The sequence below is a fragment of the Streptomyces kanamyceticus genome (assembly GCF_008704495.1).
Lineage (GTDB): Bacteria > Actinomycetota > Actinomycetes > Streptomycetales > Streptomycetaceae > Streptomyces > Streptomyces kanamyceticus.
In genome coordinates this window covers 7,766,162-7,821,613 of the sequence record NZ_CP023699.1, presented here as the reverse complement: position 1 = coordinate 7,821,613, position 55,452 = coordinate 7,766,162, and the positions used below count along the sequence as shown (strand labels likewise).

At 71.7% G+C, this 55,452-nt stretch carries 56 protein-coding genes, 1 pseudogene and 1 riboswitch (2 of these 58 only partly in view); of the genes and pseudogenes, 25 read left to right on the top strand and 32 right to left on the bottom strand.

The genetic code is table 11. The features are described 5' to 3' along the window. Positions 1-2,080 carry the 5' portion of an ABC transporter ATP-binding protein/permease gene (locus CP970_RS33995; protein ID WP_079043250.1) on the bottom strand. 530 nt of this gene lie to the left of the window's left edge, so only the first 2,080 of its 2,610 coding nucleotides appear in the window; the start codon lies at positions 2,078-2,080; its stop codon lies beyond the left edge, outside the window. A 266-nt stretch (positions 2,081-2,346) separates the two neighbouring features. Between CP970_RS33995 and CP970_RS33990 the strand changes: the two genes are divergently transcribed. Next, entirely contained in the window at positions 2,347-4,104 is a 1,758-nt protein-coding gene (locus tag CP970_RS33990) for a streptophobe family protein (protein WP_150494362.1), read from the top strand. Positions 4,105-4,266: 162 nt separating this feature from the next. Beyond that, positions 4,267-5,481 carry a phosphoserine phosphatase SerB gene (gene serB / locus CP970_RS33985; RefSeq protein ID WP_150494360.1) on the top strand — a complete coding sequence of 405 codons (1,215 nt, stop codon included), beginning with the start codon at positions 4,267-4,269 and terminating at the stop codon, positions 5,479-5,481. Positions 5,482-5,569: 88 nt separating this feature from the next. Here serB and CP970_RS33980 read toward each other — a convergent pair whose 3' ends face one another. From CP970_RS33980 to CP970_RS33965, 4 genes are all read right to left on the bottom strand, one after another. Next, entirely contained in the window at positions 5,570-6,088 is a 519-nt protein-coding gene (locus CP970_RS33980; RefSeq protein ID WP_055548564.1) for a SixA phosphatase family protein, read from the bottom strand. 113 nt (positions 6,089-6,201) lie between these two features. Then, on the bottom strand, positions 6,202-6,417 hold the full coding sequence (locus CP970_RS33975; protein WP_055548566.1) for a hypothetical protein: 216 nt from the start codon (positions 6,415-6,417) through the stop codon (positions 6,202-6,204). Positions 6,418-6,586: 169 nt separating this feature from the next. Next, a complete protein-coding gene (locus CP970_RS45590) occupies positions 6,587-6,703 on the bottom strand; it encodes an SGM_5486 family transporter-associated protein (protein ID WP_107098955.1) in 117 nt (38 codons plus the stop codon). 43 nt (positions 6,704-6,746) lie between these two features. Further along, on the bottom strand, positions 6,747-8,051 hold the full coding sequence (locus CP970_RS33965) for a CynX/NimT family MFS transporter (protein ID WP_191094981.1): 1,305 nt from the start codon (positions 8,049-8,051) through the stop codon (positions 6,747-6,749). Positions 8,052-8,180: 129 nt separating this feature from the next. On the opposite strand from CP970_RS33965, the gene CP970_RS33960 reads away from it, so the two are divergent. After that, entirely contained in the window at positions 8,181-8,855 is a 675-nt protein-coding gene (locus CP970_RS33960) for a FadR/GntR family transcriptional regulator (protein WP_055548570.1), read from the top strand. Between the two features lie 15 nt (positions 8,856-8,870). Here the strand turns inward: CP970_RS33960 and CP970_RS33955 are convergent, their stop codons facing one another. The 3 genes from CP970_RS33955 to fabG form a co-directional block, all read right to left on the bottom strand. Continuing rightward, positions 8,871-9,209, bottom strand: coding sequence for a hypothetical protein (locus tag CP970_RS33955; RefSeq protein ID WP_055548572.1), 339 nt, complete (start codon positions 9,207-9,209; stop codon positions 8,871-8,873). A gap of 114 nt (positions 9,210-9,323) precedes the next feature. After that, entirely contained in the window at positions 9,324-10,085 is a 762-nt protein-coding gene (gene fabI / locus CP970_RS33950) for an enoyl-ACP reductase FabI (RefSeq protein ID WP_055548574.1), read from the bottom strand. A gap of 5 nt (positions 10,086-10,090) precedes the next feature. Next, positions 10,091-10,810 (bottom strand): 3-oxoacyl-[acyl-carrier-protein] reductase, encoded by a 720-nt coding sequence (gene fabG, locus CP970_RS33945; protein ID WP_055548577.1) that lies wholly within the window; start codon positions 10,808-10,810, stop codon positions 10,091-10,093. Positions 10,811-10,997: 187 nt separating this feature from the next. Here fabG and CP970_RS33940 point away from each other — a divergent pair, with 187 nt between their 5' ends. Genes CP970_RS33940 through tyrS form a run of 3 tightly spaced genes read left to right on the top strand, consistent with a single transcriptional unit; the run spans position 10,998 to position 15,238 of the window. Further along, positions 10,998-12,521, top strand: coding sequence for a TldD/PmbA family protein (locus tag CP970_RS33940; RefSeq protein WP_055548578.1), 1,524 nt, complete (start codon positions 10,998-11,000; stop codon positions 12,519-12,521). Beyond that, positions 12,518-13,912 carry a metallopeptidase TldD-related protein gene (locus CP970_RS33935; protein ID WP_055548580.1) on the top strand — a complete coding sequence of 465 codons (1,395 nt, stop codon included), beginning with the start codon at positions 12,518-12,520 and terminating at the stop codon, positions 13,910-13,912. The genes CP970_RS33940 and CP970_RS33935 overlap by 4 nt, the downstream gene beginning before the upstream one ends. A 57-nt stretch (positions 13,913-13,969) precedes the next feature. Further along, positions 13,970-15,238 carry a tyrosine--tRNA ligase gene (gene tyrS, locus CP970_RS33930; protein ID WP_055548582.1) on the top strand — a complete coding sequence of 423 codons (1,269 nt, stop codon included), beginning with the start codon at positions 13,970-13,972 and terminating at the stop codon, positions 15,236-15,238. A gap of 88 nt (positions 15,239-15,326) precedes the next feature. Here tyrS and CP970_RS33925 read toward each other — a convergent pair whose 3' ends face one another. Then, positions 15,327-15,602, bottom strand: a complete 276-nt coding sequence (locus CP970_RS33925; RefSeq protein WP_055548584.1) for a GlsB/YeaQ/YmgE family stress response membrane protein — start codon at positions 15,600-15,602, stop codon at positions 15,327-15,329. A gap of 214 nt (positions 15,603-15,816) precedes the next feature. On the opposite strand from CP970_RS33925, the gene CP970_RS33920 reads away from it, so the two are divergent. Then, positions 15,817-16,203 carry a DUF3099 domain-containing protein gene (locus tag CP970_RS33920; protein ID WP_055548586.1) on the top strand — a complete coding sequence of 129 codons (387 nt, stop codon included), beginning with the start codon at positions 15,817-15,819 and terminating at the stop codon, positions 16,201-16,203. A gap of 209 nt (positions 16,204-16,412) precedes the next feature. Continuing rightward, on the top strand, positions 16,413-16,628 hold the full coding sequence (locus CP970_RS33915) for a hypothetical protein (protein WP_055548607.1): 216 nt from the start codon (positions 16,413-16,415) through the stop codon (positions 16,626-16,628). A gap of 54 nt (positions 16,629-16,682) precedes the next feature. Here the strand turns inward: CP970_RS33915 and moaA are convergent, their stop codons facing one another. The 3 genes from moaA to CP970_RS33900 all read right to left on the bottom strand — a co-directional run bounded on the left by moaA (position 16,683) and on the right by CP970_RS33900 (position 19,852). Continuing rightward, on the bottom strand, positions 16,683-17,690 hold the full coding sequence (gene moaA / locus CP970_RS33910; protein WP_055548588.1) for a GTP 3',8-cyclase MoaA: 1,008 nt from the start codon (positions 17,688-17,690) through the stop codon (positions 16,683-16,685). Positions 17,691-17,849: 159 nt separating this feature from the next. Further along, on the bottom strand, positions 17,850-19,487 hold the full coding sequence (locus tag CP970_RS33905; protein WP_055548591.1) for a solute symporter family protein: 1,638 nt from the start codon (positions 19,485-19,487) through the stop codon (positions 17,850-17,852). Further along, the gene (locus CP970_RS33900) at positions 19,484-19,852 is read right to left on the bottom strand and encodes a DUF485 domain-containing protein (protein WP_055548593.1); all 369 of its coding nucleotides are present in this window, start codon (positions 19,850-19,852) and stop codon (positions 19,484-19,486) included. The genes CP970_RS33905 and CP970_RS33900 overlap by 4 nt, the downstream gene beginning before the upstream one ends. A 353-nt stretch (positions 19,853-20,205) precedes the next feature. Between CP970_RS33900 and CP970_RS33895 the strand changes: the two genes are divergently transcribed. The 4 genes from CP970_RS33895 (at position 20,206) to CP970_RS33880 (ending at position 26,056) form a co-directional block, all read left to right on the top strand. Next, positions 20,206-21,750 carry a S8 family serine peptidase gene (locus tag CP970_RS33895; RefSeq protein WP_055548595.1) on the top strand — a complete coding sequence of 515 codons (1,545 nt, stop codon included), beginning with the start codon at positions 20,206-20,208 and terminating at the stop codon, positions 21,748-21,750. 14 nt (positions 21,751-21,764) lie between these two features. After that, positions 21,765-23,327 (top strand): S8 family peptidase, encoded by a 1,563-nt coding sequence (locus CP970_RS33890; protein WP_224058872.1) that lies wholly within the window; start codon positions 21,765-21,767, stop codon positions 23,325-23,327. A gap of 153 nt (positions 23,328-23,480) precedes the next feature. Next, positions 23,481-24,878, top strand: coding sequence for a CoA transferase (locus CP970_RS33885; protein WP_055548599.1), 1,398 nt, complete (start codon positions 23,481-23,483; stop codon positions 24,876-24,878). Positions 24,879-25,045: 167 nt separating this feature from the next. Continuing rightward, on the top strand, positions 25,046-26,056 hold the full coding sequence (locus tag CP970_RS33880) for a CopD family protein (protein WP_055548609.1): 1,011 nt from the start codon (positions 25,046-25,048) through the stop codon (positions 26,054-26,056). 103 nt (positions 26,057-26,159) lie between these two features. Here CP970_RS33880 and CP970_RS33875 read toward each other — a convergent pair whose 3' ends face one another. The 8 genes from CP970_RS33875 to CP970_RS33840 all read right to left on the bottom strand — a co-directional run bounded on the left by CP970_RS33875 (position 26,160) and on the right by CP970_RS33840 (position 33,942). Beyond that, positions 26,160-27,203 carry a zinc-dependent alcohol dehydrogenase family protein gene (locus tag CP970_RS33875; protein ID WP_055548601.1) on the bottom strand — a complete coding sequence of 348 codons (1,044 nt, stop codon included), beginning with the start codon at positions 27,201-27,203 and terminating at the stop codon, positions 26,160-26,162. Positions 27,204-27,222: 19 nt separating this feature from the next. Continuing rightward, entirely contained in the window at positions 27,223-27,957 is a 735-nt protein-coding gene (locus CP970_RS33870; RefSeq protein WP_055548603.1) for a lysoplasmalogenase, read from the bottom strand. Beyond that, on the bottom strand, positions 27,954-28,859 hold the full coding sequence (locus CP970_RS33865) for a sterol desaturase family protein (RefSeq protein ID WP_055548605.1): 906 nt from the start codon (positions 28,857-28,859) through the stop codon (positions 27,954-27,956). Before CP970_RS33865 ends, CP970_RS33870 begins: the two co-directional genes overlap by 4 nt. A gap of 106 nt (positions 28,860-28,965) precedes the next feature. Beyond that, the gene (locus tag CP970_RS33860) at positions 28,966-29,676 is read right to left on the bottom strand and encodes a VIT1/CCC1 transporter family protein (protein ID WP_150494358.1); all 711 of its coding nucleotides are present in this window, start codon (positions 29,674-29,676) and stop codon (positions 28,966-28,968) included. 24 nt (positions 29,677-29,700) lie between these two features. After that, positions 29,701-30,945 carry an amidohydrolase family protein gene (locus CP970_RS33855; protein ID WP_055550204.1) on the bottom strand — a complete coding sequence of 415 codons (1,245 nt, stop codon included), beginning with the start codon at positions 30,943-30,945 and terminating at the stop codon, positions 29,701-29,703. Beyond that, positions 30,942-32,243: an amidohydrolase family protein gene (locus CP970_RS33850; protein WP_055550202.1), complete on the bottom strand. Its 1,302-nt coding sequence runs from the start codon at positions 32,241-32,243 to the stop codon at positions 30,942-30,944. Before CP970_RS33850 ends, CP970_RS33855 begins: the two co-directional genes overlap by 4 nt. Before the next feature lie 15 nt (positions 32,244-32,258). Further along, complete coding sequence (locus CP970_RS33845) at positions 32,259-33,143, bottom strand: SDR family NAD(P)-dependent oxidoreductase (protein ID WP_055550200.1); 885 nt, start codon at positions 33,141-33,143, stop codon at positions 32,259-32,261. Position 33,144: 1 nt separating this feature from the next. Beyond that, a complete protein-coding gene (locus CP970_RS33840; RefSeq protein WP_055550198.1) occupies positions 33,145-33,942 on the bottom strand; it encodes an acetoacetate decarboxylase family protein in 798 nt (265 codons plus the stop codon). A gap of 83 nt (positions 33,943-34,025) precedes the next feature. Here CP970_RS33840 and CP970_RS33835 point away from each other — a divergent pair, with 83 nt between their 5' ends. The 6 genes and pseudogenes from CP970_RS33835 (at position 34,026) to CP970_RS33810 (ending at position 39,328) form a co-directional block, all read left to right on the top strand. Further along, positions 34,026-34,655, top strand: coding sequence for a TetR/AcrR family transcriptional regulator (locus CP970_RS33835; protein WP_055550196.1), 630 nt, complete (start codon positions 34,026-34,028; stop codon positions 34,653-34,655). A gap of 93 nt (positions 34,656-34,748) precedes the next feature. Further along, entirely contained in the window at positions 34,749-35,744 is a 996-nt protein-coding gene (locus tag CP970_RS33830) for a DEDDh family exonuclease (RefSeq protein WP_055550194.1), read from the top strand. Positions 35,745-35,854: 110 nt separating this feature from the next. Further along, complete coding sequence (locus tag CP970_RS33825; protein WP_079043687.1) at positions 35,855-36,088, top strand: hypothetical protein; 234 nt, start codon at positions 35,855-35,857, stop codon at positions 36,086-36,088. 51 nt (positions 36,089-36,139) lie between these two features. Beyond that, positions 36,140-36,928, top strand: coding sequence for an SURF1 family cytochrome oxidase biogenesis protein (locus tag CP970_RS33820; protein ID WP_055550190.1), 789 nt, complete (start codon positions 36,140-36,142; stop codon positions 36,926-36,928). A 113-nt stretch (positions 36,929-37,041) separates the two neighbouring features. Beyond that, positions 37,042-38,568: pseudogene (locus CP970_RS33815) on the top strand (glycoside hydrolase family 15 protein). A 4-nt stretch (positions 38,569-38,572) separates the two neighbouring features. Then, entirely contained in the window at positions 38,573-39,328 is a 756-nt protein-coding gene (locus CP970_RS33810; RefSeq protein ID WP_055550189.1) for an SDR family oxidoreductase, read from the top strand. Between the two features lie 38 nt (positions 39,329-39,366). Here CP970_RS33810 and amaP read toward each other — a convergent pair whose 3' ends face one another. Genes amaP through CP970_RS33785 form a run of 5 tightly spaced genes read right to left on the bottom strand, consistent with a single transcriptional unit; the run spans position 39,367 to position 41,679 of the window. Beyond that, entirely contained in the window at positions 39,367-39,945 is a 579-nt protein-coding gene (gene amaP, locus CP970_RS33805; protein WP_055550206.1) for an alkaline shock response membrane anchor protein AmaP, read from the bottom strand. 5 nt (positions 39,946-39,950) lie between these two features. Beyond that, positions 39,951-40,640 (bottom strand): DUF6286 domain-containing protein, encoded by a 690-nt coding sequence (locus CP970_RS33800; RefSeq protein WP_055550187.1) that lies wholly within the window; start codon positions 40,638-40,640, stop codon positions 39,951-39,953. Next, entirely contained in the window at positions 40,637-40,981 is a 345-nt protein-coding gene (locus tag CP970_RS33795; protein ID WP_055550185.1) for an Asp23/Gls24 family envelope stress response protein, read from the bottom strand. The genes CP970_RS33800 and CP970_RS33795 overlap by 4 nt, the downstream gene beginning before the upstream one ends. Positions 40,982-40,984: 3 nt before the next feature. Further along, positions 40,985-41,170: a hypothetical protein gene (locus CP970_RS33790; protein WP_055550183.1), complete on the bottom strand. Its 186-nt coding sequence runs from the start codon at positions 41,168-41,170 to the stop codon at positions 40,985-40,987. A gap of 23 nt (positions 41,171-41,193) precedes the next feature. Then, positions 41,194-41,679 carry an Asp23/Gls24 family envelope stress response protein gene (locus tag CP970_RS33785; RefSeq protein ID WP_055550181.1) on the bottom strand — a complete coding sequence of 162 codons (486 nt, stop codon included), beginning with the start codon at positions 41,677-41,679 and terminating at the stop codon, positions 41,194-41,196. Between the two features lie 108 nt (positions 41,680-41,787). Between CP970_RS33785 and CP970_RS33780 the strand changes: the two genes are divergently transcribed. Beyond that, positions 41,788-42,510, top strand: coding sequence for a hypothetical protein (locus CP970_RS33780; RefSeq protein WP_055550179.1), 723 nt, complete (start codon positions 41,788-41,790; stop codon positions 42,508-42,510). 31 nt (positions 42,511-42,541) lie between these two features. Here the strand turns inward: CP970_RS33780 and CP970_RS33775 are convergent, their stop codons facing one another. The 4 genes from CP970_RS33775 to CP970_RS33760 form a co-directional block, all read right to left on the bottom strand. Continuing rightward, entirely contained in the window at positions 42,542-43,345 is an 804-nt protein-coding gene (locus CP970_RS33775; RefSeq protein ID WP_055550177.1) for an enoyl-CoA hydratase/isomerase family protein, read from the bottom strand. Between the two features lie 214 nt (positions 43,346-43,559). Beyond that, a complete protein-coding gene (locus CP970_RS33770; RefSeq protein WP_055550175.1) occupies positions 43,560-43,781 on the bottom strand; it encodes a helix-turn-helix domain-containing protein in 222 nt (73 codons plus the stop codon). A 385-nt stretch (positions 43,782-44,166) separates the two neighbouring features. Beyond that, positions 44,167-45,765, bottom strand: a complete 1,599-nt coding sequence (locus CP970_RS33765; protein WP_055550173.1) for an ABC-F family ATP-binding cassette domain-containing protein — start codon at positions 45,763-45,765, stop codon at positions 44,167-44,169. A gap of 121 nt (positions 45,766-45,886) precedes the next feature. Beyond that, on the bottom strand, positions 45,887-46,747 hold the full coding sequence (locus tag CP970_RS33760) for a hypothetical protein (RefSeq protein ID WP_224058869.1): 861 nt from the start codon (positions 46,745-46,747) through the stop codon (positions 45,887-45,889). A gap of 228 nt (positions 46,748-46,975) precedes the next feature. Between CP970_RS33760 and ypfJ the strand changes: the two genes are divergently transcribed. Next, positions 46,976-47,866: a KPN_02809 family neutral zinc metallopeptidase gene (gene ypfJ / locus CP970_RS33755; protein WP_150494356.1), complete on the top strand. Its 891-nt coding sequence runs from the start codon at positions 46,976-46,978 to the stop codon at positions 47,864-47,866. Between the two features lie 142 nt (positions 47,867-48,008). Continuing rightward, positions 48,009-48,422: a VOC family protein gene (locus CP970_RS33750; RefSeq protein ID WP_055556386.1), complete on the top strand. Its 414-nt coding sequence runs from the start codon at positions 48,009-48,011 to the stop codon at positions 48,420-48,422. A gap of 20 nt (positions 48,423-48,442) precedes the next feature. On the opposite strand, the gene CP970_RS33745 is transcribed toward CP970_RS33750, so the two are convergent. From CP970_RS33745 to CP970_RS33735, 3 genes are all read right to left on the bottom strand, one after another. Next, positions 48,443-49,891 (bottom strand): hypothetical protein, encoded by a 1,449-nt coding sequence (locus CP970_RS33745; protein ID WP_191094980.1) that lies wholly within the window; start codon positions 49,889-49,891, stop codon positions 48,443-48,445. A gap of 122 nt (positions 49,892-50,013) precedes the next feature. Next, complete coding sequence (locus tag CP970_RS33740) at positions 50,014-51,153, bottom strand: alpha/beta hydrolase (protein WP_150494355.1); 1,140 nt, start codon at positions 51,151-51,153, stop codon at positions 50,014-50,016. Between the two features lie 79 nt (positions 51,154-51,232). Next, positions 51,233-51,940: a class II aldolase/adducin family protein gene (locus CP970_RS33735; RefSeq protein WP_055554384.1), complete on the bottom strand. Its 708-nt coding sequence runs from the start codon at positions 51,938-51,940 to the stop codon at positions 51,233-51,235. 55 nt (positions 51,941-51,995) lie between these two features. Here CP970_RS33735 and CP970_RS33730 point away from each other — a divergent pair, with 55 nt between their 5' ends. The 4 genes from CP970_RS33730 to CP970_RS33715 form a co-directional block, all read left to right on the top strand. Continuing rightward, the gene (locus CP970_RS33730; RefSeq protein ID WP_055554382.1) at positions 51,996-52,748 is read left to right on the top strand and encodes a lysozyme; all 753 of its coding nucleotides are present in this window, start codon (positions 51,996-51,998) and stop codon (positions 52,746-52,748) included. 202 nt (positions 52,749-52,950) lie between these two features. Then, positions 52,951-54,243, top strand: coding sequence for an inorganic phosphate transporter (locus tag CP970_RS33725; protein ID WP_055554380.1), 1,293 nt, complete (start codon positions 52,951-52,953; stop codon positions 54,241-54,243). A 12-nt stretch (positions 54,244-54,255) separates the two neighbouring features. Beyond that, positions 54,256-54,480, top strand: coding sequence for a hypothetical protein (locus tag CP970_RS33720; RefSeq protein WP_055554378.1), 225 nt, complete (start codon positions 54,256-54,258; stop codon positions 54,478-54,480). 125 nt (positions 54,481-54,605) lie between these two features. Then, positions 54,606-54,749, top strand: a riboswitch (cobalamin riboswitch). A 109-nt stretch (positions 54,750-54,858) separates the two neighbouring features. Further along, a protein-coding gene (locus CP970_RS33715; RefSeq protein ID WP_150494353.1) for a cobalamin biosynthesis protein crosses the window boundary here: on the top strand, positions 54,859-55,452 show its 5' portion. Its footprint extends 345 nt past the window's final position; the window shows 594 of its 939 coding nt (coding positions 1-594); it begins with the start codon at positions 54,859-54,861; its stop codon lies beyond the right edge, outside the window.

Genomic DNA, 55,452 nt, shown 5'->3' with positions numbered 1-55,452 from the left:
TCAGGTACGCCGAGCGGGACAGGCCGGTGGCCCGTTCCCGTTCGTAGATGACCCGCTCCTTGATCAGCTCACGTACGGAGTTGGCCGCTCCGGAGAAGCACATGCCGACCGCGAGGATCAGCATGATGGTGCCCGCGTCTCCGTTGAACTTGGCCGGCGGCTTCGGCGGGCCGAGGCCGAAGTCGGCGGGGATCACGACGCTGACGATGCCGAGGACCGCGGGCAGGATCACCATCAGACCCATGAAGCCCTTGTCGGAGGCGATCACCGAGACGTAGCGGCGGATCAGGGTCCACAGCTGTGAGCCCCAGCCCTGCGGCTTCGGCGGCCGGACCGCCTGCGGCGGCGGCATCTGCACCGACTGCGCGGCGACGGCGTCGATGTCCGCGGCGTACATCTGGTAGTGCTGCGAGCCCTTCCAGCGGCCCGCCCAGTCGTAGTCGCGGTAGTTCTCGAAGGCGGAGAAGACGTCGGCCCAGGTGCTGTAGCCGAAGAAGTTGAGGGCTTCCTCCGGCGGGCCGAAGTACGCCACCGAACCGCCCGGCGCCATCACCAGGAGCTTGTCGCAGATCGCCAGCTCGGCGACCGAGTGCGTGACGACGAGGACCGTACGGCCGTCGTCGGCGAGGCCGCGCAGGAGCTGCATGACGTCGCGGTCCATGCCCGGGTCGAGGCCGGAGGTCGGCTCGTCCAGGAAGATCAGCGACGGCTTGGTCAGGAGCTCCAAGGCCACCGAGACGCGCTTGCGCTGGCCACCGGAGAGGGAGGTGACCTTCTTCTCCTTGTGGATGTCCAGCTTGAGCTCGCGCAGGACCTCGTCGATGCGGGACTGGCGCTCGGCCTCGGTGGTGTCCGCGGGGAAGCGCAGCTTGGCCGCGTACTTGAGGGCCTTCTTGACGGTCAGTTCCTTGTGCAGGATGTCGTCCTGCGGGACCAGACCGATGCGCTGACGCAGCTCGGCGAACTGCTTGTAGAGGTTCCGGTTGTCGTAGAGGACGTCGCCCTGGTTGGCGGGCCGGTAGCCGGTGAGCGCCTTGAGCAGGGTGGACTTGCCGGAACCCGAGGGGCCGATGACCGCGATGAGCGACTTCTCCGGGACGCCGAAGGAGACGTCCTTGAGGATCTGCTTGCCGCCGTCGACCGTGACCGTGAGGTGGCGCGCCGAGAAGGAGACGTCACCGGTGTCGACGAACTCCTCGAGCTGTCCGCCGACGATGCGGAAGGTCGAGTGGCCGACGCCGACGATGTCGTTCGGGCCGATCAGGACGGTCGAGGACTTCGCGATCGGCTGGCCGTTGACGTACGTGCCGTTGTGCGACCCGAGGTCGTGGAGCTCGAAGCGGCCGTCGGGCGTCGCGCTGAACTCGGCGTGGTGGCGCGAGACCTGCAGGTCGGAGACGACGAGCTCGTTCTCCAGGGCACGGCCGATGCGCATCTTGCGGCCGAGTGCCAGCTGGTGGAACGTCGTCGGGCTGCGGTCGCCGTAGACCGGCGGGGCCCCCGCGACACCGCCGGAACCCTGAGCCTGCTGCTGGGGCACGTGCGGTTGCTGCTGCCAGCCCTGCTGCTGCGGCGCCTGGTGCTGCTGCTGTTGCTGCCAGCCCTGCTGCTGTGCCTGATGAGGGGCCTGCGGCTGCGGGGCCTGCTGGTGCGGGGCCGACTGGTGCGCCTGCTGGTGCGGAGCCTGCGCATGAGCTGCCTGCGCGGGCGGGGCCTGCTGGTGCGCGGCCTGCTGCTGGGGAGCCTGCTGCTGCGGTGCCGAGACGGCGGCCGCGGCGGCGCCCTGCGCACTGCCGGACACGTTCACCCGCGGACCGTCGGTCGCGTTGCCGAGGTGCACGGCCGAACCGGGGCCGATTTCCATCTGGTGGATCCGCTGGCCCTGCACGAAGGTGCCATTGGTGCTGCCGTGATCCTCAATGACCCAACTGCGACCGCTCCAGCTGATCGTGGCGTGACGCCAGGACACCCTGGCGTCGTCGAGCGAGATATCTCCCTGCGGATCACGTCCGAGGGTGTATGGCCTGGACGGGTCGAGCGTCCAGGTCCTTCCATTCAATTCCAGTACGAGTTCCGGCACTCCATGCCCCACTGAGTTGTCCCCCGAGCTAGCCCCCATCGATGGGGAGTCTAGGGATGTCGAACATCGGGAGGAACTATTTCAGGCGGAGGGCTCTGACCGAAAGTCGGGCCTTGTGAAGACTGCGTACGGGCCCCTACGGCCGTCCCGTTGACGAGGAAGATATCGCCCCGGAGAGTAGTAAGCGCCCATCAGTGCATACGGATCATGCGCATTGACGCCATTACGTGCATTTGGGGCGACGCACTGCGGTTCGGGGGGTCCTGATGCAGACCGATGAGTACCGACGTGAAAACCGGGGCGTGCGCTGGGGTGACGTGCTGCTCTCGGCGATCGCCGCGGTCAGCTGGGCCCTGGTCGGGATGGCGGGGACGGCCGCGCTCGGGCTGCATCTGCTGGGCGCGGACGACGTGGGCTCGCTCGGACCGATGACGGCGGCGACGGTGGCGCTCGGCGCGGGCGGTTCGGTCACGCCGTCCGGCGACGTCTCCGCGTTCGGTCTCAAGGGCGCGGAGGCGACCACGGCGATCGACATCGCGCCACTCGGCGTGGGCCTGGTCGGCGCTCTGTTGCTCGCCCTCTTCTTCTTACGCTCCCTGCGCGGCGCCGGATCGGTCATCTCGCCCGGCGAACTCGCCGCGCGCCTGGGCGCGGTGATCGCCCTCTTCCTGGCGATGCTCGCGGGGCTCGCCTGGGCGGGACACGACATCATCACGATCGACGGCGACAAACTCGGCATCGACAAGGGGATCGACAAGGGACTCGACAATCTGCCGGGCGGCATCGGCGACAAACTGCCCGGCGGGATCGGTGGCCTCCTGCCCGACCGGCTCGGCGACCTGGCGAAGGCCAAGGCCGCGGTCGGGTTCACGGTGGACACCGCGCCGACGCTGCTCGGCGGCGCGGTCTGGGTGGCCGGGGTGCTGCTCATCGCGCTGCTCGCGTCGCGCCGCACTCCACTGCCGCGCGGGCTCGACGTGCTGCACCGGGTCGTGCGGCCCGCGGTCTCCGCGCTGGTCGCGGTGGTCGTGGTCGCGGTCCTCGCGGGTCTCGCCGCGGCCGCGTACGCGATGGTGGGCGACGACCACCCGGGGCGCATCGCCGGTGCCGCGCTGCTCGGGGCGCCCAACGGCGTCTGGCTCGGTGTCCCCGTCGGGCTCTTCGTGCCGTGGGACGGCAGGGCGACGGGGGCGCTCACCCAGTTCCTGCCGGATCCGGTGGACGACCTCCTTACCGGCCCCGCCGACAAGGCGCTCACGCTCGGCAGGCTCGCCGAACTCGACGGGCGGGTCTGGCTGTTGGGGGTGGCGGCGGCGCTGATGATGCTGTTCGCGGGGGTGCTTACCGCGGTGCGGACTCCTTGGGCGCGGGGGGCGTCGGGCCGTGCCGCCTCCGTACGCGAGGTGGGCGCTCTGGGGTTCGCGGGGCGGTGCGGCGTACGGCTCGGGATCGTGACAGCGGTCGGTCTTCCGATCCTTGTGTGGCTGACCGGGGTGTCCGCCGACGCCTCGCTGTCCGTGTTCGGCTTCGACGCGTTCGGCGCGGGGATCGAACTGCACGGGCGGCTGGGGCCCGCGGTGCTGCTCGGGGCGGCGTGGGGGTTCGGCGCGGGGGTCCTGGGGGCACTTCTCGCGGTGGCGTCGGGGGCGGCGGGCGGCAGTGTCGCGCCGCTGGCACTGGCCGCGGCCGGGTCCGAGCCCGGTCCCGAGCCCTCGCCCGAGTCCACGGTGCCGACCGGCGCCGGACCCTACCGGCCCGGCGCTCCGCACCGGCCACCGAACCCCGACACGAACCCCTATCTGAAGCCGCCGCCGCGCACGGACGGCACTCCCCCGCCGGGCGGCTCCTCCGGGCGGCCGCCGCGAGACGTCTCCGGCGCGCCGACCGTGGTGGGCCCCGTCGCACCGCCACCGCCACCGCGGCCGCGGTCGCGCTCGACGGACTGGCCTCCTCCGCCGCCGCCTCCCCCACCGCCGCCGGAACAGGGGCCGCCACCCCCGGGAAGGCCACGCGGGTCCCGATAGAAGGGCGGGCGAGTGGGGAAGATCCGCCGCGAAGCGGCGGGCCCGAAGCGACAGGAACAACGACGCGAGACGACAGAAGCGACAACGCGAAGCGACAACCGTGTCCGACAAGCGGACCGCCACCGCACCGGCGAGGAGCGGACGGATACCGTAGGGATCACCATGAGTGCTTCGCAGCCCCCTCAGTCTGCCGACGTCCCGACGCTCCTCGTCAAGATCTTCGGCAAGGACCGCCCCGGCATCACCGCCGGCCTCTTCGACACCCTCGCCGCCTACTCCGTCGACGTCGTCGACATCGAGCAGGTCGTCACCCGCGGCCGCATCGTGCTGTGCGCGCTCGTGACCGAGCCGCCCGCAGGGCTGGAGGGTGACCTGCGTTCCACCGTCCACAGCTGGGCGGGTTCCATGAAGATGCAGGCCGAGATCATCTCCGGCATCGGCGACAACCGGCCCCGCGGGCTCGGGCGTTCGCTGGTGACCGTCCTCGGCCACCCCCTGACCTCGGAGTCGACGGCCGCGATCGCCGCCCGCATCACGGCGACCGGCGGCAACATCGACCGCATCTTCCGTCTCGCCAAGTACCCGGTCACCGCGGTGGAGTTCGCGGTCTCCGGCACGGAGACGGAGTCCCTGCGCACCGCCCTCGCCCTGGAGGCCGCGCGGCTCGGCGTGGACGTCGCCGTCGTCGCGGCGGGCCTGCACCGCCGCGCCCAGCGCCTGGTCGTGATGGACGTCGACTCGACGCTCATCCAGGACGAGGTCATCGAACTCTTCGCGGCGCACGCCGGATGCGAGGACGAGGTCGCCGAGGTGACCGCGGCCGCGATGCGCGGCGAGCTGGACTTCGAGCAGTCGCTGCACGCGCGCGTGGAGCTCCTCGCGGGCCTGGACGCGTCGGTCGTCGACAAGGTCCGCTCCGAGGTCCGGCTCACGCCCGGCGCCCGCACCCTGATTCGTACGCTCAAGCGCCTCGGCTACCAAGTGGGCGTCGTCTCGGGCGGGTTCACCCAGGTCACCGATGATCTGAAGGAACGTCTTGGCCTCGACTTCGCCCAGGCCAACACCCTGGAGATCATCGACGGAAAGCTCACCGGCAAGGTGACCGGCGAGATCGTCGACCGGGCGGGCAAGGCGCGGCTGCTGCGCCGCTTCGCCACGGAGGCCGCCGTCCCGCTGGAGCAGACCGTCGCGATCGGCGACGGCGCGAACGACCTCGACATGCTGAACGCGGCCGGTCTCGGGGTCGCCTTCAACGCCAAGCCCGTGGTCCGCGAGGCCGCGCACACCGCCGTCAACGTCCCCTTCCTCGACACCGTCCTCTATCTCCTCGGCATCACCCGCGAAGAGGTCGAGGCGGCGGACACGCACGCCGACTGACGGCAGCGCACCGCTCGTACGTCGACGGGGCCCGGCACCGCATCGGTGCCGGGCCCCGTCGTCGGATACGGAGGCGGAGGCGGAAGGGCTACTCGGAGGGCGCCCAGTAGTCGACTAGCGTGGCCACGCCGGGCTCAAGGGCCTTCCACGAACCGGAGTACGTCAGGACGGCGAAGGTGGCGGTCGGGAAGCCGCGGCGGTTCAACCGGGTCCTGGCATCGCCCTCGGAGTCCCCGGAGAGGACGTCGGTCAGTCCCTGCACCCCGGGGTTGTGGCCGATCAGGACGACGTTCCGCACGTCGTCCGGGGTCTCGTTGAGCACGGCGATCAGCTCGCCGGGAGAAGCCTCGTACAACCGCTCTTCGTAGACGGTCTTCGGCCGCTGCGGCAGCTCCTGGACGGCGAGCTTCCACGTCTCGCGGGTCCGGGCCGCGGTCGAGCACAGGGCCAGGTCGAAGGGGATGCCGCTGTCGGCCAGCTTGCGTCCGGCGACGGGGGCGTCCCTGCGGCCTCGCTCGGCCAGGGGCCTCTCGTGGTCGGAGACCTGCGGCCAGTCGGCCTTCGCATGCCGGAAAAGGACAATCCTGCGGGGTTCTGCGACGCTCATGCTTTCCAGCTTCGCATGAAACGCGCCATGGGGCGCAGGGAGTTGAAGCGGTCGCCCGGCACGGGTGACGGCACCGGTCGGCCGGAGGTCAGGGGGCCCAGGTCGGCCGGAGGTCAGGGAGCCAGCCGCAGGATCGTCTCCTGTATGCGCTCGAGCAGCTGGGTGACCATCGGCTGGCCGCTCGCGGCGTGCGCGTCCGCGGGATTCAGGATCAGCAGGAGCAGGGCGGCGAAGGCGAGGGCGGGGAGGGCCACCGCCCACCAGGGAAGCTGGACCTCGATGCTGCCGGATTCCGCCGGGTCGCGCCGGGTGTGCGAACGGGCCGACATGCCGCCTCCGTGGTCTACGAGATCGTCCGTGCCGCGTCATCGCGGGCACAACTCGAAGTTAGGCGATAGGCGACCCTCAACCCATCCGGTGATCCACCCACTTGACCCTGAGACTGGCCCCCTAGGGGATGGTGGTGCTAACCCCACCATCCGCCCCTCGGGGGCCGGTTCACGGTGAGGCGATGGACGCGACGATGCCGATGATCACGGTGATGGCCAGCATCGCGCCGAGCACGATGAGGAACTTCTTCTGGCCGTTCTGGGGGTTCGGGTCGAGGACGGGCATACGGCCAGTCTCGCACCCTTTGCCCGAACCCCCCTCGGTGGGGTCAGGCCGCCGCGGCCCTGGCCGCCACCTCGTCCTCGACGGTGCGGTTGCGGCCCGCGAGCGTACCGATGATGATCTGCGGCACCATCAGGCCCGCCATCAGCGCGATCGGCAGTCCCCAGCCGCCGCTGTGCTGGTAGAGCACGCCGATGAGGAGCGGGCCCGGGATCGAGATCAGATAGCCGGTGCTCTGCGCGAAGGCGGACAGCTTGGCCACGCCCACGCTGCTCTTGGCGCGCATGCCGACCATCGTGAGGGCCAGCGGGAAGGCACAGTTGGAGATGCCGAGCAGCAGCGCCCAGGCCCAGGCGCCGCCCGCCGGCGCGAGGTAGAGCCCCGTGTATCCGGCGAGGCCGCACACGCCGAGGGCGACCACGACCGGGCCCTGGTTGGGCAGGCGCGTGGCGACCCGGGGGATGACGAAGGCCAGCGGGACGCCCATCGCCATGGTGACGGCGAGCAGCACGCCCGCCTGGCCCGCGGGCACGCCCGCGTCGCGGAAGATCTGCGGCATCCAGCCCATCGTGATGTACGCGGCGGTGGCCTGGAGCCCGAAGAAGACGGCCAGCGCCCAGGCCGTACGGCTGTGGGTGATGCGCAGCTCGGCGTCCTCGCGCTGAACGGTCTTGCTGACGTGCTCCGAAGTGGCCTCGGTGGCGGCGCCCCGGGCGCGGACGAGCGGGATCCACGGCACGACGGCGACGACGGCGAGAACCGCCCAGACGGCGAGCCCGGACTGCCAGCGACCGCCGAGGGCGTCGGTCATGGGCACGGTGACGGCCGCCGCGAGGGAGGTGCCGAGCGCGAGCGCCATCGAGTACAGGCCGGTCATCGAGCCGACCCGGTCGGGGAACCAGCGCTTGACGATGACCGGCATCAGGACGTTGCTGACCGCGATGCCCATGAGGGCGAGTGCGGTGGCGGCGAGGAAGCCCGCGGTGCCGCCGATGAAGGGCCTGATCACCAGGCCGGTCGCGATGGCCGCCATGCCGACGCAGACCACCGCGCTCGGTCCGAAGCGCCGGGCGAGCCTGGGGGCCATCACGCCGAAGAACGCGAAGCAGAGCGGCGGCACGGAGGTGAGCAGGCCCGCGAGGGTGCCGCTCATGCCGAGGCCGTCGCGCACCTCTTCGAGGAGGGCGCCAAGGCTGGTGATCGCGGGGCGGAGGTTCATGGCGGCGAGGACGATGCCGACGATGACGAGCCGCGTTCCCCACGCGCGCGTGGGGGCCTGTTTCTCCGCGGCGCCGGTTCGTATGGGGGGTGTCTCTGTCGGTGTCATCGTCTCGGTTTCCTCACTAGCCATGGAGCCATCATAGAATCATGGGATGATTGGCTGTCCAGTCCGTTCGCGTCACACCTCGCGTCACACGACCCGTCACCCGCTGCGTCACACGCTTCGCCACACGCCCCCGGCCACGCACGAAGGAACGTCATGCCGCTGACCACCCCTCGCCGTTCGGCACTCTCCGAACAGGTCATCTCCGAGCTGCGCAACCAGATCTCGTCGGGCGAATGGCCGGTCGGCTCCCGCATCCCCACCGAACCCGAGCTCGTCGAGCAGCTGGGAGTGGCGAGGAACACGGTCAGGGAGGCCGTGCGCGCCCTGGCGCACAACGGTCTGCTCGACATCCGGCAGGGCTCGGGCACCTACGTCGTGGCGACCAGCGAGCTGGCGGGCGTCATGCAGCGCAGGTTCGCCGACGCCGAACCGCGGCACATCGCCGAGCTGCGCAGCACCCTGGAGTCGAGCGCGGCGAAGCTGGCGGCCCAGCGCCGCACGGAGCGCGACCTCAAGCAGCTCGACGCCCTCCTCGCCCGCCGCGAGGAGGTCTGGGCATCGGGCGACACGGAGGCCTTCGTGACGGCCGACGCGACGTTCCACATGGCCGTGGTGGCCGCCTCGCACAACGACGTGCTGACGGCGCTCTACGCGGACCTGGGCGAGGTCCTGCGCGACTGGCTGCGCGTTGACATCGGCACGGAGCTGACCCCCGAGACGCACATGGACCACACCCGGCTCGTCGAGGCGATCCGCGCGCAGGACGCGGAGGCGGCGGAGACCGAGGCGGCGGGCTACCCGTTCATGTGCCGCCCGGTCACCCGCTGATCCGGACCGCCCCGGTCACTTCTGGTGGCTGACCCACACCGCGCGGACCTCTTTCCAGCACCGTCCTGTCAGCCGCACGCTCTGCGCGGGCCCCGCCTCGACGGGCGCGCTGTCGAGGTCGATGTCCCACCACCGGTCGCACTCCACGTGCAGCCGCACCCGGTCGGTCTCGGGGTAGGGGTTGTGGCAGTCCGCGACCACCCGCGAGCCCGCGACGCCGATGCGGCACTCCGAGCCGAACGGGCGGGGCTCGGGTGCCTGCACGCGCGCGCGTGGGGGCTGCTGGGGAACGCCGCTCGGCGCGACGACCACAAGAGAGAGAGCGGCGAGCACCGCGGCAGGTGACAGACGCACACTTCAGAGTGCGCGGCGCCGTCCCGGGGCGCCCGGCAAGGGGGCCGTACGGGTGACGCCCCGCCTCCCGCGCGCTGCGGGGGACGGGGCGTCACTTGCGTACGACGTACCTGGTCAGGCACCCATCATGTGGACGCCGCCGTCGACGTGGATGATCTCGCCGGTGGTCTTCGGGAAGAAGTCCGAGAGCAGCGCGACGATGCCGCGGCCCGCGGGCTCCGGGTCCGCCATGTTCCACTCCAGCGGGGAGCGGGAGTTCCAGATGTCCGCGAGGTCGGCGAAGCCCGGGATGGACTTGGCCGCCATGGAGCCGATCGGACCCGCGGAGATCAGGTTGCAGCGGATGTCCTCCTTGCCCAGGTCACGGGCGAGGTAACGGCTGGTGGCCTCCAGGGCGGCCTTGGCCGGGCCCATCCAGTCGTACTTGGGCCAGGCGTACTGCGCGTCGAAGGTGAGGCCGACGACCGAGGCGCCGTCCTCGAACAGCGGGCGGCAGGCCATGGTGAGCGACTTCAGGGAGTACGCCGAGACGTGCATCGCCGTGGAGACGTCGTCGAAGGTCGCCTCCAGGAAGTTGAAGGCGCCCTGCGGCGCGAAGCCGATGGAGTGCACGACGCCGTCGAGGCCGCCGAGCTCCTCCTTGACGACGCCCGCGAGGCGGTCGAGGTGCTCCTGGTTGGTCACGTCGAGCTCGATGACCTTGGCGGGCTTGGGGAGCTTCTTGGCGATGCGCTCGGTGAGGGTGGGCCGCGGGAAGGCGGTCAGGATGACCTCCGCGCCCTGCTCCTGGGCGACCTTGGCCGCGTGGAAGGCGATGGAGGACTCCATCAGCACACCGGTGATCAGGATGCGCTTGCCGTCGAGAATTCCGCTCATGGTGATCAGTGACCCATGCCCAATCCGCCGTCAACGGGGATGACGGCACCAGTGATGTACGAAGCGTCGTCCGACGCCAGGAACTTGACCGCCGCGGCGATCTCGTCGGGCTGCGCGTAGCGGCCGAGCGGCACCTGGGCGACGATGCCCTTGCGCTGCTCCTCCGTGAGCGCCTGGGTCATGTCGGTGTCGACGAAACCGGGCGCGACGACGTTGAAGGTGAGGTTGCGCGACCCGAGCTCGCGGGCGAGCGAGCGAGCGAAGCCGACCAGACCCGCCTTGGAGGCGGCGTAGTTCGCCTGCCCCGCGGAACCGAGCAGTCCGACGACGGAGGAGATCAGGACGACACGGCCCTTCCTGGCGCGCAGCATGCCGCGGTTGGCACGCTTGACGACCCGGAAGGTGCCGGTGAGGTTGGTCTCGAGGACGGACGTGAAGTCCTCCTCGGTCATGCGCATCAGGAGCTGGTCCTTGGTGATGCCCGCGTTGGCCACGAGCACCTCGACGGGACCGTGCTTCTCCTCGATCTCCTTGTAGGCCGTCTCCACCTGCTCGGCGTCGGTGATGTCGCACTTGACGGCGAGGACGCCCAGCTCGGCGAGCTGCTGAGGCGGCTCTCCGGAACGGCAGGTGATCGCGACCTTGTCGCCGGCTTCGGCAAAGGCGCGGGCGATGGCGAGGCCGATGCCCCGGTTTCCTCCGGTGACGAGAACCGAGCGGCTCAACGGATCACCCTTTCGATAGCGGTCAGGTACCTCGAAAACCTATCGGTACCTTCCGCGATACGGAGAATCGGCGACCGACAGTGGCGGGGAGGACTCGCTGTTGGATCCCTACAGAAAGGTCTGGCCGCAGGACCGTCGGGCGCGACATGATCGGACCTGACCCGGTGCCGACAGCAGGGAGACATCCGTGCCTCATACCATCGACGAAGCCTTCACGGCGCTGCCGCTGCGGGCTCTCGCCGACGCCGCGCTCGCCCGCGCGCGTGCGCTCGGCGCCGACCACGCGGACTTCCGCCTGGAGCGGGTGCGCAGCGCGGCCTGGCGGCTGCGCGACGCCAAGCCGTCGGGCACCTCCGACACCACGGACCTGGGCTACGCGGTGCGCGTGGTGCACGGCGGCACCTGGGGGTTCGCCTCCGGCGTGGACCTGACGATGGACGCGGCGGCCCGGGTCGCCTCCCAGGCCGTGGCGATGGCGAAGCTGTCCGCGCAGGTCATCAAGGCCGCCGGGTCGGACGAGCGGGTGGAGCTCGCCCAGGAGCCGGTGCACGCGGACAAGACCTGGATCTCCTCGTACGAGATCGATCCCTTCACCGTGCCGGACGAGGAGAAGGCGGGGCTGCTCGCCGACTGGAGCGCGCGGCTGCTCGCGGCCGACGGGGTCGCGCACGTCGACGCGTCGCTGCTCACAGTGCACGAGAACAAGTTCTACGCGGACACGGCGGGGACGGTGACCACGCAGCAGCGCGTGCGGCTGCACCCGCAGCTGACCGCGGTGGCCGTCGACGAGTCGAGCGGCGAGTTCGACTCGATGCGCACGATCGCGCCGCCGGTCGGCCGCGGCTGGGAGTACCTGACGGGTACCGGCTGGGACTGGGACGGCGAACTGGCCATGATCCCCGAGCAGTTGGCCGAGAAGATGCGGGCGCCGAGCGTGCGGGCGGGGTCGTACGACCTGGTGGTCGACCCGTCGAACCTCTGGCTGACCATCCACGAGTCCATCGGCCACGCCACCGAACTGGACCGCGCGCTCGGCTACGAAGCGGCGTACGCGGGGACCTCGTTCGCCACCTTCGACCAGCTCGGCAAGCTCGCGTACGGCTCGTCGATCATGAACGTGACGGGCGACAGGACGGCCGAGCACGGGCTCGCCACCATCGGGTACGACGACGAGGGCGTGGCCGGTCAGTCCTGGGACCTGGTCAAGGACGGCACACTCGTCGGCTACCAGCTGGACCGCCGCATCGCGAAGCTCACCGGCTTCGAGCGCTCCAACGGCTGCGCGTACGCGGACTCCCCCGGGCACGTACCGGTGCAGCGCATGGCGAACGTGTCGCTGCGGCCCGATCCCGGCGGGCTCGACACGGAGGACCTGATCGCGGGCGTCGACCGCGGGATCTACGTCGTGGGCGACCGGTCATGGTCCATCGATATGCAAAGGTACAACTTTCAATTTACCGGGCAACGCTTCTACAAGATCGAGAACGGGCGGCTCGCCGGGCAGCTGCGCGATGTCGCCTACCAGGCGAGCACCACCGACTTCTGGGGTTCGATGGCCTCGGTCGGCGGCCCGCAGACCTATGTGCTCGGGGGCGCCTTCAACTGCGGCAAGGCCCAGCCAGGACAGATCGCCGCGGTCTCGCACGGCTGCCCGTCCGCCCTGTTCCGGGGCGTGAACATTCTGAACACCACGCAGGAGGCCGGTCGATGAGCCGCAGCGCCACCAAGCCGCACGAGATCGTCGAGCGCGCCCTCGAACTGTCCACCGCCGACGGCTGCGTGGTGATCGCCGACGAGGAGTCCACGGCGAACCTGCGCTGGGCGGGCAACGCCCTGACCACCAACGGCGTCACCCGGGGCCGCACCCTGACCGTCATCGCGACCGTCGACGGCAAGGAGGGCACCGCGTCCGGCGTCGTGACGCGCGCGGCCGTGACCGCGGACGACCTGGAGCCGCTGGTGCGGGCCGCCGAGCAGGCCGCGAGGGGCGCGGGGCCCGCCGAGGACGCCCAGCCCCTGGTGACCGGCACCCCCGCGTCCCCGGACTTCACGGAAGCTCCCGTGGAGACCTCGTCCGCCGTCTTCGGGGACTTCGCGCCCGCGCTCGGCGAGGCGTTCGCCAGGGCCCGCGCGGGCGGCCGCGAGCTGTACGGCTTCGCGAACCACGAGATGGTGTCGAGCTACCTCGGTACGTCGACGGGGCTGCGCCTGCGGCACGACCAGCCCAACGGCACCCTCGAACTCAACGCCAAGTCGCCGGACCGCACCAAGTCGGCCTGGGCGGGGCGGGCGACCCGGGACTTCAAGGACGTCGATCCCGCGGCGCTCGACCTGGAACTCGCGCAGCGCCTCGACTGGGCGCGGCGGCGCGTCGACCTGCCCGCGGGGCGGTACGAGACGCTGCTGCCCTCGACCGCCGTCGCGGACCTGCTCATCTACCAGATGTGGTCCTCATCGGCCCGGGACGCCGCCGAGGGCCGCACGGTCTTCTCCAAGCCGGGCGGTGCCACGCGGCTCGGCGACCGGCTCGCCGAGCTGCCGCTGACCATGCGCAGCGACCCGCACGAGCCGGGTCTGGAGTCGGCGCCGTTCGTGCTCGCGCACTCCTCCGGAGGCGACTCCTCCGTCTTCGACAACGGGCTGCCGATCGGCCCCACCGACTGGATCCGCGAGGGTGAGCTGGCCCACCTCGCCACCAGCAGGCACAGCGCGGCCCTGACGGGCCTGCCGGTGGCCCCCGCCATCGACAACCTCATCCTCGACGGGGGCGGCGACCGCTCCCTGGACGAGATGGTCGCGGCCACCGAGCGCGGTCTCCTGCTGACCTGCCTCTGGTACATCCGCGAGGTCGACCCGGCGACGCTGCTGCTCACGGGCCTGACCAGGGACGGCGTCTACCTCGTGGAGAACGGCGAGGTCGTGGGCGAGGTGAACAACTTCCGGTTCAACGAATCACCGGTCGGCCTGCTCGGCCGGGCCACCGAGGCGGGCCGCACGGAGAAGACGCTGCCGCGCGAATGGGGCGACTACTTCACCCGGGCCGCGATGCCCGCGCTCCGCGTCCCGGATTTCAATATGAGTTCGGTCAGCCAGGGCGTATAACCTCGGACCTTGCACCTACGTGCAACGTGTAAGCACACCCAAGGAGACGCGAGACCCGTGACGGACATCGTCGACGAGCTGAAGTGGCGGGGCCTTTTCGCCCTGTCCACCGATGAAGACGCACTGCGCAAGGCGCTCGCGGACGGTCCCGTCACGTTCTATTGCGGCTTCGACCCGACAGCGGCGAGCCTGCACGTGGGGCACCTCGTGCAGGTCCTCACCGTCCGCAGGCTCCAGCAGGCGGGGCACCGCCCGCTGGCGCTCGTCGGCGGCGCCACCGGCCAGATCGGTGACCCGCGGCCGACCGCCGAGCGCACGCTGAACGACCCGGAGACCATCGCGAACTGGGTGGCCAGGCTGCGCACGCAGATCGAGCCGTTCCTGTCCTTCGAGGGCGAGAACGCCGCGACGATGGTCAACAACCTGGACTGGACGGCGGGCCTCTCCGCCATCGAGTTCCTGCGGGACATCGGCAAGCACTTCCGGGTGAACAAGATGCTCACCAAGGAGTCGGTCGCCCGCCGCCTGGAGTCCCAGGAGGGCATCTCCTACACGGAGTTCAGCTACCAGCTCCTCCAGGGCATGGACTTCCTGGAGCTCTACCGGCGGTACGGCTGCACGCTGCAGACCGGCGGCAGCGACCAGTGGGGCAACCTCACGGCGGGCATCGACCTGATCCACCGCCTGGAGCCGGACGCCACGGTGCACGCCATGGGCACGCCGCTGATGGTCAAGGCGGACGGCACCAAGTTCGGCAAGTCCGAGAGCGGCGCCGTCTGGCTCGACCCGGAGATGACCACGCCGTACGCGTTCTACCAGTTCTGGCTGAACGTGGACGACCGGGACATCTCGACGTACCTGCGCATCCTCAGCTTCAAGTCCCGCGAGGAGCTCGAGGAGATCGAGAAGCTCACCGAGGAGCGTCCGCAGGCCCGTGCGGCCCAGCGCGCGCTCGCCGAGGAGCTGACGACGCTGGTGCACGGCGCCGACCAGTGCGCCGCGGTGATCGCCGCCTCCAAGGCCCTGTTCGGCCAGGGCGACCTCGCCGAGCTGGACGAGGCCACGCTGAGCGCGGCGCTCTCGGAGCTGCCGCGCGTCCAGGTCGCCGAGCTCGGCCAGGTCGTGGACCTGCTCGCCGAGGTCGGTCTGGTGGCGAGCAAGTCCGCCGCCCGGCGCACGGTGAAGGAGGGCGGCGCCTACGTGAACAACGTCAAGGTCGCCGCCGAGGACGCCGTCCCGGCCCGCGAGGAACTGCTGCACGGGCGCTGGCTGGTCCTTCGCCGCGGCAAGAAGAACCTGGCCGCGGTCGAGGTCACCGCGGGCTGACGTCCGGAGCATCCCGTACGACAGCGAGGGCCCGGCTCCCCTTTCGGAGTGCCGGGCCCTCGCCGTACGCGCGGTTCGCGTCAGCGGTTCACGTCGTCTGTCTGTCGCCCTTGATCATCTTGTACGCGGCGTCACCGACGCCGACCACGACGACCGCCGCGACCAGCTGCAACGCGTGCCGGCCCCAGTCGATGCCCCTGGTCTCGTTGATGCCGAACTTCGTCGCGAGCCAGTTGCCCACGACCGCGCCGATGATGCCGAACACGGTGGTCAGCCAGAGCGGACTGTGCTGCTTGCCGGGCAGGATCGCCTTGGCGATCAGCCCCAGCACGAATCCCACGATGATCGCCCACAACCAGCCCATCACTGCCTCCTCGTACGGCTCGACATGAGCAGTAACGTCAGTGTCTGTCCGTCCCCCGTACGGCGCATGTCGGGCACCGCCATACGTGGCGAGGCGCAGGAAGTACACCGAGGCGGGGCGTCCCCCGGTCTCGTAGGCGACGGAGCCCCGGCGTAACGTGGAACGCGGTCCGGGCCGGGGAGAGCTCGGCGAAACGGGCAGGTGGTGGAACGTGATGCGGAAGCGGAGCGGCGGCGAGGTCTTCCGGATCACGGGGGCCAGGCAGGGGCTCGCCGAGGACGTCCGCGGCAGGCAGCGGCGGTACGTGATCTCCATGTCGATCAGGACCCTGTCGGTCGTCGCGGCGGCGACGCTGTGGAACGTCGAGCGGCATGTCGCCCTCGTCGCTCTGGTACTCGGTGTTCTCCTCCCGTACATCTCCGTGGTGATCGCCAACGCCGGTCGCGAGACCAATCCCTCGCTTCCTTCGACGTTCGTACCCGCTCCTTCTCGGCCAATGCTCGCGCCGCCCGCGTCCTCGGCCGCCGCGGAATCCGTCCCGGAAGATCCCCTGGGGCCCGCCCACGACCAGCGGCGCGGCTCATCGCGTGATCAGAACTGACCGTCGACGTTCCGCCAAGCTCAAGAAAACCTCAGATCAATCATGTAGTTCCGGTGCCAGTTGCCGGGTCCCCCATGACATACTTCGTACGCGCTCCGCATCCCCCGTCGGAGCGACAGACCGACGCCGGGCAGCTCCCCCCGTGGCTGCTCGGCGTCGCCTTGTTCTATGGGCAGTTGAACACGACTGCGAAGCACCAGGACGCGACTGTGAGTGACGAAACCCCCATCTGTTCCGCCAAGGGCTGCCGCGTGGCCGCGGTCTGGGTGCTCGCCTGGAACAACCCGAAGATCCACACGCCGGAGCGCCGCAAGACGTGGCTCGCGTGCGAGGAACACCGCGAGCACCTCTCCCAGTTCCTGAGCGTGCGCGGCATGTTGAAGGAAGTCGTGACGCTGACGGAGTGGGAATCCCGCGAGGCGTAGGCCCGCGGGGCCCGAGTGGGCAGATGAAGCCCCGTGCGGCGCCCCGCGGTTAAGTCATCCGCCGATCGCCGACATCGGCCGCTCCGGCTGCAGGAACGACGGGTCGTCCAGGCCCGAGCCCGCCTTCTTGCCCCACATCGCGAGCTTCCAGATGCGGGCGATCGCCTCGTCCGAGCCGTCCGTGCTGTCCTCGGGGGCCGCGCGGAGGGCTCCTCGCAGGTCGGTCTCCTCGGTGGCGAACAGGCAGGTGCGCACCTGGCCGTCGGCCGTCAGTCTCGTGCGGTCGCAGGCCGAGCAGAAGGGGCGGGTGACGGAGGCGATGACGCCGACCCGGTGCGGGCCGCCGTCCACGATCCAGCGCTCGGCGGGGGCCGAGCCGCGCTCCGTGGAGCCCTCTTCGGTGAGCTCGAAGCGCGTACGCAGGGACTCCAGGATGTCACCGGCCGTGATCATGCCGTCGCGCTTCCAGCCGTGCTGGGCGTCGAGCGGCATCTGCTCGATGAAGCGCAGTTCGTAGTCGTTCTCCACGGCCCAGGCGAGCAGGTCGGGGGCCTCGTCGTCGTTCAGACCCGGCATCAGGACGGTGTTCACCTTGACCGGGGTCAGGCCCGCGTCGCGGGCGGCCTCCAGGCCTTCGAGGACGTCCTTGTGGCGGTCACGGCGGGTGAGTGTCTTGAAGACGTCGGGGCGCAGGGTGTCCAGAGAGACGTTGACCCGGTCGAGGCCCGCCGCCTTGAGGGCCTTGGCGGTGCGCTTGAGGCCGATGCCGTTCGTCGTCAGGGACATCCTGGGGCGCGGCTCCAGCTGGGCGCAGCGCTCCACGATGCCGACGAGGCCGGGGCGGAGCAGCGGCTCGCCGCCGGTGAACCGGACCTCTGTGATGCCGAGCTGGGTGACGGCGATGCGCACGAGGCGGACGATCTCGTCGTCGGTGAGCAGGTCCGGCTTGGCCAGCCACTGGAGGCCCTCTTCGGGCATGCAGTACGTGCAGCGCAGATTGCAGCGATCTGTCAGTGAAACGCGCAGGTCAGTGGCTGTTCGGCCAAAGGTGTCGATGAGCACTGCGGCCCCCTCCCCGGCGGTTGGATGCTGATGTTCCGACTGCTTACGACCCTACGCCAGACCTCTGACAACTCCATGGGCCATTTGGCACGAGGAACGGCGCGGCCGCGTCGTAGGACTCTACGACGCGGCCGCTACGAGCACATGAACATTAACCGCTCAGTGCGCTCCGACGCCGGTGAGGGACTTGACCTCCAGCTCGGCGTACTTGCCCTTGTTCGGCTCCTCCTTGGACAGGAGCGAGCCGAGCCAGCCGAGCAGGAAGCCCAGCGGGATGGAGATCAGGCCCGGGTTCTCCAGCGGGAAGAAGTCGAAGTTCGCGTCGGGGAACATCGAGGTGGGCTTGCCGGAGACGACCGGCGAGAACAGCACGAGGCCGACGGCGGCGACCAGGCCGCCGTAGATCGACCAGAGCGCGCCCTGGGTGGTGAACCGCTTCCAGAACAGGCTGTAGAGGATCGTCGGCAGGTTCGCCGAAGCCGCGACCGCGAAGGCGAGGGCGACGAGCCCCGCGACGTTCAGGTCGCGGGCGAGGGCGCCGAGCGCGATGGAGACGATGCCGATGAACACGGTCGACCAGCGGGCCGCCTTCATCTCCTCCTTCTCGGTGGCCTTGCCCTTGCGGATGACGTTCGCGTAGATGTCGTGCGCGAACGAGGACGACGAGGCGAGGGTGAGGCCCGCGACGACCGCGAGGATGGTGGCGAAGGCGACCGCGGAGATCACCGCGAGCAGGATGGCGCCGCCGGTCGAGTCGCCACCGCCGCCGATCTCCAGGGCGGCCAGCGGTGCCGCGGTGTTGCCCGCCTTGTTCGAGGCGATGATGTCGCCGGGCTTGAGCAGGGCGGCGGCGCCGAAGCCGAGGACGATCGTCATCAGGTAGAAGGCGCCGATGATGCCGATCGCCCAGTTCACGGACTTACGGGCGGCCTTGGCCGTCGGCACCGTGTAGAAGCGGATCAGGATGTGCGGCAGGCCCGCGGTGCCGAGCACCAGGGCGATGCCGAGCGAGATGAAGTCCAGCTTCGAGGTGCCGGTGGCGCCGTACTTGAGGCCGGGCTCAAGGAACGCCGAGCCCTTGCCACTGTTGGAGGCGGCCGAGCCGAGCAGGTCGGAGACGTTGAAGTTGAACTTCAGGAGGATCAGGAAGGTGATGAGGATGGTGCCCGTGATGAGCAGGACGGCCTTGACCATCTGCACCCAGGTGGTGCCCTTCATGCCGCCGATGGTCACGTAGACGATCATCAGGACGCCGACGAGGGCGACAATGAGGACCTTGCCCGCGTCGGTGGTGATGCCCAGGAGCAGCGAGACCAGGACGCCCGCGCCCGCCATCTGCGCGAGCAGGTAGAAGATCGACACGACGATGGTGGAGGTGCCCGCCGCCGTACGGACGGGGCGCTGGCGCATCCGGTAGGCGAGGACGTCGCCCATCGTGTAGCGGCCCGAGTTGCGCAGCGGCTCGGCGACCAGGAGCAGCGCCACCAGCCAGGCGACGAGGAAGCCGATGGAGTAGAGGAACCCGTCGTACCCGAAGAGGGCGATGGCGCCCGCGATGCCGAGGAAGGACGCGGCGGACATGTAGTCGCCGGAGATCGCCAGGCCGTTCTGGAAGCCGGTGAACTGGCGGCCGCCCGCGTAGAAGTCGGCGGCGCTCTTGGTCTGCCGTCCCGCCCAGACGGTGATGACCAGGGTCGCGACGACGAAGGCCGCGAAGAGGCTGATGATCAGTGGCCGGTGGTCGGAGGCGTCGGAGGCCGCCGCCAGGTCGATGACGGCGGTGTGCGCGGGGCTCATGCCGCTCCCTCCATACGGGACTTGATCGCCTCGGCCTTCGGGTCGAGCTTCGAGGCGGCGTGGCGCGAGTAGAACCAGGCGATGAGGAACGTGGTCAGGAACTGCCCGAGGCCGAGTGCGAGGGCGACGTTGATGTTGCCGAAGAGCTTGGTGCCCATGAAGTCGCCCGCGTAGTTGGAGAGCAGGACGTACACCAGGTACCAGGTGATGAAGGCGATGGTGAGCGGGAAGGCGAACGAGCGGTGCGCTTGGCGCAGTTCACCGAATTCCGCGCTCTCCTGCACCTCGATGAACTCCTCCGTGGAGGGCGCGTGGGGAGTGGTTTCTGAGCCGCCCTTCGAAGGTGGCGGTGCGTCGGTGGCCACGGAGTCTCCTCGTGGTGCGGGTGGGGTGGGGACGGACAGTTGTTCCATGGGCTCTGATCTCTCACTCCGGTAGTGACGCGGATCACGTGAGCCACGGATGGCGATGCTAAGGCCACCGGACGTGATCCGACAGGGGGTTGATGTTGCTTCCGTGACGTACTCAACGCCGGGGCGACACGCGCGACGCGGCCCAACTCCCCGGTTTCTTCGGCAAGTCATTGCTGGCCTGGGAGTTTCCGGGTTAGCTTCACCCTGAACCACCCGTCATGTACCTGCCCGAGCACCAGCTGTGTTCGGGCAGTTCCGTATGCGATTCCGTGTGCGGTTCCGTCACCGGATGATGTGGAGATCCCATGGCTCATCTGCGTTCCAGACGTCGTACGGCGCTGGCCCTGCCGCTCGGCATCGCCCTGGCCGCCTCGGTCGGCTTCCTGCCCGGCGCCGCCTCCGCGGCCTCGAACGAGTCGCCCGCCCCCGTGTCGGCACAGGCCGCGAAGGACGCCCCCGCCCTCGCGTACGTCGTCAACACCCGCGCGGACCACAAGACGATCCAGTACGTGAAGAAGGCGATCGCCAAGAACGGCGGGTCCGTCGTCGTCGCGTACGACAAGATCGGCGTGATCGTCGCGCACTCGTCGAACCCGGACTTCGGCAAGCAGATACGCGAGGTGCGCGGCGTGCAGACCGCGGGCGCGACCCGCACCGCGCCGCTCACCGCCGCGGGCACCACCGAGGACGGCGCCCCGACGCTCCTGTCGAAGGCCGACGCCAAGTCCCTGAAGGCCACCGCCGCTTCGGGCGACGAGCCGCTCGAGGCCGACCAGTGGGACCTGCGGGCGATCGGCGCCGACAAGGCCGCCAAGATCAACCCGGGCAGCAGGAAGGTCACCGTCGGCGTGATCGACACGGGCGTCGACGACACCCACCCCGACCTCGCGCCCAACTTCTCCGCGTCGCAGTCGGCGAGCTGTGTCGGCGGCAAGGCCGACACCTCGCCCGGGGCCTGGCGCCCGGCGAAGAGGGAGCACTACCACGGCACGCACGTGGCCGGTGAGATCGCCGCCGCGCGCAACGGGGTCGGTGTCGCGGGCGTGGCGCCCGGCGTCAAGGTCTCGGGCATCAAGGTGGCCGACCCGGTCAACGAGCTGTTCTACCCGGAGAGCGTGGTCTGCGCCTTCGTGTTCGCCGCCGACCACGGCGTGGAGATCACCAACAACAGCTATTACGTCGACCCGTGGATGTACAACTGCAAGGACGACCCGGACCAGCGGGCCATCGTCGACGCGGTCAACCGCGCCCAGCTGTACGCCCAGCGCAAGGGCACCCTCAGCCTGGCCTCCGCGGGCAACTCCAACCACGACCTGGACTCGGACGCGATCGTCGACACGTCGAGCCCGGACGACTCCACTCCGGTGCCGCGCACCGTCGACCCGCACGAGTGCCTCGACATCCCCACCCAGCTTCCGGGCGTCGTCACCGTCAGCGCGACGGGCGTCAAGGACCTGAAGTCGATCTACTCCAGCTACGGCAAGGGCGTCATCGACGTCGCGGCCCCCGGCGGCGACAAGTTCCAGATCCCGGCCGACACCCCGTCCAAGAACGGCCGCGTCCTCTCCACGATGCCGGGCGGCGAGTACGGCTGGCTGCAGGGCACCTCGATGGCGTCCCCGCACGCCGCGGGCGTCGCCGCGCTGATCAAGTCCACGCACCCCAAGGCGGGCCCCGCCGAACTCCAGCGGCTGCTCAAGAAGCAGGCCGACAAGCTCTCCTGCCCCGAGGGTCCCTACGACCCGGACGGTGACGGCGACGTCGACGCGACCTGCCAGGACGGCGGCAAGAACAAGAACGGCTTCTACGGCAGCGGGCTCGTCGACGCGCTCGACGCCGTGAAGAAGTGATGGGGAGAGCGAACGTGAACAAGTCCTCCACCCGGCTCGGCGCCGTCGCGCGCTCCCGCCGCGCGCTGGCCCTTCCGCTCGGCATCGCGGTGGTCTCGGCCGTCGCCTTCCTGCCCGCGACGGCCTCGGCACGGCCCGCCGACCTGCCCGGCGCGAGCCCGTCGGCCGCGCCCGCCGCGGACGGCGCGTCGATGAGCTACGTCGTCAACGTCCGCCCGGGCAAGGCGAGTTCCGCCCGGGCGAAGAAGGCCGTCAGCACGGCGGGCGGCACCGTCGTCATCGCGTACGACAAGATCGGCGTCATCGTCGTCCACTCGGCGGACCCCGGGTTCGCGCAGACGATCCGCAAGGTCAAGGGCGTCCAGTCGGCGGGCGCCACGCGCACCGCGCCGCTGTCGGCCCAGTCGGACGACGCGATCGAGTCCGAGCGGCCGCTGACCGCCGCCGAGGCGAAGGCCGCGGCGGGCAAGGCGTCGGCGGGCCAGGACGAGTTGGAGCCGCTGCAGTGGGACCTGCCCGCCATGAAGGCGGACAAGGCCCACGAGGTCTCGCTCGGCAGTCCGAAGGTCACCGTCGGCGTCCTGGACTCCGGGGTCGACGACACGCACCCCGACATCGCGCCCAACTTCGACCGGCGGGCGTCGGCGAGCTGCCTGGGCGGCGTGCCCGTGCAGAAGGACAACGCGTGGCGTCCGGTGGCCAAGGAGAGCGACCACGGCATGCACGTGGCGGGCACGATCGCCGCAGCGAAGAACGGCACCGGCATCACGGGCGTGGCGCCCGGCGTGAAGGTGGCGAGCCTGAAGGTGGCCGAGCCCGCGACCGGCATGTACTACACGGAGGCCGTGGTCTGCGGCTTCATGTGGGCGGCCGACCACGGCGTCGACGTCACCAACAGCAGCTACTACACCGACCCGTGGCTGTTCAACTGCACGACGGACGACGACCAGAAGGCGCTGGTCGACGCCGTCGGCCGGGCCACGAAGTACGCCGAGCGCAAGGGCGCGGTGAACGTTGCGGCCGCGGGCAACGCCAAGACCGACCTGGCCCAGGACGAGATCCTCGACAACTCCAGCCCCGACGACACCACTCCGGTGCCGCGGACCGTCAAGACCAAGGACTGCTTCGACATCCCGTCGCAGCTGCCGGGCGTCGTGACGGTCTCCGCCACCGGTGCGAAGGGCATCAAGTCGTCGTACTCGAACTACGGCAAGGGCGTCATCGACATCGCGGCGCCGGGTGGCGACTCCACCAAGTACCAGGCTCCGCAGGCACCGGCCGTCGACGGCCGGATCCTGTCGACGCTGCCGGACGGCAAGTTCGGCTACAAGGCGGGCACGTCGATGGCGTCCCCGCACGTCGCGGGCCTCGCCGCGCTGGTCAAGTCCACGCACCCGCACGCCTCCGCGGCGCGGGTCAAGGAGCTCATGTACCGCCAGGCGGACCGGATGGCGTGCACCGATCCGTACGACTTCGACGGTGACGGCAAGGTCGACGCGGTCTGCGAGGGCGGCAAGAACAAGAACGGCTTCTACGGCGTGGGCATGGCCGACGCGTTGGACGCGGTGCGGAAGTAACGTCCGCGTTCGGTGGGAGCGGGGCCGGGTGACCTGGGGTCGCCCGGCCCTTCACCGTTCGGGCGGCGCCTGGCGGGGCTTGTCAGTACGTGCCGGTACTTGCCGGTGCTTGCCGGTGCTTGCCGGTGCTTGCCGGTGCGACATAGTGCGTGCATGACGCACACACCATCGCGAGGAGTGGACGCCACCGGTGCCGCCTGGGCCGCGCTCGACGGTGCGCCCGCCCTCCTCGACCGGCTCTCCTCCGTCACCCGCGACGGCGCACTGCCAGGACGCCTGCCCGTCGGCGCACTCGCCCGCGCCTGCGTGGGCGCCTGCGCGCTGGCCGCCGCCGAGCTGACCGCGCTGCGCACCGGGGGCGACGTGCCCCGGGTCCTGGTCGACGACGGCGCGGTGGCCACGGCCTTCACCAGCGAGCGGCACCTGTCGGTGGACGGCAGGAAGCCGGTGACCTTCGCCCCGCTGTCCCGGTTCTGGCGCACCGCGGACGGCTGGGTGCGCACCCACGCCAACTATCCGCACCACAGGGCCGCGTTGCTCGCCGCCCTCGGTGTCGCGGAGTCCGAGGACGCGGTGGCCGCGCGCCTCGCGGAACGGTCCGCCGCAGAGGTGGAGGACGCGGTGTACGCCGCCGGTGGGCTCGCCGTCGCGCTGCGGACGCCCGAGGAGTGGGCCGCGCATCCACAGGGGGCGGCGTCGGCGGGGCAGCCGCTGGTCCACAGGGAACGGCTCGGGCCAGCGCCCGCGCGCGGCCTCGCCCCGCTCACCGGCTCCCCCGCGCGGCCCGCCGCGGGACTGCGCGTGCTCGACCTCACCCGGGTCATCGCGGGGCCCGTGGCGACCCGCACACTGGCGCTGCTCGGCGCGGACGTGCTGCGCGTCGATCCGCCGGGGCTGCCCGAACTCGCCGATCAGCACACGGACACCGGCTTCGGGAAGCGGTCGGTCACGCTCGGCCTCGGGGACCGTGCGGATCGGCGAGCCTTCGACGACCTGCTCGCCACGGCCGACGTCGTCGTCACGGGCTACCGGCCCGGCGCCCTCGACCGGTTCGGGCTCTCGCCCCGGGAACTGGCCGCGCGCAGGCCCGGCCTCGTCGTCGCGCAGCTGTCGGCCTGGGGCGCGGCGGGCCCGTGGGCGCGACGGCGCGGCTTCGACAGCCTCGTGCAGGTGGCCACCGGGATCGCGGCCGTCGAGGGCGGCCCCGAACGGCCCGGGGCGCTGCCCGCGCAGGCCCTGGACCACGGCACCGGCTATCTGCTCGCCGCGGCCGTGCTGCGGACCGTGACCGAGCAGGCGTCGCGGGGCGGCACCGGGTACGTACGCCTCTCCCTCGCCCGTACGGCGGCATGGCTGCTGTCGCTCGGCGCCGCGGAACCCGGCGGGCGCTCCGAGGAGGCATACGACGACCCCGCGCCCTGGCTCACCGAGACGGACAGCCCACTGGGACACCTGCGGTACGCCCTGCCACCCGTCTCCTTCACCGGAGGGCCCGCCAACTGGGCGGACCCGCCGGGGCGTTGGGGCACCGACCGGCCCGAGTGGCGGTGAGGCGGCGCGCACGGCGGCGGCTTCGGCGGCGGGCTTTACAGTCCGATCGGAATGCCTTTGCACCAGTTGTCCCCCAGGACTTGCCCGCCGGGGGGACCCCTGGTGAAGATCATGTGGTGAGCTCCATACGACCGTCCGCCGAGCCCGGAGGCGATGCCGCGGCCGGCATACCGGCCACCGCCGCCGCATCGCACCGCGCGCCGCGCCGCCGCCCCTCCGTGGGGCGCGCCGTGGCCGTGCTCGTCCTGGTCGCCATCGCCGCGCTGATCCCGCTGCTCGGCCCCTCGGCCGCGCTGAGCGGCACCGGCGAGGCGAAGGCGCCGGGCACGGCGGGGATCACGCTGCTGCGCGCGGTCCTGTTCGGCGCGCTGTGCGTGCAGCTGGGCGAGGTGTTCGCGACCCGGCTCGCCCGCCGGGTGCCGGGGGCGCCGCTCGGCCGGGCGGGCGAGCCGCGCGGCTGGGGGGCGTACGCGGCGTGGGCGGGGTTCGCCGCGGCGCTCGGGCTCGCCGCGATCGTGGCGAACGGCAACCTCGTCCCGGAGCAACTCTCCGACCTGGACATCGGGCGCCTGTACGACACCCGGGACGGCAGGCTCGCCCTCGTGGAGGTCAACGCCTTCATCGCGGCCGCGCTGTGCGCGCGCTCGCGGCGCCCGGCCGGGGCGGTGCTGCCGCTGGCCGCGGTGATCGTCGCCGAGGCGCTGCGGGCCCATCCTCCGGTGGAGGACTCCGCGCTCCTCGGCAGCGGTCTCACGCTGGTGCACCTGACGTGCGGGGCGCTGTGGGCGGGCGGTCTGCTGTACGTGCTGCGCCTGCTGCGGCGGTGGCGGACGTCCGCTCCGGAGGCGGGCATCGCGGTACTGGGGCTCTACGCGCGCGTGGCCGCCGTGCTGTTCGCCGCGATCACGGCGACCGGCGTCGCCAGCACGCTGCGCCGGATGCCGCCGGGCACCGTCCTCGACCAGCTGACCGGGACGGCGTACGGCCGCACCCTGCTCGCCAAGGTGCTCGTCGTGGCCGCCGTCGCGGTGCTCGCGCTGATCGCCCGCCACCGGCTGCGGCGCGCCGGGGACCGCATCGGCGCGTACGTCCCCGCGCGCGGGGAGGTCATCGCGCTGGGCGCGGTCGTGGCAGTGTCGGCACTGCTCACGGCGGTGCCGGTGCCGATCCGCTGGTGAGCGGCTAAGCGCTCCGCGGGACATACGGTCCGCGTCTGCGGGTGCGTCGTGGCTGGTCGCGCAGTTCCCCGCGCCCCCTTCGGGGCACGTCACCCGCCCCCTCCTAGAAAGCCACCTGCACCTTGAGCGCGGTGCGCTCGTCCATCGCCTTGTAGCCCTGCGGCACGTCCTCGACGCCGATCGTGAGGTCGAAGACGGGTGAGGGGTCGATGGTGCCGTCCAGGACGTCGGGCAGCAGCTCGGGGATGTACGTGCGCACCGGCGCGACGCCGCCGCGCAGGGCGATGTTCCGGTTGAACATGACGCTCAGGTCGAGCCCGGTGCCGCTGCCGTGCGGGACGCCGACGAAGCCGATCGCGCCGCCGTCGCGCGTGATGTCCACGGCCGTACGCATCGACTGCTCGGTGCCGACCGCCTCGATCACGGAGTGCGCGCCCTGACCGCGGGTGAGCTCACGGACGGCGGCCACCGCGGCGTCCCCGCGCTCGGCGACGACGTCGGTGGCGCCGAAGCGGCGCGCGATGTCCGTACGGGCCCGGTGGCGGCCGAGCGCGATGATCCGCTCGGCGCCGAGCCGCTTGGCCGCGAGGACCGCGCACAGGCCGACCGCGCCGTCGCCGACGACCACGACCGTGGCTCCCGGGCGTGCGCCCGCGCCGAGCGCCGCGTGGTGGCCGGTGCCCAGGACGTCCGAGAGGGTCAGCAGGCCGGAGAGCAGGTGGTCGTCGGAGGCGGCTTCGGCGGGCAGCTGGACCAGGGTGCCGTCGGCGAACGGCACCCGGACGGCCTCGCCCTGGCCGCCGTCGTAGCCGACGGAGCCCCAGAACCCGCCGTGCTCGCAGGAGGTGGTGAGGCCCTCGGCGCAGTAGTCGCAGACGCCGTCCGACCACATGAAGGGCGCCACGACGAGGTCACCGCGGCGCACGCCGCTCACCTCGGACCCGGTGTCCTCGACGATGCCGAGGAACTCGTGCCCGATGCGCTGGCCGGGCTGCCGCTTGGCCTCGCCCCGGTAGGCCCACAGGTCGCTGCCGCAGATGCAGGCCCGCAGGACGCGGACGACCGCGTCGGTGGGGAGCTGGACCACCGGCTCGGGCACGTCCTCCACGCGCATGTCGAACGGGGCGTGGATGGTGGTGGCGCGCATGCGTGATCCTTCGTGCGGTTCAGGAGGTCGTGCTGGTCATACGCCTTTCACCGTACGCCCGGCCGGACTCCTGTCGTGCATCGGTCGCCGTCAGTACGCCCCTGACCAGCAGGAACTGCGCCGCGATATACGTGAGCATGATCGCGAAGTCGGGCCTGGGCAGCTGCGGCCACTCGGCGACGCCGGTCGCGATGAGGGTGTCGGAGAGCAGGAAGAGCGCTCCTCCCGCGGCCGCCGCGGGGCCGATGGCGGTCGCGCCGAAGGCCATCGCGGTGAGCAGCAGGCTGTAGCCCGCGACGGGGCCCCGCATGTCGGCGGGCAGGTCGGGCCAGAGGAGCGCCACGGTGACGGCGAGCGCGAGCGCGTACCCGGCCACGAGTGCGGTGCCACGCGCGCGTGCGGCCCCGCTCCCGTCCGCGTACCCCCTGAAGTCGCCGTACCTCCTGAAGTCCCCGTGCCTCTTGAAGAGCACGAGGTAGCAGACGTGCCCGGCCGCGAAGGAGCCCATCCCGGCGAGGAAGGCGGGGTCGGCGTCGAGGAGCAGGAGGGTGTCGCCGCCCCAGCCGCACAGCAGGGCGGCGACCAGCAGCCGTGGTCCTCCGCGCACCGCGACGTACGCCGCGAGCAGCGGCATGAGCAGCGGCTTGCAGACGGCGTGTCCTGGGCCGAAGTCCGCGAGGAGCGCGCCGAGATCGCCGAGTGCGGCGATGCCGAAGGCGCCGATGAGCAGGGTGGGCGCGGGCGGCCGTGTCACGCCGCACGCTCGGGGACCGTCGCGTCGGCGGCCCGCACGGGCGCCGCGGGGGCCTCTGCCGCGTCGGGCGCCTGCGGCTGCCACCCGGGCCCGCGGAAGACGCGTCCGGCCCGCTCGCGCCAACTCGCGGCCGCCTTCAGGTCCTTGGCGATGGCGGCGTACTCGTGCGTGGCGACGCGCAGCGGGTTGTGCGTCGTGATGTTCTTCGTCAGGCCGTACACGGGCCGGTCCGTCTCCGCGACCCACGAGCCGAACACGCGGTCCCAGATGATCAGGATGCCGCCGAAGTTGCGGTCCAGGTAGCCGCCCTGGGACGCGTGGTGCACACGGTGGTGCGAGGGCGTGTTGAGGACGAACTCGAAGGGGCGGGGCAGCTTGTCGATGCGTTCCGTGTGGATCCAGAACTGGTAGACCAGGTTGACCGCCGTGCAGAACGCGAGCGCGGCCGGATGCACGCCACAGGCGATCAGCGGCAGGTAGAACGGCCAGACCGTGAGGCTCGTCCAGGGCTGGCGCAGCGCCGTCGTGAGGTTGAACTTGCGGCTGGAGTGGTGCACGACGTGGCAGGCCCACAGGATGCGGATGACGTGGTGGCCCCGGTGCGACCAGTAGTAGAAGAAGTCCTGCGCGAGCAGCATCAGCGGGATCGTCCACCACAGGACGGGCACGCGCAGCGGGGTCAGCGCGTACACCCCCGAGTAGATCGCGACGATGGGGATCTTCCACAGGAAGTCGAAGACGAGGCTGCCGAGCCCCATGGTGACGCTGGTGGCGGCGTCCTTGGTCTCGTACCCCGCCGCGTCCTCGTCGGGATGGATCCGGTGGCTCACGATCTCGACGACGGTGAGCAGCACGAATGCTGGTATGGACCACAGCACGACGTCGGGCAGGTTCGGGGACATGCGTGCACCGTAGAACGGCTGGTTGCTCGCGACTAGGGGTTGTTACCGACAAGTATTACCGGCGGTACGGGGCCGGTTGTTGGTGATCCTCACCAAAGAGGGCGCCTCAAACGCCGACCGCCCCCAGCAGCGCCCCCGCCCCATAGGTGACCGCCATCGCGAGCGCGCCACCCGCCATGTTCCGCAGGACGGCGCGGCGCACGTCCGCGGAGCCGAGCCGGGCGCTGCCCCAGCCCGTCAGCGCGAGGGCGCCGAGCACCGAGAGGACGGTGACGGCGAGGCGCCAGTCGGGCGGCGGCAGCACGATCGCGAGCAGCGGGAGCAGCGCGCCCGCGGTGAAGGCGACGAAGCTGGCCCAGGCCGCGTGCCAGGGGTTGGTGAGCGCGTCGGGGTCGATGCCGAGCTCCACGCGCGCGTGGGCCCGCAGCGCGTCGCGCTCGGTGAGCTGCTCGGCGGCCTCGCGCGCCACCTCGCGGCTGAGCCCGCGCTCCGCAAGCAGGTCGGTCAGTTCGGCCAGTTCCGCCTCGGGCTGCTCGCGCAGCTCGCGCTTCTCCATGGCCAGGGCGGCCTTCTCCGAGTCGCGCTGCGTGGACACGGAGACGTATTCGCCCGCGGCCATCGACATGGAGCCCGCGAGGAGCCCGGCGAGACCCGCGGTGAGCAGGGCGCTGCGGTCGTCGGTGGCCCCCGCGACACCGACGACGAGACCCGCGGTGGACACGATGCCGTCGTTGGCCCCGAGCACGGCGGCCCGCAGCCAGTTGAGCCGTGAGCCGAGGGCGCCGCCGTGCGCTTCGTCGTGCGTTGCGTCAGTCACGCAGGGAGCATCGCACCACAGGGGTCACCAGATGCGTACCGACCCTCCCGGCGCGAACACCGGGCTCGTCGCGTCGGCCGGTGCCTCCTTGAGGGGTTCGTCCAGTTCCTGGACCGTCGGTCCCACGCGCGCGGCGATCTCGCCGAGGCGGTCCAGGTCGAAGCCGTAGACGCGGGCCGCGTTGCCGCCGACCATGGCCTCGATCTCGTCCCTCGGCAGGCCCGCGTAGGCGATGCGCAGGCCCTCGCGCGAGTACGGGTGGGTGCCTTCGTCGTGGGGATAGTCGCTGCCCCACATGATCTTGTCGAGGCCGATGCGGTCGCGCATGGCCGCCTCGTGCGGGCGCATGAAGCTGGCGCCCACGAAGCAGTTCTCGCGCCACACCTGGGAGGGTCCCTTGCCCATCGCATCGGCGAGCCCCGCGCCGAACTTGGACTCCGCCGTGTCGGCCTTCGTGGCCGCCGCGACCAGGCGCCCGTGGTAGTAGTCCAGCATGTCCAGGACGCCGGGAATCCAGCCCGAGCCCTGTTCGGTGAGGACCAGCTTGAGCTCCGGGTGGCGGCGGAACGCTCCGCCGAAGACGAGGTGCCACAGCGCCCGGTGCGAGAACCACGTCGTCTCGACCATGAACACCGCGCGCGCGGCCGGCTCCTCACCCAGCGGCGGCGACGCCGAGCCCGCGTGGTGGTTGACCGGCACGCCGAGCTCCGCGCAGGCCGCCCAGATCGGGTCGTACGTCGCCGAGTAGAGCTCCGCGAGGCCCGAGCCCGGCGGGGTGCCGGGCAGCATGACGCCGCCGGTGAGGCCCGCCTTCACCGACCGGTGGATCTCCTCGACGGCCTGGTCGACGTCGTTCAGGAGAATCTGGAAGACGCCCGCCCTGCGCCCCGGCGCAGCCGCGCAGAAGTCGGCGAGCCAGCGGTTGTGGGCGCGTAGACCGGCCCAGCGCCGCTCGTACTCCTCGCGGGTCGGCGCGGGGGCCATCAGCGAGGCCGAGGGGAAGAACGGCGGGATGGTGTTCGGGAAGACGACCTCGGCGACGATGCCGTCCTCTTCGAGTTCGGCGATGCGGCGGTCCGAGTTCCAGTTGCGGTCGGCGGTGTCGGCGAGGAGGTCCTCGTACGGATTGACGTAGGTGGCCGCCCACGCGTCGAACGCGTCGTGGTGGCGGGACTCCAAGTACGGCTTGTAGTCGAGGAGATCGGCGCCCGCGTGGCAGTCGGCGGAGATGACGGTGTAGCGCTCCTGGTGCACGTGCTGTGGACTCATGTGTCCGCCCCCAGTACCGGGAAGTCGTGGTCGGTCAGCCAGTGGCGGCCCACCTCGCGCGAGCGCGCCCAGGAGGCCTCTACGGAAGTCTGGTCGGCGTCCTGGCCGAGCTCACCCGGAGTGGGGCCGATGCGGCGGGCGAGCGGCGCGAGCTTCGCCGTGTCGAAGCCGAAGACGTCGGCGGCCGCGAGGCCCAGCATGCGCCGGGTCTCCGCCACCGGGATGTCGTGGAAGGTCTTCTTCAGCCACGCGCGCGTGTCGGGCCAGGTGCCTTCGGGGTGCGGGAAGTCGCTGCCCCAGAGGATGTTGTCGACGCCGATCTCGTAGCGCTGGGCGAGTTCGCGGCGCTTGGTGTTGGTGGCGCAGACGAAGATCTGGCGGTCCAGGTACTCGTGCGGCGGGCGCTTCAGCTCGGCGAACGGGGAGAGCTTCTTGCCGCCGTGGGCGCCCAGGTAGAGGCGGTCCATGAACCACAGGAGGTTCGGCAGCCACCAGCAGCCGGACTCCGCGACGCCGAACTTCAGCCCCGGGTGGCGCTCGAAGACGCCCGACCAGAGCATGAACCACAGCGGCCGCGCGGGCCACCACGTCACTTCGGAGACGTAGATCCCGAGGTGGTCGCCGTACTCGTGCCGTGGCGCCGCTCCGGAGTGGGTGACCACGGGCATCGCGCACTCGGCGGCCGCCGCCCACACGGGGTCGTAACGCCGGTCGTGGTAGGGCGCTTTGTCGACCCACATGGAGGGGATCATCAGCGCCCCGAGCCCCGTCTCCTTGGCGCGGTGCACCTCGGCGACGACCCGGTCGACCTCGCCGGTGATGGGCAACAGGGCGACGCCGCAGTGCCGCTCGGGGTGCTCGGAGACGAAGTCGGCCAGCCATCGGTTGTGCGCCTGCGCGCCCGCCATGCCGAGTTCGGGGTCCTGGTCTCCGGAGAGGCCGAGCCCGACTCCGAAGGGCGCGGCCGTCTGGCTGTCCACGGCGTCCGCGTCGGGGAAGACGACCTCGGCGGCCACCCCGTCGCCGTCCAGCTCCTTCACGCGCTGCGCGGCGTCCCAACCCCCGCGCAGGCCCTCTTCGTTGTCGTTGAACCACTTCTCGGCGAACGCGTCGTTGCGGATGCCGAGGCGGGTCGACTCCTCGCGGCGGGCCTGCGCCTGGCCGAGGAATTCGTCGAACTGACGGTGGAAGCGGCTGTCGAGATAGGGCCGGTACTCCTCGGTGGGCAGCCCGGCGTGGCAGTCGGAGGAGATGATCAGGTACGGATCGAACTCGTTCTGATGTTCCTGGTCGGTCATCGGTCACACGCCCCTTCAGTCCAGGATGAAGCTCTCCAGGTACGCCGGGTCGGCCCGCTCCAGCATCGAGCGCGACCTCGCCTTGATCTGCCGGTCGCTGTGCTCGCTCTCCGGGAGCAGCCAGAACCGCCCGGCCCCGATCCCCTCCGCCACGAAGTCCGCGACCTGCTCGACGGGCGTGAACTCGACCTTCTGCCCCGCGTCCTTCATCGCGGCCTCCCACTGGTCGAGGCTGCGGTAGGGGGACTTGCGGGGGCGGGACTTGGCGTACCGGTCGGGGCGGTTGCGGTGCGACTCCCACAGGCCGGTGCGCAGCATGTGCGGTCCGGGGAAGAGCACGGACGCGCCCACGCGCGCGCGTTCCGCCTTCAGATGCGCGTACAGCGACTCCGTCATCGTCACCACGGCGGCCTTGGTGACCGCGTACACGGAGGCCGTGGGCAGCGGCGCGATCCCACCGTCCCCGGAGGAGGTGTTGACGACGTGCCCGGGATCGCCGCCCGCGATCATGCGCGGCACGAACGCCTGGATGCCGTGGAAGACGCCCCACACGTTGACCTCGAAGGCCCACTTCCAGTCGTTGGGCTCGTGCTCCCACATGCGGCCCTCGGCGCCCGAGCCGACGCCCGCGTTGTTGCACAGCACGTGGACGGCGCCGAACGTGTCGTACGCCGCGTCGGCGAGCGCGAAGACCTGCTCGCGCGAGCCGACGTCGACCACGCGCGCGTGCACCGTCGCCCCGTCCTCGCGCAAGGAGGCGGCCGCCTTCTCCAGGGCGCTCTCCTCGACGTCCGCGAGGACCACCTTCAGGCCCTGGGCCGCGAACCGCCGCACCATGGCGAGCCCGATGCCGCTCGCCGCGCCCGTGACGACGGCGACCTGCCCTTCGCGCAGCTCCATCTCAGACGCTCCCCTCGGGCGGTCCGTCCAGGATCTGCGCGGGGTCGTCGTAGCGCTGGTGGACGTAGGGCAGCAGTGCCTGCGCGCTGACGCGTTCGGCGACACGGCCCTGCTGGTCGGTGGTCTTCTCGCCGATGGTGATCTCCACCACCGAGCGCACCGGGAGGTCGGCCACCGGGTCGTACATCGACTCCCGGAGGACGACGTCGCCGGTGATGCCCTCCAGCTTGCGGACCTTCTCGTTGCGTACGCAGTGCACGAGCACCGGGTCCGATTCGAAGCCCGAACCGTCCACCGCGGGAAGGAACTTGAAGTAGAAGTCGGTCTTCCGCGTCGGCTCCGGAAGCGGCAGGTCGCCGCTGACCGCGCCGCGCACCTCCACGAACGCGATGCCGTGCCGGGCGAGCGAGGCCCGCACCACCAGGCCGTCGCGGTCCACCTCGACCTCGCCGAGCTTCTTGGGCTCCCCGAAGACCTCGCGCCCGCCGATCAGGGCGCGCTCGTGGGTCATCGGCATCACCAGCGGATACCAGCCGGTCACTCCCCCGTGTTCGGCGGCGACGGCCACCGAACCCGCGCCCAGCGGATAGCCGGGCAGGTCGACCTTGCTGATGTTGGCCCGCACCAGGGGCCTTCCGGTGGGCTTGAGCGGCGGCGGCAGGACCGCCGCGACCGCGTCGGGATCGCTCTCCCAGACCGCCACCACGCCGGTGGACCAGATGTCGGGGAGCTTGGAGCTCGCGGTGCGCGCGGCGGCGATCTCCGCCTCGGTGCGCGCCCCGTACCGAATGCGTGCCATGTCGTACCACCCTTCGTCGACGCGGACTCGGGTCCGCTGCGGGGACTTGCGGGAGGTTCTGTAACACAGTTACAACAGGACTCGTGAAGGGTAAAGAGACGCGTACACATCTGAACCGGGAAGACGTGCTCGACGCCGCGGCGAACCTGGTGAAGCAGCACGGCCCGGGCGCCCTGACCATGCGCAAGCTCGCCGCCGAGCTCGGCACCGCCGTCACCTCGATCTACTGGCACGTCGGCAACCGCGAGTCGCTCCTGGACGCCCTCGTCGAGCGCACGGTCGCCGACCTCGGCGAGATCCGCCCCTCCGGAGCCACCCCCGACCGACGCGTCGTCTCGGTGGCGCGCGCCCTGCGCCGCCAGCTGCGCGACCATCCGCACCTCGTCGCCATGGTCCACGAACGGGGCCTCACGGAACGGATGTTCCTGCCCGCCCAGCGCGCGCTCGTCCACGAGGTGCACGCGGCGGGTCTGCGCGGCGCCCGCGCGGCCGACGCCGTCCGCGCCGTCCAGATCCACGTCGTCGGCCACGTCCTGGTCGAGCGCAACCGCGAGCGCGCCCCCGTGCAGCGCCCCGGCGAGGACGAACTGTGGACGGCCGAGACGGCGGAGCGGGACGCCGCGCTCGCCCGCGCGCTGGCCGGACCCCTCGATCCCGAGGCGCTGTTCACCACCTCCGTCAGGGCTCTGGTGGCGGGGCTGCTCGGCCCTTGAGGCTGACGGACCGGCACGTTTCCCGGCCCGTGAGGCTGACACCTGTCGGCCCAGGGACCTGACTGTCAGTCGCGGCCCGTATCCTCATGGACCATGCTCGAAGACCGCACGACCGCAGCGTCCGCCACCTCCTGGCCGGCCGCGTATCCAACGGGGTACGCGGTCGTCGACGTCGAGACCACAGGCCTGGCCCGCGACGACCGCATAGTGTCGGCCGCCGTCTACCGGGTGGACGCCAGGGGCGAGATCGAGGACCACTGGTACACGCTGGTCAATCCCCAGCGTGACCCGGGACCCGTCTGGATCCACGGGCTCACCAGTGCGATGCTCGCGGACGCGCCGCTCTTCAAGGACGTCGCCGAGGAGTTCGCGGCCCGCCTGGACGGCCGCGTCCTCGTCGCGCACAACGCGGTCTTCGACTGGTCGATGATCGCCAGGGAGTACGCGCGCGCCGAGCGCACCGCCCCCGTGCGCCAGCGCCTTTGCACCATCGCGCTCTCCAAGGAGCTCGCGCTCCCGCTGCCCAACCACAAGCTGGAGTCGCTCGCCGCGCACTTCGGCGTCGAGCAGCGCCACGCGCACAACGCCCTCGACGACGCGCGCGTGCTCGCCGAGGCGTTCCGCCCCAGCCTGCTCGCGGCGGCGGGCGGAAACGTCCGCCTGCCGCTCCTGGAGTGCCGTCCGCTCACCGAGTGGTCCGACGGCGCGCCCCGCATCGTCCGCCAGCCGACGGGCCCGACGCCCTCCTCCTCGTACCGTCCCGGGAGTTGGCGCCCCTCGCGCAAGCGGCCGCCGTGCCCGTACCCGAACCCCGGGCGGTACGAACCGGGCGAACCGCTCAAGCAGGGCATGCGGATCGCCTTCTCCGGAGACACCTCCGTGGAGCGCGAGCTCCTGGAGGACCGGGCGGTCGAGGCGGGCCTGCACATCGCGACGAGCGTGTCCCGGCTCACCAGCCTGCTCGTGACGAACGACCCGGACTCCGGCACCTCCAAGACCGTCAAGGCGCGCTCCTTCGGTACGCCGGTGATCGACGAGGCGGCGTTCGGCCAGCTCCTCCAGGACGTGGCGCCCGCTTCGGAGGGATGACCGCGTCCCCGTCGGAGGGATGACCGCGGCGGCGTCAGACGGGTGATTGGCGGGCGACTCGCCCGCCGACCGCTCGCCCCGCGCCGCACCCGCGTCCCACCCTGTGGCGCATGGCACGTTGCGAGGTCTGCGGAAACGACTACGGCATGTCCTTCGAAGTGCACGCACAAGGTGCGGTGCACGTCTTCGACTGCTTCTCCTGCGCCATCCACCGCATGGCGCCGATCTGCGAGCACTGCCGGTGCCGCATCATCGGGCAGGGCGTCGAGGTCGAGGGGCACTGGTACTGCGGCGCCCACTGTTCGCGCGCGGAGGGGCGGGTGGGCATCATCGACAAGGTCTGACACCCGACCCCACCCCCAGACACCCCATGACGCTAGTTGTACCGTCGTGGGGTGTACCGCTTCCTGTTGTCCCGGCAGTGGGTGATCCTCACCCTCATCGCCCTCGTCCTCATTCCCGTGATGGTCGAGCTCGGCTTCTGGCAGCTGCATCGGCACGAACACCGCGTCGCGCAGAACCAGCGGGTCACCGAGGCGCTCGCGGCCGACCCGGTCCCCGCCGAGAAGCTCACCTCGCCAGGGCATGAGGTGCCCAAGACCGATCTGTACCGCCGGGTGAGCGCCAAGGGGACGTACGACGCGAAGCACGAGGTCGTCGTGCGGCGCCGCACCAACTCGGACGACGAGGTCGGCTTCCACGTCCTGACCCCGTTCGTCCTCGACGACGGCAAGGTGCTCCTGGTCAACCGCGGCTGGATCCCGGCCGACGGACCGCAGACCGCGTTCCCGAAGATCCCCGCGCCGCCCAAGGGCGAGGTCACCGTCACCGGCCGCATGATGGCCGACGAGACGTCCGCGGCGAGCGGCATCAAGGACGTCCGCGGCCTGCCCGACCGTCAGATCATGCTGATCAGCAGCGGCCAGCAGGCCGACGCCCTCGGCAAGCAGGTGCTCGGCGGGTACGTCGAGCTGACCTCGCCCGAGGCGGTCGGCGGGTCTCCGCAGCTGATCGGCGGGCCCGATCACAGCGGGATCGGGCCGCACATGGCGTACGCCGTCCAGTGGTGGCTCTTTGCCGCGGGCGTCCCCGTCGGGTGGGTCGTGCTGGTCCGCAGGGAGCGGCGGGACCGGGCCGCGGCCGCGGCTGCGCCTGCTCCGGAGGCGACTCCGGCCCCCGTGTAGGCGCTTCGCCAGGTTGGTTCGGAGTCCGCGGGCCGTCTGTGGCTGAGCGCGCAGTTCCCCGCGCCCCTAAAGGGGCCCGGTTGGTGCGAGCCCCCATCGGGAACCCGTAACCCGTGCCCCACCCCATCGAGGACTACGCGCTCATCGGCGACCACCAGACCGCCGCCCTGGTCTCCCGGGACGGCTCGCTGGACTGGCTCTGCCTGCCCCGGCTCGACTCGGCCGCCTCGCCGCCCTGCTCGGCGACGAGGAGAACGGCCACTGGCGCATCGCCCCGAAGGGTACGGGCCCTTGCACCCGCCGCTCCTACCGCCGCGACTCGCTCGTCCTGGACTCCGAGTGGGACACCGAGGACGGCTCCGTCCGCGTCATCGACTTCATGCCGCAGCGCGACCGCGCCCCCGACGTCGTACGCATCGTCGAGGGTCTGAAGGGCAGCGTCACCCTGCGCGGCACGCTCCGGCTCCGCTTCGACTACGGCTCGGTGGTGCCGTGGATGCGCAGGACGGACGGGTACCGCGTCGCCGTCGCGGGGCCCGACTCCACATGGCTGCGCGCCGATCCTTCGGTGCGCACCTGGGGCGAGGACTTCGGCACGCACTCCGAGTTCACCGTCGAGGAGGGCGAGAAGGTCGCGTTCGTCCTCACCTGGCACCCCTCGCACGAGCCGCGCCCGCCGCTCGTCGACCCGTACGACGCGCTGCGGGACAGCCTCGCCGACTGGCGCGACTGGGCCGGGCGCTGCCGCTACGACGGGCCGCACCGCGATGCCGTCGTCCGCTCCCTGATCACCCTGAAGGCCCTCACCTACGCGCCGACCGGCGGCATCGTGGCCGCCCCCACCACCTCGCTGCCCGAGGAGATCGGCGGCGTACGCAACTGGGACTACCGCTACTGCTGGCTGCGGGACGCCACCCTCGCCCTGGGCGCGCTGCTCTCGGCCGGTTACTCGGAGGAGGCCGAGGCGTGGCGCGACTGGCTGCTCCGCGCGGTCGCGGGCAACCCGGACGACCTGCAGATCATGTACGGACTCGCCGGTGAACGGCGTCTTCCGGAGTACGAGATCCCGTGGCTGAGCGGCTACGCGGGCTCCGCGCCCGTGCGCGTCGGCAACGACGCCGCGCACCAGCTGCAGCTCGACGTATACGGCGAGGTCGTCGACTCCCTCGCGCTCGCGCGCCGTGCGGGCCTGCGCGGCGAGGCCGCCCGCTGGCGCAAGCTGCGCGACGAGGTGCACCAGGAGGTGTGCGAACAGGGGTACGACGCGGAGCGGAACACCTTCACCCAGTACTACGGCTCGGCCGAGCTGGACGCCGCGCTGCTGCTGATCCCCCGGGTGGGCTTCCTGCCGCCCGAGGACCCCCGCGTCATCGGCACGCTCGACGCGGTCCGCGACGAGCTCGGCCATCACCGCCTGCTGCGCCGCTACACGGCCGACGGGACGGACCTCGACGGCCTGCCGGGCGGAGGCGCGCGAGTTGTTCGAACACCTGGTGGGGCTGAGCAACGACGTGGGGCTGCTCTCCGAGGAGTACGACCCGGTGGCCCGGCGCCAGCTGGGCAACTTCCCGCAGGCATTCAGCCATATCGGACTCGTGGGCACCGCCCTCGCGCTCTTCGGCGGGGGCGCGGGAGGATAGAGCCATGGATCTTGGACTGAAAGACCGTGTCTACGTAGTCACCGGCGCCACCCGCGGCCTCGGCAACGCCACCGCGCGTCAGCTGGTCGCGGACGGCGCGAAGGTCGTCGTCACCGGACGGGACGAGAAGACCGTCGCCGAGGCGGCCGCCGACCTCGGCCCGAACGCGGTGGGCGTCGCCGCGGACAACGCGGAGCCCGCCGCGGCCGACCGGCTGATCGCCGCCGCCCGCGAGCGCTTCGGGCGCTTCGACGGCGTGCTGATCAGCGTCGGCGGGCCCGCCCCCGGCTTCGTCGCGGACAACACCGACGAGCAGTGGCAGTCGGCGTTCGAGTCCGTCTTCCTCGGTGCCGTGCGGCTCGCGCGCTCCGCCGCCGCCGAACTCGGCGAGGGCGGCGTCATCGCCTTCGTGCTCTCCAGTTCGGTGTACGAGCCGATCGCGGGCCTGACCATCTCGAACGGCCTGCGCCCCGGTCTCGCCGGGTTCGCCAAGTCGCTCTCCGACGAGCTCGGGCCGCGCGGCATCCGCGTGCTCGGTGTGCTCCCCGGCCGGATCAGCACCGACCGCATGCGCCAGCTCGACGGCCTCTCGCCCGACCCGGAGGCCACCCGCGCCGCCAACGAGGCACGCATTCCGCTGCGCCGCTACGGCACTCCCGAGGAGTTCGGCCGCACGGCGGCGTTCCTGCTCTCGCCCGCCGCGTCGTACCTCACCGGAATCATGGTGCCGGTGGACGGCGGGGCACTCAGCGGCTTCTGAGGACGCCCCCGGCACGCTCCCGGCAGGGGCCGCGGGGCTCAACTCACGCGTTCGGCACGGTGCTTGACGGCCCGCAGCCGCACGGTGGCGGGCAGACTCGCGAGCCCCGCGGAGTCGCGGGCGTGCGCGAGGGCTTCGGCGGAGAGCCGGTGCAGCGCCTCGGAGGGCGTGGCGTGGGGTTCGAGCACGAGCTCCACGCGCGCCTGCGGGGTGCCGCGCCGACCGGTGAGGACGACCTGGGCGCGCTCGACGCCCTCCAGCGTCTCGGCCTCGCCGCTCAGCACGTTCTCCATGGCGCGCCCGCGCAGCAGCGCGCCCTCCCCGTCGCCGGTCTCCACCAGGACCTCCGAGAGCCGCCGCCTGCGCAGCTGCGCCGAGAGCCACCACAGGGCGAGCAGCACGACCACCGCGAGTCCCGCGATGACGACGGGCCAGAACCATCCCGCGTCGCGCCAGCGCGCCCGGTCGGCGGCGCTGACCAGGACGTCGTGCCGGTCGTCGTGGATCCACCAGGAGGGCGGGGACGCGCCGAGACCGACGGCGAGCACGGCGCCGCCGACGACGAACAGCACGAGCCCGGCGAGCCCGAGGACCACGCGGTTGACGCTCCGCGGCATCGCGCTCACCCCTTCCTGCCCGGCCGCGCGACGCGCACCGCGAGGCCGGGGGCCTTGGCCAGGCCCAGATCGCGGATGCCGTCGGCGAGCGTGGCGTCCAAGTCGCCGCGCACGTCGTCAAGTTCACGGAAGTGCGAGACGGCCCGCACGTCGACCTTGGACCGGGTCACGCGGACCCGCACGGACTGCACGCCCGACACGTCCATGGCCCGGTCGCGCAGCACCATGGCGGCGGCGCCCCTGTGCAGCCCGGCGCGTACGTCCGCGTGGGTGCGGCGCATCGGCAGGACGGCCCGGAGACCGGGGGTCGTGGCGAGCACGATCAGCCACACCCCGACGAGAGCGGCCAGCGCGGCACCCGCGAGGACCGCGGTGTCGTCCAGGGGCCGCTCGCCCAGCTCACGGGCGAGGACGCGCCGCCAGCGCATCGCGGGGTGGTCGGCGCGCACGGCGACCACGTCGTAGAGGAAAAGACCCGCGCCGCCGAGCAGCAGCAGCGCGAGGAGGGCGGCGGGCACCCGGCGCGGCGACCAGAACCGGCCCGCCTTGTCCTCGCCCTCCGACAGAGTGGGCAGCGGCCGGTAGGCGGCCGCGGAGGCCGACTGGTCGAGCTCGCTCTCCGCGTGCTCCACCTGCTCCGTCTGCTCGATGACCGGCAGCGGCCGGGTGCCGCCGCCCCCTTGGGGCTCGCTCATCGTGTCCTCCCCTGTGCCGCCGCGCGTACCTGCGCCGAGTGCAGCCGCTCCACCTGGACGGCCACCTCGGGCACATCCATTCCCGCCAACGCCTTTACCCGCTGGGCGACATGGCGACGCACGGCACCGCACTGACCGCCGATGTCGCTCGGGTAGTCCAGTTCGAGACTGATGCGGACCCGGGCGGTGTCGTGGCTGACGGAGACGGTGGCGTGCGGCGGCGCACCGTCGGCGGGCACGGCGGCGAGCGCCTCACGCGCGGCGCGTGCGGCGATCTTCGCGACGACCCGGTCGGCGATCCGGGTCGCGCCGCGCTCCCCGGGCGCGACCTGTGCCGCCACCGCTCACCGCCGCCGGTCGCCGCGGGCGCGGAAGAACTCGCCGGGTTCCAGGTCCCCCTCGAGGAACCTCCCTGCCACGAACCCGATGGCGCCAAGGGCGGCCACCAGGAGGAACGCCCCGAAACCGCCGAAGTATCCGGCGAAGCCGAGGGCCATTCCGGCCACCATGCCGATCACGGCCATGCTCATCGTGCGCTCCTTAGCGAGACGTCCTACTGGAGGCGTCCCTGAGGCTCGTCGTCGTCCTCGTCCGGCAGTTTCACATCGCTCACGGCGATGTTGACCTCGACGACCTCGAGCCCTGTCATGCGCTCGACGGCCGCGATCACGTTCTCCCGTACGTCCTGTGTGACATCGGCGATCGACACGCCGTACTCGACGACGATCTCGAGATCGAGCGCCGTCTGTACCTCGCCGACCTCGGCCTTCACTCCGCGCGTCACCGACTTGGTGCCGCCGGGGACGCGGTCGCGCACGGCCCCGAAGGTTCTGGCGAGACCGCCGCCCATCGCGTGCACACCCGCCACGTCACGCGCGGCGAGTCCGGCGATCTTCTCGACGACGCCGTCCGCGATGGTGGTGCGCCCCCGGCCGGCGGGATCGCCGCCGCCGCGCTTGGTCGTGGTCTTCCCCACCGCCGTATCGGGGGAATCCTTCTCCAGCGTCTGAGACGTGTTCCGCTGTCCGGTGTCGGTCATCGCCGTCCCGTCCGTTCCGAAAGGTGATGTCGCGTGGGGATCTGTTCCCTTGGCCCACATTAGGTGCGGTTGCTCGGCAGCGCGCCGGGGATGCGGCAGGCTGGGGCCATGACGGGTGAAGGGTGGACCCAGGCGGTACGCCGCAGGCTCGGCCTCGGCCGGGTGCTGCCACTGGGCGGCGCGGCGGACGGCACATGGGTGACGGAGGCGGCGGCGGTGGCCGCGTTGCGCCGTGCGGCGGGACAGGTCACGGGGGTCCGTCCGGACGATCTGCGCATCGGCATCGCCGATCCGGGACAGAGGTACGTCGCCGCGGTGCCGCCACCGCCGAGCGCGCTGCCGCCCGGACCGCTGCGGATCACGGCGGACGTGGCGGCCACGGCGGCGCAGCCGCTGCCCGACGCGGCGGCGCGGCTGCGGACGGCGTTGTCCGGGGCGGCCGAACGGCTCGGCCTGGTGGTCGCCGAGGTGGATCTGAAGGTGACGGCGCTGCTCGACGAGGGCGCGGGGTCCTGCGAGGCTCCGGAGGACCCACCTGCCGGGGCTGCCGGGGACGGCACCGCGCCCGATGGCGAAGGCGACGAGGCGCGGGCCGCGCGGGCGGCCCTCGCGGTGCCCGGCGTGACCCGACTGACCGAGGCGCTCGGCCCGGCCGTACACCTGGAGGAGCACCCGGCGCAGGACGCCCTCCCGCGTCGCCACGCGCGCGTGGAGCTCGCGACGGACCGGGAGCACCGCGCCCTGGACGTGGCACTCGCGGTCCGCGCGGCGGTCGGCGAAGCCCTCTCCGACCACCCTTCGGTGGCGGTGCTCGTCACCGCCGTGGAGTGACCTCGGTACCGAGCGCCGCCGTGGAGTGACCTCAGTCGCCGAGCCCCGCGAGGTCGCGCAGTCGGCGGCCCTGCGCGGCGCGCTCGGCGACGCGCTGCTCCTCGTACGTACGGCCGACGACACCCTGCAGCAGCGCCTTGGTCTCGATGAGGGCGTCGCGGGGCGCGGCGACGAGCGCGGCGGCCAAGTCCTTGGCGGCCGCGTCGAGTTGGTCGGCGGGCACGACGAGGTTGGCGAGGCCCACCCGCTCGGCCTCGTCCGCGTGCACGAAGCGCCCGGTGGCGCAGATCTCCAGGGCGCGGGCATAGCCGACGAGCCCCACCAGCGGATGGGTGCCGGTGAGGTCGGGGACCAGGCCCAGGCTGGTCTCACGCATGGCGAACTGCACGTCGTCCGCCGCGATCCGCAGATCACAGGCGAGCGCGAGCTGGAAACCGGCACCGATGGCATGCCCCTGGACGGCGGCGATGGACACGATGTCGGCCCGCCGCCACCAGGTGAATGCCTCTTGGTACTCGGCGATGGTCGCGTCGAGGAAACCGTCCTCGCCGCGTGCCATGTCGATGAAGGACGGCTCGCCGTCGAAGCCCTCGGGCGTGAACGCCTGCCGGTCGAGGCCCGCGGAGAAGGACTTGCCCTCACCGCGCAGCACCACGACGCGGACACTGCCGGGCAACAGCTGACCTGCCTCCGTCAACGCCCTCCACAGCGCGGGAGATTGGGCGTTGCGCTTGGCCGGATTGGTCAGCGTCACCGTGGCGACGGCCTCGTCGATGGTGAGGCTTACGCCGTCCTTGTCGAGAACCGGTGCGAGCTCGCTGTCGGACGAAGCCATGGGTGCCTCCGATGGGATGCAGTCGGGCCGGACGCACTGGAGCGCCCGTAAGTGACTGCACAGTAACCACCCGGCCGATCAGGGGTCACCCCCAGGTCCCTTAAGGATCAGGGGGCACCCCCAGGCCCTTAAGGGTGCTAGATCCTTTAGGGGCGCTGGGGGACGATCGACCGGGTGGTCACCATCGGACCACTGAACAGCGTGCCGCCTGCTGTCAGCCGGCGGCGGCCTTCTTGCCTCGCGTCGCCCCGCCGCGTCCCCGCAGCGTGACGCCGGACTCGCTGAGCATCCGGTGCACAAAACCGTACGAGCGGCCGGTCTCTTCGGCCAACGCCCGGATGCTCGCACCGCCGTCGTACTTCTTCTTCAGGTCTGCCGCGAGCTTGTCGCGCGCGGCGCCGGTTACCCGGCTGCCCTTCTTCAGAGTCTCGGCCACCCGTGCCTCCTCATGGGAAGTGCGCTCTGGACTTCTCATGATCACCCCTCCCGGGCTTCCTGGCCACCCATTCGGCAAGGTCCGTACGACGAGGTTTGCCGCCACAGAAGCCGAGACCACGAGCGGAATTAACGATTCCGCGCGTCGGATTCGGTACGGCCGAACGGGTTGCGGGACGAAGCGCCAGGTCAGCGCAGTGCCGGGCGAGAGAGCGGCTCCCCTGCCAGGGCGGCACCAAAATCCGTGTATGACACACCTCGGTACGAGGACAGCTCACACAGATGGGGGATCACGGATCGGCCGAATGATCCATACCCAGTGGATCAATGGTTCGATCAAGCGCGGTGGACACCCCGGGGATCAGGCCCGGGGCACCGGTCACGGCTCAGGCGAGGGCGACCAGATCCGCGTAGTCCTGGCCCCACAGGTCCTCGACGCCGTCCGGCAGCAGGATGATCCGCTCCGGCTGGAGGGCCTCCACCGCGCCCTCGTCGTGCGTGACGAGGACGACCGCGCCCTTGTAGGTGCGCAGCGCGCCGAGGATCTCCTCGCGGCTCGCCGGGTCGAGGTTGTTGGTGGGCTCGTCCAGGAGGAGCACGTTCGCCGAGGAGACGACCAGGGTGGCGAGCGCGAGCCGGGTCTTCTCACCGCCGGAGAGGACACCCGCGGGCTTGTCGACGTCGTCTCCGGAGAAGAGGAACGAGCCGAGCGTCTTGCGCACCTCGACGAGGTCGAGGTCGGGGGCGGCCGAGCGCATGTTCTCCAGGACCGTGCGCTCGGGGTCGAGCGTCTCGTGCTCCTGGGCGTAGTAGCCGAGCTTCAGGCCGTGACCCTCGATGACCTCTCCGGTGTCGGGCTTCTCGGCGCCGCCGAGGAGCCGGAGCAGGGTGGTCTTGCCCGCGCCGTTGAGGCCGAGGATGACGACGCGCGAGCCCTTATCGATGGCCAGGTCGACGTCGGTGAAGATCTCCAGGGAGCCGTACGACTTCGACAGGCCCTCGGCCATGAGCGGCGTCTTGCCGCACGGCGAGGGCTCGGGGAAGCGCAGCTTGGCGACCTTGTCGCTCTGCCGCACCGCCTCCAGGCCCGCGAGGAGCTTGTCGGCGCGGCGCGCCATGTTCTGCGCGGCGACCGTCTTGGTGGCCTTGGCGCGCATCTTGTCGGCCTGCGAGTGGAGCGTCGCGGCCTTCTTCTCGGCGTTCTGGCGCTCGCGCTTGCGGCGCTTCTCGTCGGACTCGCGCTGCTGCTGGTAGAGCTTCCAGCCCATGTTGTAGGCGTCGATCGCGGCGCGGTTGGCGTCCAGGTAGAAGACCTTGTTGACGACCGTCTCCATGAGGTCGACGTCGTGGGAGATCACGATGAAGCCGCCGCGGTACGTCTTCAGGTAGTCCCGCAGCCAGACGATCGAGTCGGCGTCGAGGTGGTTGGTCGGCTCGTCCAGGAGGAGCGTGTCGGCGTCCGAGAAGAGGATGCGGGCCAGCTCGATGCGGCGGCGCTGACCACCGGAGAGCGTGTGCAGGGGCTGGCCGAGCACGCGGTCGGGGAGGTTCAGCGCGGCGGCGATGGTGGCGGCCTCGGCCTCGGCGGCGTACCCGCCCTTGGTGAGGAACTCCGTCTCCTGGCGCTCGTACTGCTTGAGGGCCTTCTCACGGGTGGCGCCCGAGCCACTCGCGATGCGCTGTTCGTTCTCGCGCATCTTGCGGATCAGCGTGTCGAGTCCGCGCGCGGAGAGGATGCGGTCGCGGGCGAGCACGTCGAGGTCGCCGGTGCGGGGGTCCTGCGGGAGGTAACCGACCTCTCCGGAGCGGGAGATCGTGCCGCCCGCGGGGATGCCTTCACCGGCCAGGCACTTGGTGAGGGTGGTCTTGCCCGCGCCGTTGCGGCCGACGAGGCCGATGCGGTCGCCCTTCGCGATACGGAAGGTGGCGTTCTCGATGAGGATGCGGGCGCCGGCGCGCAGCTCGATGCCGGAAGCGGTGATCACGGGGGTACTCCTGAACAGAGTGGACGGCGAGTGGGACGACTGAGGTACTCGGGACCGGTGTCTATGCCGTCCAACTGAGAAGAGGAGCTGCCATGGCAGCCAGTCTAACGGGCCCCCGCAACTACTTTTCCGGCCCGAGGTCCCCGTTGCCCAGCGGTGTACGGCCGGGAACGATTCTGCCGTAGTCGTCCACCGCGATGAGCTGGGACGTCCAGGAGGCGGCCGGGCTCGCGCAGGGCTGGGCGACCAGGAGGACGCCGCGGGTGCGCACGGAGCGGGCCGGTACGAAGGCGCAGCCGGGCCGTGCGGGCAGCACCCAGCGCAGGTCGCCGTCCACGGTGCGGTAGGCGGCGATGCGGTGCGGGGTGACGACGGCCAGCATGCGGGCGCCGGGGGTGAGCGGCCGCAGGACCCCGGCGCCGCCGCGGGCCGCCGGGCCGCGCAGCCAGGCGGCGCTGCCGGGCACGGCCCGGTGCCAGCGCACGGAGCCGCCGTCGGCCCGCGCGGTGTCGGTGACCAGACCGTCGCTCCAGAGCGTGAAGGCGTGCCCGGGAGCGCCGAGCGTCCGCAGGGGACGCCGCCCTTCGCGCGCGTACGTCCACCGGGCCTTGCCGCTCCCCGGGTCGTACGCCTCGACGGCCCGGCCCGTCCTGCGCAGCTCGGGCTCCCCGGCGCGCTCGGCACCGGCCGCCACGCGCGCGTGGACGGTGAGGTGGTCTCCGTAGGGGGCGGGCCGCGCGTGGTGGGCGGCGGTGATGAGCGGCACGGCGAGCAGGGCGAGGGCGACGGGGAGCGCGATGCGGGTGCCGCGCCGGGAGGCCGGGGGCCCGGGCGTGCGGAGCGGGGGGCGCGGGGCGGCCGTCCGGGCGGGCGGGCCAGTCGTCGGGGCCGGGGAACCTGCCGGGGGAAGGCCCGCCGAAAGCGGGGCGGGGCCGGGCGGTGGTGCGGTTGTGTCGGTCGCCTCGACCGGCAGAGCGGACATGACGCCCCCTTCGGAACCACTGCCCATGGATCAGGCGCAGAGCGTAGCCGTGGGGTGTGCGGCGGGTGCCCCGAGCCGTCGCGACACGGCGCGGGGCGCGGCCCGCGTCCCCCGTTCGGACCTCCGTCCGACGCCCCGCGGGGGCTGCCATATCAGGATGAAGTGGCCGATAGCTCGGTGCGCGGGGCGACGTGTGCCGTCCCGGACGCGAGGCAGAGGGGTGCGCCCATGCAGTTCGACGACGACGCCGACCTGGACACCTCCGAGGTGCGGGATGTGCGCGGCAGTCGGATCCCCGGCGGCAGGGCGACGGTCGGCGGCGGCATCGCCGGTCTGATCGCGCTGCTCCTGGGGCTGTTCTTCGGAGTGGGCCCCGAACAGCTGGGCCTCTCCTCCGGCGACCAGGAGCCCGCGGCCTCGTCCTCGTCGCTGGCGCAGGTGCAGCAGAGCTGCCGGACGGGCCGGGACGCGAACGCCAAGGAGGACTGCCGCATCGTGGCGGTGGTCAACAGCGTCCAGGACTTCTGGCGCCCGGAGTTCCAGCGCAGGCGGGCCACCTACTCCCCCGCGCAGACCGTCCTGTTCACCAACCGCGTGGGCACCGCCTGCGGGACCGCGACGTCGGCGGTCGGCCCGTTCTACTGCCCCGGCGACCGGAAGGTCTATCTGGACCTGGGCTTCTTCAACGAGCTGCGGACGAAGTTCGGGTCCAACGGCGGGCCCTTCGCGCAGGCGTACGTGGTGGCCCACGAGTACGGGCACCACGTGCAGAACCTGATGGGGACCCTGCAGCGCTCCCAGGACGGGCGCACCGGCCGCGACAGCAACGCCGTGAAGGTCGAGCTCCAGGCGGACTGCTACGCGGGGGTCTGGGCGCGGCACGCGACCCGCAGCCCCGACGACCGCACCGGCAAGCCGCTGATCAGCAGCCTCGACGACAACGACATCCGGGACGGCCTCGACGCGGCGGCCGCGGTCGGCGACGACCGGATCCAGGAGAAGTTCCAGGGCCGCGTCACCCCCGAGTCCTGGACGCACGGCTCGGCCGAGCAGCGTCAGCAGTGGTTCTACCAGGGCTATCGCACCGGCGACATGGGGCAGTGCAACACGTTCCGCTGAACCTTGCGCGGGGCGGGCCGGGGCCGCGGGCGGCTCCGGCGGGCGTTGTCAGTGCCGGGTGCCAGACTGTGAAGAGATGTGAAGCAGATCACTTTTCACGATCACTTTTCGCGATCACTTTTCACGGATTGGAGCGATCGGCATGGCAGGCGACGACAGCGGGCGGCCGACCATCTTCCCCACCCTGCTGTACGCGGACGCGAAGGCCGCGATCCAGCAGCTGACGGAGGCGTTCGGCTTCACCGAGGCGACGGTGTACGAGGGCGAGGGCGGCACCGTCATGCACGCCGAGCTGACGTACGGGAACGGCGCGGTGATGCTCGGCTCCAAGGGCCGGGGCGGCCTCTTCGACCAGGTGATGAAGGACGCCGGGCCGTGCGGCGTGTATCTGGTGGTGGACGACGTCGACGCCCACCACCAGCGGGCCAAGGAGCACGGCGTGGAGATCCTGATGCCCCCGACCGACCAGGACTACGGCTCCCGGGACTACATGGCGCGGGACGCCGAGGGCAACGTATGGAGCTTCGGCACCTACGCCCCCGAGACACGGGCCTGAGCCGAGGGCCCTCCCACCGATCACTCCCCGCCGGTGTGCACCTGGAAGGCCGCGCGGCGCACGGCCTTGGCGAGCGCCGGATCGGGGTGGGCCGCGGCGAGGGCGACCAGGACCTGGACGGTGCGGGGATGACCGGCCTTGCGCACCTCTTCGAGGAGCGCGGGCACGGTGGGCTGGACCGCCGACTCCAGATGGCGGACGAGGACCTGGGCCTCGCCGTGGTCCGCGACGGCCGCCGCGGTGTCGATCCACAGCCAGGTCGTCTCCTCGCGGCTCAGCACGAGGTGCACGTCCTCGGGGTCGGCGCCCTCCTGCTCGGCCAGCCAGAGCAGGGCGTACGGACGCAGCGACGTCTCTTCGAGGACGGTCCTGACCTCCGCCTCGGCCGGGGCGCCGACCACCCGCAGCGCCTCGAAGGCCAGACCGCGCAGCAGGGCGTCCTCGCCGCGGGCCGCGGTGAGCAGGTCGGTGACGGCGCTGCCGACGGGGCGGGCCGCGAGCCAGGCGCGGTACTCGACGCGCGCCGCGTTGGGCCGCAGTCGTACGCAGCCGCGCAGCATGTCCTCGGCGGACTGCTCGATGTGCCCGGCGGGGCTCTGCGCGGCGACGCAGATCTGCTCCAGCTTGACCCAGACCGCCCAGCTGCCGAGCGGGGTGAGCGTGGCCTGCCCCTCGGCGTAGGTCAGCGCGCCCACGACGGCGAGGCCGCGCAGGGCCCAGTCGAGCAGGGCGGGGAGCGGTGCCTCTTCGGCGGGGTCGTGCGGGGAGAGGGGCGGCCCGTAGGGGATCTCGCAGCGCTCGGTGCGCAGTTCCGTGACGCGCTGGTCCAGGAGGTCGAGGAGCTGCGGCACGGGGACGGGGCCCGCCGAGAGCTGCAGGAAGGAGAGCACCTGCGGCATCGCCTCGACGGCCTCGGCGACCGCCGCGGGGGCGAGGTCGAGGGGCGCGGGGTGGGCGAGCGACCAGGCGTCGAAGAGCGCGACCCAGCCGCGCAGCACCGCGGCGTCGTCGCGGTTCCAGACGCGCAGCCGCCAGCCGGGGCGTGCGCTGTCGCCGTGCACCTCGATGAGGCCCGCGAGCCGCGCGGTGTCCCAGTCGGCGCGGACCTGATCGGTGGTCAGTCCCAGTTCGGCGGCGGCCCGTTCGGCGGTGGCGTCGGAGAGGGTGCCGTTGCCGTCGGGGGTGGCTCCGGAGCGGCGGGGGCCGGGGCGCAGGGCCGCGTCGGCCCAGCGCGCGACCCGTGCGGCGTCGGCGAGCCCGGCGCGGGCCGCCCTCGCCAGCTCCGCGGGGGCGGGCGTGCCCTCGGGGGGCCGGGGCGCGGGACGGCGCGCACGGCGGTCGCTCACCGCGCCCGGGGCGGCGGAAAGGGGGCGCGCTGAGTCGCGCTGGGCCTCTCCTCGCGTCTCGGCCCTCGGGTGGGGAGCGCGGACGAGTCGGAGCCTGGAGTCGCGCGGGGTACGGGACGTCACGGGAGCAGTCTTCCTGTTGACGGTCCGAAAACCCAAACGGAATGGCGAAGGAGGCGTTCTGGAGACGGTCTCGAACGGTCGGTTCAGGAGGGTCGAACGGTCAGTTCCGCGGTCACATCAGGTCACATCAGAGGGGTGAGGAAGCGGCGCAGGGCCTCTTCGTACCCCGCCGGGTCGGCGTTCCACATGGCGCCGTGCGGCGCGTCGTGGACGGTGTGCAACGTGACCAGCTCGGGGCGCTGTTGGGCGAGGCGACGGGAGGGTCCCCAGGGCGCGACGACGTCGTCGGGGCCGTGCACGAGGAGGGTGGGGACCTTGAGCACCTCGGGGTCGGCCGCCTCCAGGATGCGGTCGCCGCGCAGACCGGTGCGGCCCTGGGCCGCACGGACCGCAAGCGGAAGGAGCGGTCCCGGGGTGCGGCGGGCGGCGGCGAGGGCGCGCAGCGTGGTCTCCCAGTTGAGGACGGGGGAATCGAGGACGAGGCCGCTGATGCGATCGCGCAGCGCCGAGTGGGCGGCGGCGTGCAGGGCCATGGCGGCGCCGGTGGACCAGCCGTGCAGCACGACGCGCTCGGCTCCGTAACGCACGGCGTAGCGGATGGCGGCGTCCAGGTCGCGCCATTCCGTCTCGCCGAGGTGGCCGAGGCCGTCCGGCGAGCGGGGCGCGCCGCGGTCGCCGCGGTAGGCGAGGGCGAGCACGGGGAACCTCTGGCGGTGCAGGAAGTCCATGACGACCATGGCGTGCTCGCGGGTCGTGCCGAGGCCGTGCACGGCGATGACCCAGGTGTCGCGGGCCCCCGGCACGAACCAGGCGGGCAGGCCGCCGAGTTCGCCGGGGATGTCGACGTCCGCGTGGTCGATGCCGAGCGCGGCGTGCGGGTCGCCGATGTGGACCTGCGGGGTGAGCCAGACCTTCGCGCCGGGTTCCAGGGTGCCGTGGGTGACGGCTTCGAGGCGGCGTACGACGGTGTCCGCCGCGTGCGGGGCCGATTCCAGGACGGGCCCGACGATCGCGTGCGTGCCGTCGCCGCCGAGTCCGTAGGTGCCGGGGCGCAGGCTCGCCAGGGCGCGGGTCAGGGTGATCTGGCCCGCGGCCGTGGCGTGCACGGTGAGACGGGGCTCCGTCGGCAGGGGGCGGCCCGCCGGGGCCTTGAGGGCGGCGTCGCTGGCGTACCGGCCCGCCGCGACTGCGGCCGCGCCGAGAGCGGCGGTGACTCCGGTGGCTACGGTGACGGCTGCTGCCGTCGCTTTGGCTGGGCGCACGGCTCCAGTGTCCGGGGAGGGAGCGCACGGGGCCAGTGGGCGGTGCCCGGCGGGTGATGCCGCCGCGCCGGGGCGCGGGTCAGGAGCGCCGCTGTCCGTACCCCCGTAGCCGCTCCTCCGCTTCACGCAGCTGGGCCGGGGAAAGGAGCGTGGGGGTGTGGCCGGGCAGCGAGCTCGCCGTGAGCCAGAGGCGGGACATCCATTCCAGCTGGGCCGTGCGGTCGTACGCCTGGGACAGGGAGTCTCCGTAGGTGACCGTTCCGTGGTTCTGGAGGAGGCATCCCGTGCGGTCGCGCAGGGCGTGCAGCATGTTCGCGGCCAGCTCCTCCGTTCCGTACAGGGCGTACGGAGCGACCCGGACGGGGCCGCCGAGGATGCCCGTCATGTAGTGGACGGCGGGGAGTTCGGGCACGAGCATCGAGACGGCCGTGGCGTGCACGGCGTGGGTGTGGACGACGGCGCTCGCGTCGGTCTCGCGGTAGATCGCGAGGTGCATGGGCAGCTCGCTGGTGGGCGAGAGGTCGCCGAACAGCCGTCGTCCTTCGATGTCGACGCCGAGCGCGTCCCCCGGGGCAAGCCGGTCGTAGGGCACACCGCTCGGGGTGACCAGGATCGTGCCGCCGACGCGTACGGAGACGTTGCCCGACGTGCCGACGACCAGGCCGTCCCGCACCGTTCTGCGGGCGGTCTCCACCAGCTCGGCCCACGCCTGTTCGACGGCGCCCGGGACCGTGCCCCCCGCATCGCCCGCCGTGTCCCGCGCCGCGTCCTGTCGTTGCTCAGTCATGCGGTGATCCTGCCAGCGGGGCGGCGCTCACCATAGGGCGGAACCCGGGAGAAACATGGCTCGTGATCACATGCCGTCCCGTCGTCGCGCCCGTCGTCACGCCCGGTTCGTCGCGGCCGCCGTGGCGGCCCTCGCCGTCGCGGGTACCGCCCTCGCCGAGATTCCGGTTTCGGCGGCGGGCGGGCCTCGGGGGCACGACGTGTCCTCGCACCAGAAGAACGTGGACTGGCAGCGGGCGAAGGACAAGGGCGCGCGGTTCGTCTACGTGAAGGCGACCGAGTCCGACTCCTACCTCAACCCCTACTTCGCCCAGCAGTACGACGGCTCGCGCGCCGCGGGACTGCTCCGCGGGGCGTACCACTTCGCGGTGCCCAGCAAGTCCTCAGGCACGGCCCAGGCCCGCTACTTCATGGACCACGGCGGGCGCTGGCGCGCGGACGGCCGGACGCTGCCGCCCGCGCTCGACATCGAGGACAACCCGTACGACAAGCGGAAGTGCTACGGCCTGAGCAAGGCCAGGACGGTGAACTGGATCCAGGCCTTCAGCGACGCGGTGAAGCGGGGTACCGGACGTCGTCCGGTGATCTACACGACCGCCAAGTGGTGGAACGACTGCACGGGCGGCAGCGGGGCCTTCGCCGCGCACCACGCCCTGTGGCTCGCGCGCTGGGGGTCCTCGGCGGGGGCGCTGCCCAGGGGCTGGGCGTTCTGGACGTTCTGGCAGTACGACAACCACGGCGGACTGCCGGGTGATCAGAATCTCTTCAACGGCTCGGCGGCGCAGCTGAAGCGGTTCGCCCGGGGGTAGCCGAGGGGTCCCGGAAGCCGACACTCCGCCCAGATTCCGGGCCTCGCGCCATCGCTCCGTACGATCTTCGTCAGACACCTGGCGGAGACGGGGTGGCGGCGCTCCGCTTCGAGTCACCGCACCGCCCGTCCCAGTTCACTTTCCGTTCACCCAGGTTGCCTACGTTCCACATGCCACTGACGTCCAACAGAAGCCTGGGTAAATGGAACACATCACGCTTCTCCTCGGGATCGTGATCGTCACCGCTCTCGTGTTCGATTTCACGAACGGTTTCCACGACACTGCCAACGCGATGGCGACGACCATCTCGACCGGCGCTCTCAAGCCCAAGACGGCGGTGGCCATGTCCGCCGTGCTCAACCTCGTCGGCGCCTTCCTCTCCGTCGAAGTCGCCAAGACGATCTCCGGCGGCATCGTCAACGAGGACGGCCTCAAGACAGAGGTCATCTTCGCCGCGCTCGTCGGCGCGATCCTCTGGAACCTGCTGACCTGGCTGGTCGGCCTGCCCTCCAGTTCCTCCCACGCCCTCTTCGGCGGCCTCATCGGCGCCGCGGTCATGTCGATGGGCTGGTCGTCGATCAACGGCGGCACCGTCGTCACCAAGATCCTGATCCCGGCCCTCGCCGCGCCCCTCGTGGCGGGCATCGCCGCGATGCTGGCCACGCGCCTGACGTACCGGATCGGCCGCAACACCGACACCAAGGCCACCGCCAAGGGCTACCGCGTGGGCCAGATCGCCTCCGCGGGCCTCGTCTCACTGGCGCACGGCACCAACGACGCGCAGAAGACCATGGGCATCATCACGCTCGCCCTGGTCACCGGCGGTGTCCTCAACCCCGGTGCGAACCCCCCGATGTGGGTCATCGTCTCGGCCGGTGTGGCCATCGCCCTCGGCACCTACCTGGGCGGCTGGCGCATCATCCGCACCATGGGCAAGGGCCTCACCGACCTCCAGCCGCAGCAGGGCTTCGCCGCCCAGACCAGCGCCGCGACGGTCATCCTCGCCTCCTCGCACCTGGGCTTCTCGCTCTCCACCACCCAGTCCTGCTCCGGCGCCGTGATGGGCGCGGGCCTCGGCCGCAAGGGCGGCGTGGTCCGCTGGTCGACCGCGACCCGGATGTTCGTCGCGTGGGGCCTGACCCTGCCGGCCGCCGGTCTGGTCGGCGCGGGCGCCGAGTTCCTCACCAAGCAGGGCCCCTGGGGCATCGCGGCCACCGCCGCGATCCTGATCGGCGGCTCGGCCGTGATCTGGGTCCTCTCGCGACGCGACGCCGTCGACCACACCAACGTCACCGACGACGAGATCGGCGCCGCCAAGGACGCCGAGCCCGCGGGCGTCGTGACCACCGCGATCGCCGCCGTCTCACCGCCCCCGGTGGGCACGACGGCCACCACGGACTCCTCTTCCGAAGACCCGGTCAAGGCCACCATCTCGGCCCCGACCACGACCACGACCGGCGCCATGGCGGACCCCGCCAGGCCCGCGACGGTGTAAGGACGGATCAGCATGAGCATCGACTGGGCAGCTCTCGGCTCCGTCTTCGGAGTCAGCCTCGCGGTGACGGTGGCCCTGGTGGGCCTGTTCACGCTCGGCATCGTCGGCCTCTCCAAGCAGGAGGCGGCGGCCGCGTCCGGCGGCGGCTCCGCGGCGGTGGCCCGCACCGGCGCGTACGCCTGCTTCGCGCTGTGCGCGGCGGCGGTGGCGTACGGGATCTATCTGATCGTCGCCTGAGCCTCGTCCGAGCCTGACGACAGCTTCACCGGTGGGGTGCGGGACGTGCGTATGCGTCCCGCACCCCACCGTCGTGTGTGGGGCTCCGCACAGTCTCCCGCCGCAGGTCAACGGCGAGTTGACGGGCGTTCGCGGGGCGTGGTGGACTGCCGGGGCCAACTACGGCGGCAGGTGAGGAAGCCGGTGCGAATCCGGCGCGGTCCCGCCACTGTCATCGGGGAGCGACCTCCCCGGAAGCCAGGAACTCGCGCCGCCGCATCACGTCGAACCAGGGCGCGGACACCCTGAGTGAGGACATATCGCCATGCGCGGCCGCCCCTTGCCGGTTCCCCTTCCGAGTACGAGTCAGCTCCTCGGCACGGCGACCGGCTGACCCCCGTGAGTGCCGATCGCGACTTCGCGTACGGCGCCGCCGCCGGTCTCATCGGCGACCTGCTGCTCGGCGATCCGCGCCGGGGCCATCCGGTCGCCGCGTTCGGGCGTGCGGCGGGTGCCGTCGAGCGGGTGCTGTGGCGCGACCACCGCGGGTGGGGCGCGTTGCACGCCATGGTGTGCGCCGGTGGCGCCGCGGGTGCCGCCGCGCTCGCCTCTTCCCTCGTACGCCGTTCACCTGCCGGATCCGTCGCGCTGACGGCCGCCGCGACCTGGGCCGTGGTCGGCGGGACCTCGCTCGGGCGTGAGGCGCGGGCCGTCGGCGGGGCTCTGGAGGCCGGGGACATCGAGGTCGCGCGGGAGCGGCTGCCGCACCTGTGCGGGCGGGATCCGCAGGCGCTCGACGCCGACGGGATCGCGCGGGCCGTGGTGGAGTCCGTCGCGGAGAACACCTCGGACGCCGTGGTGGGGGCCCTGGTGTGGGGGGCGCTCGGCGGGGTGCCGGGGCTCGTCGCCTTCCGCGCCGTGAACACGCTCGACGCGATGGTCGGGCACAAGTCGCCCAAGTACCGGCGGTACGGGTGGGCTTCCGCCCGGGCC

Excerpts from the sequence above, each read along its gene's own strand:
- CP970_RS33990 (WP_150494362.1), top strand. The coding sequence starts at position 2,347 with ATGCAGACCGATGAGTACCGACGTGAAAACCGGGGCGTGCGCTGGGGT.
- serB (WP_150494360.1), top strand. The coding sequence starts at position 4,267 with ATGAGTGCTTCGCAGCCCCCTCAGTCTGCCGACGTCCCGACGCTCCTC.
- CP970_RS33980 (WP_055548564.1), bottom strand. The coding sequence starts at position 6,088 with ATGAGCGTCGCAGAACCCCGCAGGATTGTCCTTTTCCGGCATGCGAAG.
- CP970_RS33975 (WP_055548566.1), bottom strand. The coding sequence starts at position 6,417 with ATGTCGGCCCGTTCGCACACCCGGCGCGACCCGGCGGAATCCGGCAGC.
- CP970_RS45590 (WP_107098955.1), bottom strand. The coding sequence starts at position 6,703 with ATGCCCGTCCTCGACCCGAACCCCCAGAACGGCCAGAAGAAGTTCCTC.
- CP970_RS33965 (WP_191094981.1), bottom strand. The coding sequence starts at position 8,051 with ATGGCTAGTGAGGAAACCGAGACGATGACACCGACAGAGACACCCCCC.
- CP970_RS33960 (WP_055548570.1), top strand. The coding sequence starts at position 8,181 with ATGCCGCTGACCACCCCTCGCCGTTCGGCACTCTCCGAACAGGTCATC.
- fabI (WP_055548574.1), bottom strand. The coding sequence starts at position 10,085 with ATGAGCGGAATTCTCGACGGCAAGCGCATCCTGATCACCGGTGTGCTG.
- CP970_RS33935 (WP_055548580.1), top strand. The coding sequence starts at position 12,518 with ATGAGCCGCAGCGCCACCAAGCCGCACGAGATCGTCGAGCGCGCCCTC.
- CP970_RS33925 (WP_055548584.1), bottom strand. The coding sequence starts at position 15,602 with ATGGGCTGGTTGTGGGCGATCATCGTGGGATTCGTGCTGGGGCTGATC.
- CP970_RS33920 (WP_055548586.1), top strand. The coding sequence starts at position 15,817 with ATGCGGAAGCGGAGCGGCGGCGAGGTCTTCCGGATCACGGGGGCCAGG.
- CP970_RS33905 (WP_055548591.1), bottom strand. The coding sequence starts at position 19,487 with ATGAGCCCCGCGCACACCGCCGTCATCGACCTGGCGGCGGCCTCCGAC.
- CP970_RS33895 (WP_055548595.1), top strand. The coding sequence starts at position 20,206 with ATGGCTCATCTGCGTTCCAGACGTCGTACGGCGCTGGCCCTGCCGCTC.
- CP970_RS33885 (WP_055548599.1), top strand. The coding sequence starts at position 23,481 with ATGACGCACACACCATCGCGAGGAGTGGACGCCACCGGTGCCGCCTGG.
- CP970_RS33875 (WP_055548601.1), bottom strand. The coding sequence starts at position 27,203 with ATGCGCGCCACCACCATCCACGCCCCGTTCGACATGCGCGTGGAGGAC.
- CP970_RS33865 (WP_055548605.1), bottom strand. The coding sequence starts at position 28,859 with ATGTCCCCGAACCTGCCCGACGTCGTGCTGTGGTCCATACCAGCATTC.
- CP970_RS33855 (WP_055550204.1), bottom strand. The coding sequence starts at position 30,945 with ATGAGTCCACAGCACGTGCACCAGGAGCGCTACACCGTCATCTCCGCC.
- CP970_RS33850 (WP_055550202.1), bottom strand. The coding sequence starts at position 32,243 with ATGACCGACCAGGAACATCAGAACGAGTTCGATCCGTACCTGATCATC.
- CP970_RS33845 (WP_055550200.1), bottom strand. The coding sequence starts at position 33,143 with ATGGAGCTGCGCGAAGGGCAGGTCGCCGTCGTCACGGGCGCGGCGAGC.
- CP970_RS33840 (WP_055550198.1), bottom strand. The coding sequence starts at position 33,942 with ATGGCACGCATTCGGTACGGGGCGCGCACCGAGGCGGAGATCGCCGCC.
- CP970_RS33830 (WP_055550194.1), top strand. The coding sequence starts at position 34,749 with ATGCTCGAAGACCGCACGACCGCAGCGTCCGCCACCTCCTGGCCGGCC.
- CP970_RS33825 (WP_079043687.1), top strand. The coding sequence starts at position 35,855 with ATGGCACGTTGCGAGGTCTGCGGAAACGACTACGGCATGTCCTTCGAA.
- CP970_RS33810 (WP_055550189.1), top strand. The coding sequence starts at position 38,573 with ATGGATCTTGGACTGAAAGACCGTGTCTACGTAGTCACCGGCGCCACC.
- amaP (WP_055550206.1), bottom strand. The coding sequence starts at position 39,945 with ATGCCGCGGAGCGTCAACCGCGTGGTCCTCGGGCTCGCCGGGCTCGTG.
- CP970_RS33800 (WP_055550187.1), bottom strand. The coding sequence starts at position 40,640 with ATGAGCGAGCCCCAAGGGGGCGGCGGCACCCGGCCGCTGCCGGTCATC.
- CP970_RS33790 (WP_055550183.1), bottom strand. The coding sequence starts at position 41,170 with ATGAGCATGGCCGTGATCGGCATGGTGGCCGGAATGGCCCTCGGCTTC.
- CP970_RS33785 (WP_055550181.1), bottom strand. The coding sequence starts at position 41,679 with ATGACCGACACCGGACAGCGGAACACGTCTCAGACGCTGGAGAAGGAT.
- CP970_RS33780 (WP_055550179.1), top strand. The coding sequence starts at position 41,788 with ATGACGGGTGAAGGGTGGACCCAGGCGGTACGCCGCAGGCTCGGCCTC.
- CP970_RS33775 (WP_055550177.1), bottom strand. The coding sequence starts at position 43,345 with ATGGCTTCGTCCGACAGCGAGCTCGCACCGGTTCTCGACAAGGACGGC.
- CP970_RS33760 (WP_224058869.1), bottom strand. The coding sequence starts at position 46,747 with ATGTCCGCTCTGCCGGTCGAGGCGACCGACACAACCGCACCACCGCCC.
- ypfJ (WP_150494356.1), top strand. The coding sequence starts at position 46,976 with ATGCAGTTCGACGACGACGCCGACCTGGACACCTCCGAGGTGCGGGAT.
- CP970_RS33750 (WP_055556386.1), top strand. The coding sequence starts at position 48,009 with ATGGCAGGCGACGACAGCGGGCGGCCGACCATCTTCCCCACCCTGCTG.
- CP970_RS33735 (WP_055554384.1), bottom strand. The coding sequence starts at position 51,940 with ATGACTGAGCAACGACAGGACGCGGCGCGGGACACGGCGGGCGATGCG.
- CP970_RS33730 (WP_055554382.1), top strand. The coding sequence starts at position 51,996 with ATGGCTCGTGATCACATGCCGTCCCGTCGTCGCGCCCGTCGTCACGCC.
- CP970_RS33725 (WP_055554380.1), top strand. The coding sequence starts at position 52,951 with ATGGAACACATCACGCTTCTCCTCGGGATCGTGATCGTCACCGCTCTC.
- CP970_RS33720 (WP_055554378.1), top strand. The coding sequence starts at position 54,256 with ATGAGCATCGACTGGGCAGCTCTCGGCTCCGTCTTCGGAGTCAGCCTC.